Origin of the sequence: Apibacter sp. B3919, assembly GCF_026537405.1 — a bacterium.
Classification (GTDB): domain Bacteria; phylum Bacteroidota; class Bacteroidia; order Flavobacteriales; family Weeksellaceae; genus Apibacter.
Genome location: NZ_JAFNMG010000002.1, coordinates 576,715 through 634,385, shown reverse-complemented (window position 1 = coordinate 634,385; position 57,671 = coordinate 576,715). Strand labels below are relative to the sequence as shown.

The window sequence follows — 57,671 nt, the reverse complement described above, 5'->3', positions numbered from 1 at the left end:
ACTTAATTCACTTATCTTATGAACTTTTGGAACCAGCAATTGAGCTATCTTATTATCACTAAAATATAAGTATATTAAATTAACATTTTTAGAGACATCTAAATTTGTAAATTGATTCGAATAACAATTTAATGTTGTTAAATTAACATTTTTAGATACATCTAAGGTTGTTAATTGATTCAAATTACAATTTAAAATTTTTAAATTAACATTTTTAGAGACATCCAAGGTGGTTAATTGATTGGAATTACAATATAATTCTGTCAAATTAACATTTTTAGAAACATCTAAGGCTTTTAGCTTATTGGAATAACAATCTAAAAATGTTAGTTTACTATTTTTAGATACATCTAAAGTTGTTAATTGATTGGAATTACAATTTAAACTATACAAATTAACATTTTTAGAGACATCCAAGGTGGTTAATTGATTCGAAAAACACTTTAAAACAAATAAATTAACATTTTTAGATACATCCAAGGTGGTTAGTTGATTGGAATAAATATTTAAAAGCATTAAATTAACATTTTTAGACACATCCAAGGTCTTTAGCTTATTGGAATAACCATATAATTCTTTCAAATTAACGTTTTTAGATATATCCAAGGTTATTAGCTGATTGGATGAACAATTTAAATAAATTAAATTAAGATTTTTGGATAGATCTAAGATTTTTAATTGATTCGAATTACAATATAAACCCTTCAAATTAACATTTTTAGTTACATCTATTGTTGTTAATCGATTGCCAGTACAATATAATGTTTCTAAGTTCTTAAAATAATTGCCATTGAAAACTCCATTATAATTTTTGTAGTTTAAATTTAATTGAGTTAAAACTTTTAAACTATTGATATTTTTCCAACCAAATTTTCCGGATAATTTTGTAAAAATAACCTCCGGATTTCCATTAATAGCCTTAGCCATTTCTTCCCAGGTTAACCCCGCCAGTTCATAATTCCATTTTTTTTCACTTTCCGAATATTGCATAAAAAAATTCAATATTCCATATACATCCATCGCGTCGTAATTGGTGGTTGTGGATATTACAAAATGTCCTCTCAAGTAATTTTCTTGTTTTGAAATATCAACGGTTGCCAACAGTGGTGTAGTTATGATACACCAAAATAAAATAAAAAGTAGATTTTTTTTCATAACATTTTTAATTATTTTATATTAATTATGCTAATTTAGTATATTTATTTTTATTTTAACCTTATTTAAAAATAAATATTTATCCTATTAATTATTTTACCCTCTATTTTGAATTAAAAAAATTTATCACTTTTGAAATAAATTAAATTAAATAAAAATGAAACTTGCTATTGATGTTTATTACTATCTGAACCGAGCAAAAGTTGTGGGTATACTATTTAAAAACTGGGATCAACCCATTCCTAATGACTTAATTACTACTTATATTTATGAAGTATCTGAATATGAATAGGGAATGTTTTATAAAAGAGAGCTTCCTTGTATTTTAGAGTTATTGAAGCAAATAAATTTAAAAGATATGAGTCAGATTATAGTTGACGGCTTCGTTTATTTAGATGACACCCATCGGCCGGGATTGGGTAAATACTTATTTGATGCATTGGAAGAGAAAATTCCAATTATAGGGGTAGCTAAAAATCCTTTTTCTACCGGCAAATCTATTGTTCAGGAAATAACAAGAGGAGAAAGTAAAAAGCCCTTATATATTAGTTCTGTCGGAATTTCACTTAATGAAGCTTCTCAATGTATTCAAAATATGCATGGTAATTATAGAATTCCCACCCTCCTTAAATTATTAGATCAAGAAACCAGAAGATAATTCAAACAATAAATTTTTACAATATAAAGTTAAATTTTTAGATAATAGTAAGACAAAAATTTTTGCACAAAAACTTCCAACAATATTTTTAATAACTTATTAGCCGTTAATTTAAAAAAATATTGAAATAGTATAAATGAATAAAATAAATACTAGAACTGAAGTCGAACTTTTTTTTCTGTTGTTGTTTCTAGTTTGTTTACGTATGTGAAATAAAAAGAGCTACAAAAAATTTGTAACTCATTGATTTTTAAGTGACCCCGGAGAGGCTCGAACTCTCGACCCATTGATTAAGAGTCAATTGCTCTACCAACTGAGCTACGGAGTCATAAACAAGAAAAGCTTGAGAATCTCAAGCGCGAATTTTCAAAATGTGACCTGGCTGGGGCTCGAACCCAGGACCCCAACATTAAAAGTGTTGTGCTCTACCAACTGAGCTACCAGGTCTCCCTAAATGTATATATAATCTATTCTTTGAATAGATTGTGACCTGGCTGGGGCTCGAACCCAGGACCCCAACATTAAAAGTGTTGTGCTCTACCAACTGAGCTACCAGGTCTTTATTTAGTGTTTGCTAAGCATTTTCGTTTAGCGAGTGCAAATATAATGACTTTTTTTGGGTATGCAAATATATTTGATAAAAAAATATGATATTTGTAAAAAATCTGATCGTATGATAATTTCTTTATTGGGTTATATGGGAAGTGGTAAATCTACTGTTGGCAAATATCTTGCGAAATCTCTCAACATAACTTTTATTGATTTAGATGAGTATATTTCAGCTCAAGAAAATAAGTCTATTCAAGAAATTTTTTCAATCCATGGAGAAATTTATTTTCGTAAAAAAGAAAATTTTTATCTGAATGAATTATTGAACGGTGACAATATAGTGTTGAGTTTAGGAGGAGGTACTCCTATTTATCATCGCAACATGGATAAAATCAAAGAAAAAAGCTACTCTTTCTATTTAAAAATGAATGTCTCAGAATTAGCAAAAAGGTTAAGTAAAGAAAAAGAACACCGCCCTCTTATTGCGCATTTAGAAGACGAATCTTTACCGGAATTTATTGCCAAGCATTTATTTGAACGTTCAACATTTTATGAGTCGGCTGCTTATAAGATAGCGGTTAACCAAAAAACTCCGGAAGAAATAAGCAATGAAATCATTGCCGTTCTAAAAAATACTAATTAAACATTTAGTGTATTTATTCATCCTCCCATTCCAGAGTATAATCGTCTAATTCTCTCCTATCTTTTTTGGTGGGCCTGCCTAATCCTTTTTGCCTGTAATAGTTTTGCGTTTGTGTTCTTGATTTCATCATTTCAATCTGCTCAGGATCTGTCAGGTCTTTTATATATAAAGGAACCAATTTTGCTCCTACCCGATTGGGAGGAATTTGTATAACTTGGATCGTATAGTCAATCTGATTTTTTCTAATTTTATACGTTTCACCAACTAATATTTCTTTTGAAGGTTTCAAGGGAGCATCATCTAAAAATACTCGATTTTTTTTACATTCTTCGGTAGCAATTGCCCGCGTTTTATAGAAACGCACACACCATAAAAATTTATCTATTCTCATTGGTTGAAAAAATTGGTCTTTAAAATTAAATTTAATCGTAAATTAGCAACTAAATTAACATATTTTATTTACATGATTAAAAAATCCCTTTTAGCCGCCTGTATCTTTTCACTTTTATTTTTTGTTTCGTGTGGGAGCGATGATAATAACGCCTCAACCTTATCCGTTGACGAGCAAAATACAGCTGATGATATGGCTATTGTTAATTTTTTAAATAACTATTATTTCGATGATCTTGGGAAAGTAACCAAATTTTCTGATTCGGTTACTCCAAATGATAAAGAGCCTTTGAGCAAAAATGCAATAAAATCTCCTTTAGGATACTGGGTCGTTAAAAATCCGAAGGCAGATCAGGGTATAAACACCTCCAATATAGCTGACGGTAAAAACAATATACTTATTCATTATTCTTTAAAATATTTTGTTGCAACTGAAGGAGGTAATGGATATTCAACCTTGAATACTTCATCAAGCACAATTGATAATTCAGGGGTTGCACAAGAAGACCCTTTCTTTTATAAAAAGCCCAAAAACGATACGATTCAAAGTGAAAACTATTATGTAATTAAAGGTATTGTTGACGGTTTAAAGGATTTCAAGCCAACTAATAAATCTAAAAATGACCTTTACCATGTATTACAAGGTTTAATTATCGTGCCTTCTCGATTGGCATACGGTAGAGAATCCAATTACATAAACAGTAAAGATGCTACGTTCATTTTAAATTTTGAATTGTATAAAGTTTGTCCTCAAGATCAAACGTGTAATTAAATTTATATATTGTTTGAATGTATTGTTCAGACAATCGTATAATTATTGTCATCAACAATTAAGCTCTGTTGATTATTGGTAGGGACAATTCTATGTTATCCTCTAAACATCATATAGATTTGCTGGACAAAATCATTAAAAGGTTCTTTTATATAATGCGGAAGGACATTGAAATTAATAACTTTTAATGCGGTGCAATTATCCAGATCATGAGTCTTATTACGATCATCCATAACGTTGATATATGTTATATATCCATCAAAATTACAGGCAATAGTTATAAACAGAATATTCTTGTCGGAATTCTGATTTTACAAATATAATCTGAAAGTTGCCGACTTGCTCCGCAATATAAGAAGTCAAAAAAATATTTTTAATGTCTAAGAATTTAGATAATCTAATTTAATAAATCTTAGGATTATAGTTTTCAGGAAATTTAGCCATTTCCGGTTTATAAAAGTCTTCTATTTGATCAAATATCTCTTCAATCGTTTGATTGCCGATATAAATTAATTTGGAAACACCGGTTACTTTATTTTTATAATCGGCATAGGCTAGAGCAATAGGAACATTCGCTTGTTTGGCTATATAGTAAAAACCTTTTTTCCATCGTAAGGCACGGGAACGAGTGGCTTCCGGAGTATTTATTAAAGCCATCGAATCGGAATTTTTAATTAGTTCCGATGAATATTGAACCAAATTATTCCATTGACTTCGATCGACTCCTAAACATCCGAGTGCTTTGAAAAAGAATCCATACCAAGGTTTGGTATAAGCATCTTTAATCATTACTTTATAAGGAATTTTTAAACACCAAAAACTGGCTAAACAATAATATAAATCCCAATTAGAGGTATGGGGAGCACAAATTAATACGCATTTTCTTAATTCATTAACAGGCACTTCATTTTTAAATCTCCATCCCATAACGAACAGCATTAACCTTCCTAGTAATTTTTTCATAATTTGATTACTTATTAAAAATAATTAAAAAGTTCAGTTAATTGACATTAACTGAACTTTTCACATGTATATAATTTTCTAATTAACTTAACATTGACATTATGTAATCCATAATAACTAACACCATCTTAAAGAGAATTTGTACCATGATCTATTTATTTTTTTCTGAATTAATTAAAACACTAAACTAAAAAAAGTTATATTCAGGTGCTCTACATACTGTTATAAAAACCTGAGCTTTAATTATCAGAATCTCTACTATATATATGAACGCCCTAAATTTTTTGCTAAATTAAAAATTTTCTTTGAATTTAACTCAAATTAATTATAAATATCTTAATGGAATTTTATTTATATTTTTAATTACTCCCATACATTTTTTCGTTACGGATACCTGTAAGTTGACGTAAGAATCACTTCCTAAAATTTTTTATCTTAAAAAAAGCCGCTTTACACGGATTAATTAAAAATATTTTACTTTTGTATTTATATATCTTACTTATGACTCCCTTGGTATCGGTTATTATGGCTGCTTACAATGCAGAAAAACATATATCTGCATCAATTGAATCGGTAATCAATCAAACGTATGCTAATTTTGAATTGCTGGTTATTAATGATGGCTCATCCGATAGAACTCAATCAATTATAGAAGAATTTTGTAAAAGAGATTCCCGAATCAAGCTTATTAACAACGATAAAAACTTATTTGTTATAAAATCCCGTAATATCGGAATTGAAAATGCTAAAGGTAAATATTTGGCCATATTAGATGCTGATGATCTTGCATTACCCATACGATTGGAAAAACAAGTTGAATTTCTGGAGAATAATCCGGATGTATTTTTAATAGGCAGCAGTGCTCATATAATTGATGAAAACAATACTATTTGTAATAATTTTATAGCTTTAACCGATTATCATGAATTAAAAAGAAATATTCTCAAAAACAATTTATTCTATCATTCTTCTGTACTATTTAGAAATGAAAAAGTTTTTTATCGAGAAAAAATGATTTATTCGGAAGACTATGATCTCATTTTACGGTTATTTTCAGAAGGTAAAAAAATTGTAAATCTACCTGATACTTTAATCTCATACAGACAAACCAACCATTCACTTTCAAAAACCAAAAACAGACTAGTGCAATGGTTGTTTATCAATAAAGCCCGTGAATTTTATAAAGAAAGGCTTGGTAATGGTAAAGACAGTTATGATGCATTTAATCCACAATCATTTATTAATATAGAAGATATTCATTACCCAATTAGTAAAAAAGATTTGTTATATGCCATGAAAATTTGTTTTTACAGAAAAGATGCAAATCAATTAAAATTTTTAGTAAAAAAATATCGTAACTATTATCCTATATCATTAGATTATATACTTTATTCTCTATTTTCCAAAAATAGAAATACTTTTAATCTCATTTGTAAAATTTATTCTAAACTTTAAACTATGGATATTTTAATTAAATCTTTTAACCGCCCCTTTTATTTGGACAGATGCTTAGCCAGTATCCAAAAATATGTAGTGGGTACTTATTCAATTAAAGTTTTAGATGATGGAACTCCTGAAAAATATCTAAATAAAATTAAATTAAAATACCCGTCCATTAAAATTATAAAATCTGAAAATTATATAGAAAAGGAAGAAGCAATTAAAGATAATTTAAAGTCAGGAAAAGATATTAATGGCTTTAAAATTCCTACTCAACTTTGGGTCAATTCAGTAAAAGAAGCTTCAGATTATTTCATTATAACGGAAGATGATGTTTGGTTTACGAGAAAAATTAATGTGAATGAAATCAATGAAGTAATGAAAAAAGAAAATATATCCTTACTCAAATTAGGTTGGTCAGGAAATAATAATTTTGTTGATCAGTTTAAACATGATAAAATCAATTCCGATATAATTTCCATTTATCCGGATCTTTTTACTGCCCCTCCTTTCATTCTGAAATGTTTTTTTTATAATAAATATAAGTTTTTTAGTATTTTATATAAATTGGGTTTGGTATCTAACACTACTAAAACTAAATATTGGATATTAATTTCAATACTTATGGGTGTTCATAAAAAAGAATTTTGGCTTAAAACCTGGGAAAATATTAATGGAAAAGTTGATGAAAAAAAACAATTATACAATGCAACCCTGTATTTTAGAAAACATAAACACAAAAACATGATCGCTCAATTAAATCATGAAGTTATGAAAACTACGTTTAATTCTTCTGCTACCAATTCCTATCATAATTATGGATTTGATTTTGATGTTAATCAACTTAATTATTTAATTAATGAAAAATGGTATAATGATGCATTTGATCCCATGCAAAATTTTCCTAAGGATTTCTCAGAAGATTACATTCTATCATTTTTGAAAAATGAAAATAACAAAAAAATAAAACCGGAAGAATGGAAAAAATGGTCAGAAAAATTTAAAAATCAATATAGAATTCAAGGGTGTGCTGTTGATGATTAAAAAAAATATATCATTTATTAAATTAATCCCATCGAATCAAAGAGCAAAAAAATAAGCAGTGATTTACTGCTTACTTTTTTAATATCATAATAAATCTAAGAGGTCATTACTCCTCATCATCTTCAATATTTTTCGATTTCAGAATCGCAAAAATCGAATGCTTGTTGAACCAATGTAATTACTTCATTATCAACTTTTTCCTCGTCTCCTTCCAATTCATCAAACCATTCAACATCCTCTTCTTTTACATTTAATATAAATCTAGGATACTCTGTGTGCACAACAAATAAATCTTCAGGAAAATCTGAATTGTCTGCCATTAAAAACTTAGGTAATTTCATATTGTCTTTATTTAAATTTTTATTCGTCTAATAATTCTTTTAACTTAATTAATTCTGTCTTAACTAACTCTAAACGAGCAATGATTTCAACTTTTTTGGATAAATTTTTTTGTGATTGTAAAACAACTTTTGCTCCTTCTAAGGTATATCCTTTTTCTTTTACTAAATAAAAAATTATTTTTAAATTTTCAATATCTTTTGGGGTAAAAAAACGGTCTCCTTTTTTATTCTTTTTGGGTGAAATACTATCAAATTCTTTTTCCCAAAACCTTATAAGTGAAGTATTAACATTAAAAGCCTGCGCTACTTCGCCTATAGAATAATATAATTTTTCAGGAAGTTGTACGTTCATTATTCAAATCTAATGATTTTTTAATTCAACTTACTATTGTTCGTTTAAAAAATTAATCTTTTTTTAGAATTATTAGTACGACCCAAATAATCAATACAGATGCCCTAAAAATATTTATTTATATTTGCCTAAATTTGGTGATTGCTATTTACCGGTAAATATGCAATCTTAAAAGGGAATTCGGTGAAAATCCGAAACAGGCCCGCTGCTGTAATCTTCTAGTACGTTTTAAGAGATATACCACTGAGGAGTTGCTTTCTTGGGAAGGTTCTTAAAATGAAGTAAGTCAGAATACCTGCCAAATTTAACTATAGTTTTACAAGCTTTCGTGGAACAAGGCTGAAACATTAAAAGCATTTCATATTCACTTTTCCTGTTTACTTTTCCGGAAACTAGTTTACTATATCTGTAATTTAAGATATTCGACTCCATGATGATGAACATCAATCATAAATATAGTGTATTTGCTTGTTTTATAAGCCTGATGAGTCCATTATCTTATTCCCAAGAAAAAAAAGACAGCATTACTGTAACAGAATTACAGGAAATACTGGCAACGGGAAAAAGAAATGATAAAGGAATAATTCCTTTCCAAGAATTGAAAGGAAAAGAATTAGAAAATCGAAACAGCTCTTCGGTAGCTGATGCCGTACGATTATTTTCAGGAATTCAACTTAAAGATTATGGAGGTGTTGGAGGAATGAAAACAGTTAATATTCGAGGAATGGGAAGCGAACACGTGGGGGTATTTTATGATGGAATAGCCATAGGAAATGCTCAAAATGGTATGGTTGATTTAGGAAAATTTTCCATGGATAATTTAGAATCAATATCAGTATACAACGGACAAAAAAGTCAAATATTCCAACCCGCTAAAGATTTCGGCTCTGCCGGAGGTATCTATTTAACTACCAAACGTCCTGTTTTTACGGGTGAAAAAAAAACTAATATAGGTGCCACCTATCGTTCCGGATCATTTCATTTAATTAACCCCTTCCTCCTATGGGAACAAAAATTATCCTCATTAATTTCATCTTCTCTTACTATGGAATATATTAATTCAGATGGAAAATATAAATTTCAACAAAAGAAAGGTAATTGGGATACTATCGCTGTAAGACAAAATGGTAACATAAGTGCTTTTAGAACAGAAGGAAATTTATTTGGCATCCTACCTCATGGTAAATGGAATCTGAAAGGATATTATTATAATTCAAGCAGAGGAATACCCGGTGCCGTTTTAAAGAATTCGTATAAAAGGTATCAATTTGCTCAACAATGGGATCGTAATTTCTTTTTGCAGGGATCTTTTGAAAAAATAATCAGCACAAAATACAGAATAGCATTAAATGCTAAATATGCTCATGATTTTACCCATTATAAAAATTTAGAAGTTTTTAATGACTCTATTTGGGGAAATAAATTTTCCAACCGTATTAACAATACTTATAAGCAAGATGAACTATATATTTCATCCTCACAACTGGTTACTTTATTTTCTTTTTGGGATATTTCTTTATCTGCAGATTACCAACATAACGGAATGAATGCCGATTTAAAAAATTTCTCTTCTCCTTCGAGAAATACAGAAATGATCGCTTTAGCTACTGCTTTTCATTGGGATAAAATTAAAATTCAAACAAGTGTTTTAGGTACATTTGTGCAAGAAAAAACGAAACATACGAACAGTATGGGTACAGCTTCAGACAGAAATGAATTTACTCCTGCTGTTTTCTTAAATTACCAACCTTTACATTCTAAAGATATTAGCATTCATGGTTTTTATAAGAGAATTTTTAGAATGCCAACATTTAATGATTTATACTATACGGATTTTGGAAATTCAAACTTAAAACCTGAATATACTAATCAGTTCGATGCAGGTATTCGTATAAATAAAAACTTTACTTCCGGTAATTTTACTCATTTTGATTTTACTATTGATGCCTATTATAATACGGTCAAAGATAAAATCATAGCTTATCCCAAAGGACAACAATTTCGTTGGACCATGTTAAATTTTGGTAAAGCACGAATAAAAGGATTAGATTTATCTTCTAAGACTTCAATAGTAATAAAAAACGTTTTAGTTTCAACCTTTATAACCTATACGTATGAAGATGCACAAAATTTATCTTCTCCTATTTTAAATTATAAAAATCAACTTCCTTATATACCTTGGCATAGTGGGACACTTACTCTAGAAGCTGCTTACAGAGATTGGAATCTAAATTATAGCTTTATGTATACGGGAGAACGGTACAATTCTCCTTCTAATAATCCTGATAATCATGTAAAAGCTGGGTATACTCATGATATACAACTTTCAAGAGAATTATTTTTCACTCATATCAAATGCAAAGCATCCTTACAAATCAATAATATTTTTAATAAATATTACGACATAGTAGCCAATTATCCCATGCCGGGTAGAAACTATACGATCATCATTAAATTAAACATATGAAAAAACTAGAAACTATGGTAGCAAGGAAATTTTTAGTACCAATTTTAGTAATTATTACAGGGTTCATTGTTTCTTGTAGTAATGACGATTCATGGTCTGAAGATGATTCAAACATTATATCCCAACCGGATGCCAAAAAAGGGTTATATATTTTGAATGAAGGTAATTATCAACAAAACAACTCTTCTCTATCCTATTTTGATTATGACACAGCTGATTTTTTTAATAACTATTTTACTAAAATCAACCCTGATCAAGGTGGATTGGGCGATACAGGTAATGATTTAAAAATTTATAAAGATAAAATGTATGCCGTAATCAACGGTTCTAATTATGTTGAAATTATGGAAGCTAAAACAGCCAAGCATATAGGAAAAATAACTATTCCAAATTGCAGATACATTACATTTAACGGCGACTATGCGTATGTGTCTTCATATGCCGGTTCTACTCCCAACGGACAAGGATATGTTGCCAAAGTTGATCTTACTAACGGCACCATTGTAAATGAAGTTACTGTCGGACGCAATCCGGAAGAAATGACTATTGTAAATAATAAGCTTTATGTTGCTAATTCAGGAGGATATTATTCTCCGGATTATGACACAACGGTTTCTGTAATTGACATGAACAGTTTTACAAAAATTAACGATATCGAAGTCGGTAAGAACTTACATAGAATACGAAAAGATAAGAATAATCATATTTGGGTTACTTCAAGAGGCGATTATGCTAATTTAAAACCTTTCGTTGCTGTTATTGATCCATCGACTGATCAAGTCATTAATAAACTGAATTTAGCGGTTTCTGACTTCACTTTTTATAAAGATAAACTTTATTTTTATGGATCGGAATATTCTTCAGGAAAAACTATAAATAATTATGGTATTATAAATATAGATACGCAAAAAGTGATAAGTTCCGAATTAATCAAAGAGGGTTCAAAGTCTGAAATTATGTCTCCATATGGGATAATTACCGATCCTGAAGATGGCAGCTTTTATATTGGAGATGCTATGGATTTTGTTTCCAATGGAAAAATATATTATTTCTCAAAAAATGGCGACTTACTATGGTGGAAATCAACCGGCGTATCTCCCGGACATTTTGCCTTAGTAAGTAAATAAATTTTTTAAACTACTATAGCTTTAAAAAAAGTAAAAAGATTGTTTTTCAACAATCTTTTTACTTTTTGGTACTATATCTTAATATCCTACCTATTATATAGCATAAAAATATTGTCGGAAAATTGATGAAAAATGGATTAATAAATAATACTATTACTAAATGTTAAGATAAAATCTATAAATTGGCAAGGCATCTGAAATTTAAAACAACTTATTATATTTCATAAATTTATCAAATATATAGGCGTTATTATAATACGATACTATTTTCATTTTTTAATTTCACAGTTTAATCAAAAATTGTAACTTTGGCAGCAAAACTTTACAAAAAATACTAAAAATATAATGAGCATCATCATCATTATTTTCGCAGCAGCCATTCTGAGTTTATATTCAGGTGTTTTCGGGCAAGGAAAATACTCTCAACCATTTGCAATTTTAGGATTACTTATCGCTTTGGTCGTCTCTTTTTACGGAGATAGTCCTTTTTTCACACGATATGCGTCCATGTTTGCTTTTGATCAAACAGCCAAAATATTTACTCAAATATCTATTTTGACCACTTTGCTAATCGTATTCTTAGGAAAATATGCGTTTCGTCTCATAGATCATCATCAAGCAGAGGTATATAGCTTAATGCTTTTTGCACTTTGTGGCGGTATAGTCCTTTTCTCCTATCAAAATTTAATTACTTTATTTCTAGGTATTGAAATTTTATCAATTCCTTTATATGTATTAGCAGGAAGCAATAAGAATGACTTACGTTCCAATGAAGCTTCCATCAAATATTTCCTATTAGGAGCATTTGCAACCGGATTTTTACTTTTCGGAATTGCATTAATATACGGTATAACCGGATCTTTTGATTTACAAACTATACGTTTATACAGCATACAAGCGACTCACTACCCTACTATGTACATAACCGGAATAATTTTATTGTTAGTCGGGTTATTGTTTAAAATATCCATAGTTCCTTTTCATTTTTGGGCTCCGGACGTATACGAAGGCTCTCCTTCCCTAATCACAGCTTTTATGGCTTCTGTGGTAAAAATATCAGGTTTTGTTGCTTTATATAAATTGGTTGAAACAGCTTTTATCGGTCAACTAAACCAATGGCAATATATAATTTTCTATGCAGCAATTTTAACATTACTATCTGCCAATATTGTAGGTGTATTGCAAAAAAATGCTAAAAGAATGTTGGCATATTCCAGTATTTCGCATGCCGGTTATTTATTGCTAATTTATTTTAATACAGATGCTAATTCTATCTATACATTAGCATTCTATTTATTAGCTTATTCACTTTCAACTATAGGTGCTTTTATCAGCCTTATTTACATCGAAAGAATTTCAAATGGTATTACCGATATAAATGCTTTCAACGGATTGGCCAAGAAACAACCCATCTTAGCTTTGGTAACTACAATCTCTCTATTATCTATGGCAGGTATTCCGTTAACTTCCGGATTCATTGCTAAATTTACGTTGTTTTCACAAGCATTATATACTCAACCGATATTAGTCATTATAGCTATTATAGGATCTGCAATCAGTATTGGATACTATCTTAAGCTTATCATTGCCATGTATTTTAAACCGGGTTATAAAGAATTAAATGAAGCTAAAAAAGCTCCAATTATTTACAATGTTATAGCTGTTATATTGGTAATTTTAATAATCCTTTTGGGAGTTTATCCTGAACCTGTTTTTTCTTGTTTAGCTTTGGCTAATTAAGAAATAAACAGTTTTTAATGTTGAGCATTATAAGATTAGTTCAACAATATCATTTAAAAGAGATACGTATAATAATATATCATATAAATAAAAAAAGTCGCAATATAATTGCGACTTTTTTATTTACTTAAATTTGTTAGAAACTAGTATTTTTTATCTCTTCATTTGTAAATTACAAAGTGTTCTTTGTTTCAGATAATTTGGGTTCAAATTAAATCGTTAAAAAATCCATTCCAATTTTTTTAATTGATAGCTATTATATCGCCGGTTCCTGTTGACTCAAACAATGGAAACTACCTAATCCCCAAATGATATCAGTGGAATCTATTCCTATTACATTTCTATTCGGAAAACATTTTTTTATGATATCCAACGCTCGTTTATCATTTTCACCATTAAAAATTGGTACAATCACTGATTTATTAGCTATGTAAAAATTTGCATAAGAAGCAGGTAAACGACATCCATCGTAATATACCGGTTCGGGCATAGGTAATTCTAAAACTTGTAAAGGAGAACCATCGGGAAGTTTCATGGCTTTTAATTGTTTTAGATTTTGTTGTAATATGTGATAGTTTTCATCATTTTTATTATCTTCTACCACAGCAAGTACGGTATTTTCATTTATAAAACGTACGGTATCATCTATATGACCATCTGTATCATCGCCAACAATTCCCTCATCGATCCATAGGACTTGATTTACTCCATAATAATTTTTCAGATATTCTTCGATTTGACTTTGATTTAAATGAGGATTTCTGTTTTTATTAAGTAGACATGACTTAGATGTTAGTACCGTTCCTTTACCGTTAAACTCAACGGAACCACCTTCCATCACTATGCCCGGATTAAAAACAGGTAATCTTTCTTCTTTGGCTATATGAAGAGGTATTTCATTATCCAAATCATAGGGAGGATATTTATCACCCCAGGCATTATAATTCCAATTTACAATGGCTTTTTTATGTTCTAATGAATGGGGATTAATTACAAACGCAGGACCATGGTCGCGACACCAAGCATCATTAGTCGGATGAATATAAAAATTGATCATATCCAAATTAGCATTTGTTTTTTCTATATAATTCATGGCAAAGTCTTTCATCTCAACACTAACCACATTTATATTAACTTCTTCCCCTTTAGATACCTCTGCTATAAATTGCGCATATGGGGCATAGATTTTTTCAATTTTACCCGGCCATGATAATTCTTTGTGCGGCCAAGATAACCAAGTAGATTTATGAGGATAAAATTCAGCCGGAAAAAAGAATCCTAATTCTTTAGGAGTTTTATTTAAAAATTCTTGCGGAGTATATTTCATATAATCTTTGCTTGACATATTCAGTCTATGTTTTAAATTATTATTTATTTAATCCAAAATTACAGAAATAAAAAAAATTAATCTATTTTTGTAAAAATTTTTAATAATTTCTATTAAGTGATCACTTCCATAAATAAGCACAAAAAACAATTAGTTTTGTTTTTTCTAGCAGGAGCCTTAAGTGCCGTAATTGAAATTTTTTGTATGAAATTACTAAGCTTGCCTAATATGCTGCCTCATTTTTTTTCTTTTGAAAACAAGTCCAACGCCTACCCATTATCCAATCTTTTATCTACCGGAGCGGGTATTTTGAGCAATTATTTTTTTAGCATTCGCTATGTTTTTGAACGAGGTAAACATTCCAGAAGAAAGGAATTTGTATTATTTTTTAGCCTTTCTATAATTACTATGTTTATGAGCTGGGGAGCATTTGCGTTTTTTCATTTTTTCGTTAACAAACCCATTAATTTTTACTTTTATACTATAGGAGACATAGTATTTTGTAAAGCTGCCGCTATTTTCGCAGTATCTATAATCAATTATATCGCAAAAAAGAAAATAGTATTTTCTAATTAATAAAAATTTATAATCTTATAATCTAAATACAGTATAATATTTACTGTATTTAGGATTTTCATGCCTTGCGGTAAGTTTTAAGCTTACAGATGGTATTTCCTTTATATAGTGAAAAAAAGATCGTAATTCGATCTGATATATTTATTTTCTATTAACTATATCTATTGATTAAATTGTATTTCTAAGAAAAACCTTATCTTTTTGTATATCTAGAATTATGTTTCCTCCCATCATTAAGGCGCGTGTATCGAAAATATGTCCCCCGGGAAAACCAAATGCCATGGGAATATTGTATTTTTGAAATCGTAAAGAAATAATTTTATAGGCTTCTTGATCAAACGGTTCATCATAGAATTTATTTTCATCTTTTGAATCCATTTTCGTAAAAGCTCCTACCAGTAATCCTTTAATTTTATTAAGTACTCCCGCTCTTTTCAATCCGATCAGCATTCGATCAATATGATAATAATTCTCATACCAATCCTCCATAAATATAATTTTATCTTCCCAATGATCTAAGGATCTACTTCCTAACAGACTGTATAAAATGGATAGGTTGCCTCCTGTCAAAATTCCTTCAACTTTTCCTGTTTTATTAAAAGAAGTGATTTCTATTTCATATTCAAGTTTTCTATTCTCTAAGGCATCCACAAGGGTTGTATAGGTTTCATTTGACTGTCCTTGCGGTAATGATTTACAAACGGTTGCATGTAAAGTAGGAATTCCTCTTCTATTAAAATGCTGATGAAAAACCGTATTATCCGAATATCCGATTAACCATTTAGGGTTTTCTTTAAATTTATTCAATTTTAAAAAATCCACTAGTTGCACTCCTCCGTAGCCGCCTCGAGCGAACCATATAGCCTTAGCATGGGGATGATCTAATGCCCATTGCAAATCTTCCAACCTTTCTTTTACTGTTCCCGAATAATTATATCCGAAATAATAATGATTGAATGTATTTTTACCTATTTCATACTTCCAGCCTAGTTTAATAATTAAATCAATTGCCGGTTGAATGTCCTCTTTTTTAACTGCTCCTGCCGGTGCTACAATTAAAATAGTATCTCCTTTTTTAATAGGTTTCATAAAATTATGATATAGACTCATTACTATCCTGTTCTATTGATTGATTTAATTTTCCTTTTACATTTTCCATCTAACAGGTATCTACAAAATGTATGCATTTTTAATTTTTTATGCTACATTGTGTCTGAAACCAATTGAGTAAAAGGATATAATCTTTTTCCGATAAATTTGCCTCTTTGTGCATCCAAAGATAACTGTTGAGGGGCATGGTTTTATTTTCAATTACTCGGTATAGGGATGAATTAATATGTTCTTTCTGATAACGATTATATTTTCCATATTCTGAAAAATTAACGTATTCTTTTCCTTGATTTACATGTTCTTTAATAAACCAAGATATAGGAGCAATGGAAGAATACCATGGATAATTTACTTCATTGGAATGACAATCGTAGCAGGCTTTTTTTAAAATTTTTTGTATTTCCGGAGATGCATGTGTTACCTGATTATAGTCTATTTTTTTGTCAACCGATGGATTTTCTTTATCTATTTGAATTAATTGGAAAGATAAAAAAATGATAATTCCATAAAGCAATATTTTCTTCATCAGTAATCAATTACCGTTTATAGTTTAAATATGGATATTGAATTTATAAAATCCAAACTTCATTAATATCCCATAAGGGTCTGACATCGATAACATTGGGATATAAATAGGTAGGTTCTGACGGTTTGAAATTTTCCAGATCTGCCGAATCCCAAATTCCGTTATTATTCTGATCTACCAATATACGAATCAAATATTTTCCCGGTTTCATGTTTTGAAATATAAAAGTATCTTGCGATCCATAAATACTTTCCAACACTTCGTATTTTTCATTTACCAGTTGAAAGAAAAATTTTGAATCAGGCTTATTTTGTAATCTGATACTTAAATTTCCAAATTCATTCTGCTTTTTGGTTTTAATAACATATGACAACGTATCTTTATTAGTTTGATTTAAAAAATCTTTAAATGATTGATCTTTAATGGTTACCTTGTATTCCGTATCATAAGCTACAGGAAATTTAATAGCAATATTTTTAGCATTTAAAGAATCTATTTCCGTATTAAAATTTATGGGTTCATTATTTTTACTTACTTCTATTCTGTTTTTGTCAATCCGATTAATGTAATTGGATGCTTTTAACATAAAACAGGTAGTGGGTGAAACTTCTTTTTCGATGGGTGTAATTGACAACTCAGACTTTAAGGTATTATCATATAATAAATTAAGCGTATCTACTTTTTGAAGGTATTTTAAAAGTAATTTTATTCTAAATTTCTTTTCTGTTTTTTTGAATTCTGCATTATTAAAATATACATATAAACTGTCGGCAAAAGGCTGATGTTCTATTTTATAAGAAGGAAAATCACGATCAACAGGAGTTATACTTAATTTATCGGGGTGTCCTTTAAATTTAACTTTTATTATGCCCTGACCCTCTTGTTCTGCTTTTAAAAATTTGTACGATTGCTTTACAGGAGACAATACTAATGAATAAGTTTCCGGATACAAGGGATTAATATCTTTTGCTGCAAATCCTACCATTTCTTTATCCGTGTCAGGAATTAAATTTGAATTTAGATCATTAAATGCCAATAATCTATACTTTCCTTCATGCAAATGTTTTAATTTGAAATTTCCTGCAGAATCTACTCTTGAAATGTAATAGGGTTTATTTTTTAAATTTACGGAATCTTTACCTGATTTATCTTTTTCAATCTTATACAAGGATACGATCGTCGGGTTTGCCAATTCTTTTTTTAAACTTTGCCTAACCGTACCATTAACTTGTAGACTATCAATTGTATTTCCCGTAGAAAATGTATAGGAAAAATTGTTTAATTTATTTCCTTCGTTATTATCTTGAATGCTCGATCCAAAATTGATAGTATAGGTAGTATTCGGAAGTAACGGTTCATAAAAACGAACGGTTACGTATTTCCTTGCTGTACCAACCGGAGAAATGGTTGGGGTAATTGCGGGAGGTGGTGAAATGATGACCTGCTGTGCTATGTCTCTCAAAATCACATATTCGTCAAAATTTAATACAATTTCCTTAGTATTAGGATTAACATTTGTAGCTAATGTATCCGGTTTAGAGCCTAAAAATTTAGGAGGTGTAATATCTTTAGGACCTCCGCTTGGACTCCCAACTCGTGCACATGAAATTATTAGGCTGCTTACTACAAGAATTTTAATTATTTTATACATATACAAAGTTTAGTATAGTGTTTACAAATATACTTATTGTGTCCCATTGTCAAGTATTTAATTCTTAATTTATCTTCATCGATGTAAATTTTTGTTTTATACTTGAAAATACCTGATTTTATTGATTCAATAAATCAGGATAATCTGATGTATGACCAGTCAATAAAGTAAAGGGATGAACCGGATATGATTCAACTATAACCGGTTGATTATATACAAAGTTTATGAGTTTAGTGAAGATAAAAATTTATATAACTATAAACTATTGCTTCTCTTAATTTTTATTTTACTGAACTAAAGGGTTTTCTTTTAAAAACAAGGAGGGATATTGTTTTTTGTAATAGCTGACAATCATTTGAGATACAAGATTATAAGCAATAATTCCTTCTTTTTGCGAATTTGATTTAAGGTATACATTATTCATATAAGAAAATACATCTGATCCTAACCCTGACATTCCCAGATAATATTTTTTTTCTTTTTCTCGATCCAATTTCATTCCTTCCGAATAATTTCTTAAAAGTAAATGCACAAATGCAGAATCATTTACATAGATTTCTCGCAATAGATAATTTAAAGCTTTATATTTAACACTATATTGGAAATCTTTATTGGGTGAAGATTCTCCCATATAAAAGGAATAAAAGTTTGCTTCATCTTCTCTCGCCACTCCTACCTGATGTCCCATTTCATGTGCTATGGTAAAGGGGATCGATGTATCGGGAATTCCTTTAGCAACTTGAGCTTCTCCTGTAAATGGATTATAATATCCCAGTATTCCCAATTTAATTAAAATGGGATTAAAGATTGATTTTTTAACGTTTTCACTTTGCCTCGGAATACCATAAAAAGCACTTTGTTCTTGATTAATTATTTGAATCATCTTTTCACGGTTGACCGTAAATTCTCCTTTTTTATTGTTGGAAACTTCTTCCTTTAGTTTAACACATTCATTTAACAAATGTCCCGCAACAATTTTATAATCAATTAGAAATAATTTTTCTTGAGAATTTTCATATTGGGAGAAATTTCTATAGTTGTATAAAAGCCCAAACGACAACATAAACCATCCGTATAAAATGTTTAAAAGAAGTAAGATCTTTATAAAACATGCTGTTATTTTTTCTTTCTTCTTTTTTATAAAAAAAATGAATGCTTGTATCAAACATGATAAGATAAATACGGCTAAAATTATATAAAATATATCTCCTATTGAAATTGAAATATTTCCGAATACTGAATTTAAAAAAAACTTTACTTTTATTACAAAACGATAATACCAACTATCCGTCGGATTTAAACTCAATTTTATAACTTGAAATATGAAAAATTGCAACAAAAGTGAAGATAATAAACCGCTTATACTTACTTTTATTTTCTTCTTATTTAACATATTTATTGAAATTTTATAGCTTTTATAGGAGATATTTTAGTTATTAAATAAGAAGGTAAAAGTAACACTATTCCGCTAATAACTAAAGAAACCAAAGATATAATAAAAATATAAAAGAAATTTATGTAAACCGGTACTGAACTTACATAGTAATTATCAGGATTCAATTTTATAACCTCAAAATACTTTTGAATATATAATAATGCAATAGCAATACAATTTCCTACCAACAATCCCGGAATCATTATGAAAAGAGTATAATTTATAAAAATTTTTCTAATTTGTTTATTTGATGCTCCCAACGTTTTTAACATTCCTATTGAATTGGTTCGCTCAATAATCAGAATAAGAAGCACCATGATAATATTTATGACAACTACAACCATCATAATCGACATGATTATGAAAATATTGGTATCAAAAATACGTATCCAATCATTGATTTGTGAAAATGTTGTTGTTGCCTTTTCTGCATAATTATTAAATCCGGCACATTCTTCAATTTTAGGGAAAACCGTGTCTAAATCTTCAATATCTTTTATAAAAATATCATATCCTCCTATATCATCTTCGTTCCAATGATTTAATTTTTGGATATGCTGTATATCTCCTATCAAAAATACATCATCAATTTGTTTTATGTCTGTTCTGAAAATCCCCTTCAACGTAAATCGTCTGTAAATAGGTGTTTGATTTTCTCTTACAAAAAACATGACAAAGGTTGAATCAATATCCAGCTTCATTTCTTTGGCAATTTTTTCGGACAAAATCACCTCATTACTTATCGAATTTTTAGAATAATTGGGAATTTCCCCTTTAATCATGAACTCTTTAAATCGTTTGCGGTCAAAATCTTCTGAAACTCCTTTTAAAATAACCCCGGCAAAACTTATATTTGTTCTAATTACGCCGCTTCGGGTAGCATATTCTTGAATATTGGAAACCTCAGGATTATTTTTTATTTTTTCAAGCTGTACATTTTTTCTATTTAGTTTGGAACTGTTGAATGAATTGTTACTGTCGTAACTTCTAATGGTGATATGACCGTTGAAATCGGCCATTTTTTGTTTAATGGCTTTTTTAGATCCAAGACCTATAGCCATAGTTAAAACAGACACTACGATACCTATTGCAATAGCCGTTTGACCGATACGAATGATGGTTTGCGAAAGATTATTTTTATTACTTTTTGATAAAGCTATTTTTTTGGATATAAACCAGGTAAAATTCAACTCGGAAATTTTTTTCAAATATAATTAATTGTTTACTATTTTAACCTTTTTTAGCCTATTTCGTTATATAATCGAGGATTTAAATTTATGTGTATATAGATTTTCTATAAATTAAATCGTTCCATATTATTTTAAGTTAGTATTTTTTGTAATCGTTAATGATTTAAAGGTTTAATCGTACCTAAACTAAAATATAGATAATACACTTAATTTTAGAAACATTCTATTAGATAAAAACAATTTAACAGATTAATTCTTATAAAATTTATACTATCCGACTTGAACGCCAAAAAGATGCCCAACGAAGGCTGCTAATCCCATCGAAAGAGTACCCCAAAAAGCAATTTTGAACATACCTTTTAGCATGCTATACCCTCCGGTCTTTGCAGATATGGCTCCAAGTATAATAAGAAAGATAATTGAAAACAAATATTGCATTAATACCATATGATTGAGAGGTGCAAAAATCGAAAGAAGTAATGGTAAAATTCCACCCGATAAAAAAGAAAATAAGGATGCTAAAGCTGCTTGCAAAGGACGAGCTTTAGATATTTCATTAATTCCCAACTCATCCCTTGCATGGGCTGCTAACGCATTATAATTCGTAAGTTGTTCAGCTACTTTAATTGATAATTCCTTATCTAATCCCCGTTTTTGATAAATTTTAGCTAGTTCTTGTAATTCAACCTCAGGTGTCGCATCTAACTCTCTTTGCTCTCTGATTAAATCCGATTTTTCAATGTCTTCCTGGGAACTTACCGAAACATATTCTCCTGAAGCCATAGACATGGCTCCGGCAATTATCCCCGATACGGCAGATAAAATAATAAATTCTCTATTGGTACTAGCTGCTGCAACTCCTATTACTAAACTGGTTGTAGAAAGTATACCGTCATTTGCTCCTAAAACTGCTGCACGCAACCAACCGATCTTATGAACATAATGTTTTTCTGAGGTATAAGATTTTTTTTCCATCATAATGAATTAATCATCAATCATTATACCTTTATTAGATTTATTCGTGTGCGAATTCTTCTAAAAATTCATAAATCGGATGCATAATTTTATATAGATTCGTAGTATATTCTATAAAGCTATTAGAAAATAATTTTTCTTGGGCGAAGGGTTTGATTACATAAAATCGTTTTAACTTCAAATATTCAACTGCCGGGCTTTCAATATCAAATCCTGCAGGTACTCTTTTTAAAACATCGGAATCTCTGGATAAATCGCCTATTTCTTTTTTGAATTTTCTTTCAGATAGAATCGATTTAAATTCTTCAAAATTTTCTTCAATACCTTTTCGAACATTCTTTACTTGTTTTGGAGTTAAGTCATAAAATCCGCAACTTAGAAAATTATTATTCGGTTGTATGTGTATATAAAATCCTGATCCTTTTTTTTCATTGAATACCGCTCCAAAATGAGTTTTATATGGAGTTTTGTCTTTTGAAAATCGTATATCTCTATAAATCCTGAATATACATTTTTTAGGGTTTAAATATCTAGTTTGGATATCAAATTGAGAAATTGATTGAAGCAACTCAGTCACTAATTGCTCAAAATCTTTACGTGAATTTTCATACCAATCTTTATTTTCAGCAAACCATTCTCTATTATTATTTTTAGTTAATTCTGATAGAAAATTTATAGATTCTTTATGCAACATGCCATTTTATTTACTATATACAAATATATCAATAAACATTATATTTAATTATAAAAATATGAACATTTAGTTATCTTGTCGTTTATGCATGAAATGTTAAAATAAAAAACGTCCTGAATTAAATTAATTCAGGACGTTTTTTTATATATTATTTTATTATTCCCATTCAATAGTAGCCGGTGGTTTAGAAGAAATATCATAGGCCACGCGATTTATACCTTTAACTTCATTGATAATACGATTAGAAACCAATTCTAAAAATTCGTAAGGGAATTTTGACCAAGTAGCCGTCATAAAGTCTACAGTATTGGCTGAGCGTATCACTGCTGTATATTCATAAGTTCTTTCATCTCCCATAACTCCAACCGATTTCACGGGCAAAAGAACTACAAATGCCTGACTTACTTTATCATATAAATCGTGTTTATTTAATTCCTCTATAAATATATCATCTGCTTCCTGTAAAATTTTTACTTTTTCTTCATCAACTTCACCTATCACACGTATTCCCAAACCGGGTCCGGGAAATGGATGACGGTATACCAATTCTTTTGGAATGCCTAATTCAATACCCACTTTTCTAACTTCATCTTTAAATAATTCTCGCAATGGTTCTAATAATTGGAGATTAAGCTCATCGGGTAGACCGCCTACATTATGATGTGATTTGATTACTGCTGAAGGTCCTTTTATAGATTTGGATTCTATTACATCGGGATATATAGTTCCTTGAGCAAGGAAATCTATATTTTCCATTTTAAAAGCTTCTTCTTCAAAAACTCGTATAAATTCATTGCCTATAATTTTTCTTTTTCTTTCCGGCTCATCTACACCTTTAAGTTTAAAGAAAAACCTTTCTTCTGCATTTACTCTTTTTATATTCATATGAAAATGCTCTCCGTACACTTTCATCACCTTGTCTCCTTCATTTTTACGCAATAAGCCCGTATCTACAAAAATACAGGTAAGCTGATTTCCTATGGCTTTATGTATTAAAACAGCTGCAACAGAAGAATCTACCCCTCCGGAAAGTCCGAGCATTACTTTTTTGCTGCCAACTTTCTCTCTGATCTTTCTGACTTCTGTTTCTATAAAATCAGAAATCTCCCAGTTTTTACTGCATTGACAAATATCAAAAACAAAATTTCTTAATATTTGCTCTCCATAGTCACTGTGGGAAACCTCAGGATGAAATTGAACAGCATATATTTTTTTATTTTCATGAGCAATACATGCTATAGAATTAGTGGATGTTCCAATAAGTTCAAAACCCTCGGGTAATTTAGTTACTTCATCAAAATGACTCATCCATACTGTAGAGTTTTCAGGTAAATTAGTCAGTAACGGAGTATTCTTAACAATTTTAAAATCAGACTTCCCATACTCTCCTTTTATTCCTTCCGATACTTCGCCTCCTAAAATTTTAGCCGTAACCTGCATACCGTAGCAAATTCCCAAAACCGGTATATTTTGCTCGTATAGTTCCTTTTCAACCAGATGAGCATCCTTTGAATTAACAGACGAAGGACCTCCGGAAAGTATAATTCCTTTAGGCCGGTGTGATAATATTTCTTCTAATGGAGTATAGTAGGGTAAAATTTCAGAGTATACACCAAATTCGCGGATTCGACGTCCAATCAATTGATTATATTGGGAACCGAAATCCAAAATGATAATTCCATTTTTCATTAAGTATCGTATAAATATATTTTTAATGCCACCGATGAACTTTATTAAAATAAAAACCTTATGATAGGTATGTGTGTACTTAAAATCAGTTTTTACTAAACTGATTTTAATGTATATATTTTTGAATCATTGGTTTAAATACTTCAAAATGAGTTCCGGCTGAATTTTAAATTAAACAGAGTTTTGTTTTTAAAATTTTGCAAATTTAAAAAATTTATAATAGATCTCTACATTCAGCATTTACGGCTTTATAACATATTTACTCCATATAATAAATATATGTTAAATTATGGTAAAATGCACTTAATTTATAGCACTATTGACTACAATTAATTAAAACCAAATAATTATTTAAAATAACATAAATAATTCAATATTTAGCCATATTAAATATATTTATATAAATATATTTTAATTTATATTATACAATTTAAAATTAGTAAAAGAAAATAAAATTATAGATTTTATAAAATAAAAGTCTTTTTAGCTTGATTAGTATTAACAAAAATTTATAACATCTTGTTTAGTGATTGTATCTCCTCCCAAAATAATTAATCTCTCCACAACATTCCTTAATTCTCGGATATTTCCGGTCCATTCAAAAGTTTTTAATAATTCAATAGCTTCTTTATCAAACTTTTTAACTTTAGAACCCTGTTCTTCTGCAATAATTCCTGAAAAATGTTCAATTAACAGAGGGATGTCTTCAATTCTGTCTTTCAATGCCGGAACTTTTAGTTCAATAACAGACAATCTATGATATAAATCTTCTCTGAATCTTCCTTGTTTAATTTCTTCTTTTAAATTTTTGTTCGTTGCAGCAATTACACGTACATCTACAGAAATTTCATTATCACTACCGACTCTGCTAACTTTTCCCTCTTGTAAAGCTCTTAAAACTTTTGCCTGAGCTGATAAACTCATATCACCTATTTCATCCAAAAACAGGGTTCCTTTGTCAGCTAATTCAAATTTACCTTGCTTATCTTTTACTGCTCCCGTAAAAGATCCTTTCATATGACCGAAAAGCTCGCTTTCAATTAATTCAGAAGGGATAGCAGCGCAATTTACTTCGACGATGGTCATTGCGGCTCGATCACTTTTTTCATGTATGGAATGAGCTACCAATTCTTTACCTGTACCATTGGGACCGGTAATTAATACCTTGGCATCTTTTGCAGCTATTTTATCAATTATTTCTTTAATTTCGTTTAGCTTTTTAGAATTTCCGATCATTTCATACTTCTTGCTTACTTTCTTCTTTAGTATTTTATTCTGAGAAAATAGCTTTTGGTTTTCAGTGATCAAATTTTTCTTATCCAATGCGTTTCTTACTGCACTTAATAACCTGCCTAAATCCGGGGGTTTGGAAATATAATCAAAAGCCCCTTTTTTAATACAATCAACTGCAATTTCAATAGTACCGTGTCCCGAAATCATAATAAAGGGCAATAAAGGTTTTTCTTTCATGACCTGACATAATAATTCCTCACCGTCCATCTTTGGCATTTTGATATCACAAATTACGAGGTCATATTCATTCTTGTCAATTAATTGCTTAGCTTCCAATCCATCTTTAGCTTCATCAATCTCAAATTTTTTATTTTCATCAAGCAGTATGTTTTTTAAAACTCTTCGTATAGTTTCCTCATCTTCAACAATTAAAATTTTTGTCATAAATTAATTTATTTGTACATACAAAGATACTGCTTTTAGGTTAAAAATTGATTGCTATATAGTTACTCATTTAGATTTATCCTAAATAAAGTTAATGAATACTGCCAATTTCACATATCAATAATTGTATTAATTTTGCTATTTGTAAATAATGAAGATGAAAAGACAAGCGGAAGCTAATTTACCCACCGAATGGGGAGAATTCGAAATAATAGCATATTCGGAAAATGAAAACGATTGGATGCCTCATCTGGCAATGATCAGTAAAAATACGGATTTAAGCAAAACCGTAAATATTCGTATACATTCTGAATGCATTACAGGGGACTTATTTCATTCGAAACGATGTGATTGTGGAAAGCAATTAGATGCGGCCATGAAATATATCCATGAAAATGGAGGGGTTCTCCTTTATTTAAGACAGGAAGGTAGAAATATCGGAATTATTAACAAACTTAAAGCATACAATCTTCAAGACAAAGGTCTCAATACTGCTGAAGCTAATATTGAATTAGGATTTCCAGCCGATGCAAGAGATTTTAAAATTGCCGTGGAAATTTTGGAGGACTTGGGTATCCAATCTGTAAATTTATTAACTAATAATCCGGAAAAGATATCGTTTATAAAAGATAGTTCGATTAAATTAATCCATAGAATCCCTCTTGAAATTAATCCGGAAAAAGAAAATTTGGAATATTTAAAAACTAAAAAGGATTTCTTCGGTCATTTTCTAAATAATATTTCTTAAAAAAATATATTTACTCCATTAAAGGAAAATTATTTTCAACGTGAGTATTTATATTATTTTTTATATTTTATACTAAATTTTAGGGAATATGGGTTTTCATTCAAATTAAAATCCAAAGATTTTAATTAAAAATGTAACTAATTAAATTATTTAATTCCATTAGACTCAATAAAAAGTTTAGAGTTCATCTATATCATTTATTAAATCTTTTAATAACAAATATATTTTTTTATAAATTTGATGAAATTATCACTATCTATTAAATAATGTCAACAAATTTAACCTCACAATGGGAAGATAAACTTCTTAATCGTTTTTTAAAATATGTTAGCTTTCATTCTACCAGCGAAGCAGGTATAGAAAAAATACCCAGTACTGAAAGACAATGGAATATAGCCAACTACATTTTCAATGAATTAAAATCCATAGGATTGGAAAATGTTTCCATTGATGAAAACGGTTATGTTATGGGTTTTATTCCTTCAAACAGTTCTCAAGAAATACCAACCGTGGGATTTATATCTCATTATGATACTTCACCTGATTTTTCAGGAGAAAACGTAAAACCTAAAATTTGGAAGAATTATGATGGTAATGATTTACTTTTAAATGAAGTCACCGGTTTTACATTAAAAGTTTCTGAATTTCCTGAGCTTAAAGATCACATGGGAGAAACTTTGATTACTACCGATGGAACCACCTTACTAGGAGCTGACGATAAAGCCGGAATTGCAGAAATAGTAACCGCTGCGGAATATTTATTACAGCATCCCGAAATTAAACATGGAAGAATAGCCATTGGATTTACTCCCGATGAAGAAGTTGGAAAGGGTGCCGATTTGTTCGATGTAAAAAAATTTGGTGCTAAATGGGCGTATACTGTAGATGGCGGTGAAGTTGGCGAGCTGGAATTTGAAAATTTTAATGCCGGAGGAGCTGTCATATCAATTATCGGTAAAAGTGTTCATCCCGGATCTGCTAAAGGAAAAATGATTAACGCGGGCTTACTGGCTGTTGAATTTGCAAGTGCCATGCCTTCAGATGAAACACCGGCAAATACCGATGGCTATGAAGGATTTTATCATTTGACAAAAATTACCGGTAACGTGGAAAAAGCTCAATTGCAATATATCATTCGAGATCATGACTTTAAAAAATATGAATTAAGAAAAGCCTTTATGAAGGATGTTAGCACGAAACTTAATTCCAAATACGGCGAGGGAACTTTTAAGATTGAAATAGAAGATCAATATTTCAATATGAAGGAAAAAATTGAAGATAAAATGTACATCATTGACATTGCAAAAACCTCAATGGAAAAGGTTGGAGTTACCCCTAACATTAAAGCAATCAGAGGTGGCACGGATGGTTCTAAACTTTCCTATATGGGATTGCCTTGTCCGAATATATTTGCCGGAGGTATTAATTTTCACGGACCTTATGAATTTGTACCTTTAGAATCTATGCTTAAAGCAACTCAAGTAATAATAGAGATTTCTCAAAATATAAAGTAAAAATTAAAATTCACTCCGTATGAAAAAAAAATATGCTGTTCTTTTTTACCTTTTTTCTCTACTTTTTATAAATGCTCAAACAGGTAACAAAATTATTGTTAAGCTGAAAGATAGTTCTCATGGAGAATTGAATCGCGCGAATAAAGTATCCGGCATAAATAGATTATTTTCGTCGAGTAAAGCAGAGAAAATTGTACTGAGCGAAAAAGATCATAATACCATTTACACCGTAGAATTTCCGGAACATTCTGATTTAAAAAAAATTATTGAAGAATATTATAAAACCGGAGAAATTGAATACGCCGAACCGGACTATATTTATACTACTCAAGTTCAATCTGCAACTGTTCACCCAAATGATCCGTATTATAAATATCAATGGGGATTACATAATGACGGATCGATTTCAACCGCTATAAATAATTATCCTTCCAAAATAGGAGTGGATATAAATATGGAAAAAGCATGGGAAATTGAAAAAGGGAGCGATTCTATAATTGTGGCAATAATTGATACAGGATTAAATGTAAATCATCCGGAACTTAAAAACCGATTCTGGTATAATATAGGTAAAAATTTTATCGAGAATCAAAACCCAAACGACTTATCTTCCACCAATGACCATGCAACCAATATAGCAGGTATTATCGCAGCAAATGCTAATGATGGTATGGGGTTTGCCGGAATTGATTGGAATTGTAAGCTTATGATTCTAAAAACTTTGGATAACGACGGTTCCGGGTATACAACTGCTATTTCCAATGCAATACATTACGCCGTTGATAATGGCGCAAGAGTAATTAATTTGTCATTGGGAAGTAGAAATTATTCCCAATTAATGAGTACGGCAATTGAAAAAGCCATAAAAAATAATGTGGTCGTAGTAGCAGCTATGGGAAATGAAAATAGCATTCAGGAGAATTATCCCGCAGCCTATCCCGGTGTTATTGCGGTTGGATCTATAAATGCTGAATCTAATCGTTCTAATCCATTTTTTCGCACATTAAATTCCGGAAGTAATTATGGAAATCATATTTCTGTAGTAGCTCCCGGAGATGTTATTTGCAGTATATATGATAATTCAATATTTAATCTAAATAATTGCTTAAGTGGCACTTCACAGGCTACTCCTCATGTTGTGGGATTAGCTTCTCTACTTTTGGCTCAAGATTCACGAAGAACTCCCGCCGATATTAAAGCTATTATTGAAAAAACAGCTGACGATCAAATGGGCAATCCTTTAGAGGATACCCCTGGTTGGGATAAGTATTACGGATATGGAAGAATCAATGCTTATCGTGCTCTTTCTGAAAAAATTATCGATGAAAATAATGATTTAAATAAAAAAAGCGTAAAAATATATCCCAATCCGGCTAAATATAAATTTACTTGTGATTTTCCTTCAAATACTACACAAATTACCATTTTTACTAATTTGGGACAGATTATTCAATCTAAAACGATTAACGGATTGACTAGTGATAGCTTTTATATTTCACAACCGGGAATATATTTTATACATTTTCAATTAGATGACGGTAAAAAAATTTCCAAGAAAATAAGTATTATAAAATAAAATCCTAAGAGATAATGGATTTAAAAACAACTTTCGGAAAATCACTGAAAGTTGTTTTTTTATTCTATCGGCAAGAAAAAACGAGCCGGATTTTTTATAAATAATTTTAATGCAGAATAAAGTATTTTTCCCATTTCTTTAGTCGGCACATTAACGGATTTCATAGCAACCCATAATGATAACGAAAAGCTTACCAGAAAGTTAAATAATCCTATCCCGAAAATTCCTACAAATCCTAAAATAAAGTCTCCGCATGAAATATCAAAGTTAAAAAATGATAAGGCCATTGCATAATTACCTCCTGAAAATGTAATATGGCGAATATCGAAAGGTACGCCTAAAAAGTTACCGATCAGAAATGCGCTGCCCAAACAAAAACCTAAAAAAACATTTCCCGAAATACCTCCTATTTTTTTATTATACCAATTGGCCCAGCTCCTTCTTCTTTTTTCTTTGACAAAACGTTTTAGTAAAGGATGATTATAAAGCCTTTCCGGTATATTGTGATAACGGGTATAATTTTCTGTGATTCCTGATATTAAGCCGGATATAAACAAAAATAGTCCGGCAATGGAAGCAAACCAAAAAATTCTAAAATCAAGGTGAACTACTTCATCTCTAAAATCGGTTGCTTTATGCAAGTTCAATAACTGAATTCCTGTAAAATACGACAAAAAGTAATATAAACCTACGCCAACAATAAAAGCTGCAAAAACATTACCTATAAAAGCGATAAATTGGCTTCTGAATATTCTTGAAAATAACAATCCGAACTCTGTATAATCATTGGCAGATTTTTCATCTTGATTTAAAGCATGAGCCAATGTAGCCGCTGTCATGGCGGGTTGTTTGGTTGCTAAGGCCCAATGAATTAAGTATATAGAAACAAATCCCCAGGAATAATTTAGACTGTACAATAAGGCTTGGATAAAAGGCGTATAAGTACGCATACCTATTTGAGCTTTTATAAAACACAAGATAGCCACCAAAAAACCTCCTCCCATTGCAGAATAAAGCATTTGGATGTATTCTTTTGATGTATTGGTTATGTATTTTTTACCCGCTTGTCTATTGTGCCATGTAACTAAAGAAGCGACTACATAAAGTGTACTTTGAAATGAGTTCGTAACACTACTTTTTGTTGAGTATATACCCAATAATTTTTTAGTAATGTTAGCCATTGCAAGGGATAAAGATTTATTATCCAGTAGATAGAGAGCATTTAAAAGTATAAGTATACGATCCAATTGTTGTCTTAAACAAGTTACTTTAATCGTAATCGGTAAAGATATACCTTTACTTTCTTTTTGATCAATGATATTATCTAAGTAAATTTTACATAATTTGATTTGATCGGATAAAGTATCTATTTTTTCTTGATTTATAATTTCATGATCTTGTAATATCTTTATAAGACTGCTGGTTAATTTTTGAAATGGGTTTTCTTCAATATTTCTTATGTAACTCATTTTAAAAACTTCAGTATCCGCAGCTCCTCCTATAACCCTGTCAATTAATATGAGTGCTCCTTCTCTGATTTGTTTAATTACATATCCCCTATTACAAATAATTACATCATCGTTAAATAAAACTTCATAAAATTTTTCCCATCGGTCCAGCGGAATCAATTTCATGAAATTATGGTTTACATTAGAATAAAGAACTTCATTAGCTAATGAGAGCAGCGTTTGGTCATCAGAAATTTGAGGTAAAATTTTATTACCTATTTGTCTGAAAAATAATGATATCAGTTTATCATTAGTAAATATTCCAAAATCCGTTAAAAATTTCTGCATGTATATATTCCTGAATAAAGGAATAAGACGCCCGATAAATTTTTCTTTTATGGAATCATTAGTATGTAATAAGTTGGTAATATAGTCTATAAAATCAATAGAATTATCAAAATTTTTTCTACCGTATTTTAGTAAACTCAGTAAAAAATTACGCTCTTCTCTATTATTTAAAATCTTAATTAATTTTTCTTCCATCTTTATCTTCCAACTAACTTTAATATCTCATTTTATATATTGTATTTTTATCAGTAAACTTTATGAACAAGTGCATATCGTCATAAATTAATTATAACGATATACAAGTAAAAATAAATATATTGAATTTATAAAGTTAATATATCTTTTCCAATAAAGCGGATATTTCTTTTAAACCTTGAATTTTTGCATGAATGGCCGGAGTATTTCCTCTTAAATCTGCGATCGATGGATCTGCCCCACTTTCTAATAATAATTTAACTATAGAAGGCCGATTAAACGATGCCGCATACATTAATGCAGTAGCTCCGCTATAATTAGTTTCATTAACGTTTGCGCCTGCATTTATTAATTTATCTGCAATGGTATCAAACCCCTTAAAACATACTCCCATTAATGCGGTATTACCCGAAGCATCTTTTTCATCTACCCTAGAATCAAATTCCAATAAATAATCAACGATTTCCTCATGACCATAATAAGTAGCTAAAAGTAAAGGATTATAACCGCGTCTGTCTTTATAGGTTAATAGAGATAAATCTTTTTTCAAAATTTCAGTTACAAGATCTAAATTGTTATCTCTTATTGCTTGAAATAATACTTCTGGATTTCCCATATAAAAAATATTAAAAAAAATCTGCCGAATAGTATTTCGGCAGAGTAAAAGTTTATTAGTGAATATTAATTTTTAGTGTATTTTTAAATTCCAAGTGCTTTTCTAACACCATTTCCGTATTCAGGATCTGCTTGATCAAATAATTTCAATTGTCTCTCAATTATTTCTCTGGATACTCCTTGCATAGCATCTTTGATATTGTTAAAAAGCCTCTGTTTTTCTTCATCCGTAAACAATCTAAATAAATCTCCGGGTTGCTTAAAATCACCATAAGTATCATTTTCTTCGTAACGATTTATATCACCATGTATTTTATAAGGCGGTTCTTGAAACGAGCGATCTTCAACCGGTCCATTTTTAGAATTTGGCTCATAATAGGCATCCGGATTTTCGTTTAAATTTTCAAAAAAACGCATTTGTCCGTCTTTATAATAGGGATTGTTCTCTGATAAAGGATGATTTGCCGGTAAAAACTCATAATGAGTTCCTAATCTATAACGGTGCGCATCAGCATAAGAGAAAATTCTGGCTTGTAAAACTTTGTCCGGTGAAAAGGATATTCCGGGAACTATATTAGATGGTGAAAATGCTGCATTTTCAATGTATTGAAAATAATTGCTCGGATTTTCATTTAATTCCATAACTCCAATTTCAATTAAAGGATAGTCTGAATGAGGCCATACTTTTGTTAAATCAAAAGGATTATAAGGAGTTTTTAAGGCATCTTCTTCCGGCATGATTTGAGCATAAACGGTCCATCTGGGAAAGTCTCCTTTTTCGATTGCCCCGAATAATTGTTCTTGATAATATTCTCTGGTTTTACCGGTAATATCTTGTGCTTCTTGATTGGTTAAGTTTTGTATCTCTTGTTGAGTTTTGAAATGAAGTTTAAACCAAAAACGTTCTCCATTATTATTCCAAAACGAAAAAGTATGTGAACTGAATCCATGCATATGCATCGGGCTTTTAGGTATACCTCGGTCTGACATTAATATGGTAACTTGATGTAAGCTTTCCGGAGTTAATGACCAGAAGTCCCACATGGCTTCACTTGATCTTAAATTTGTTTTAGGGTGTCTTTTTTGTGTGTGTATAAAATCAGGAAATTTATAACCGTCTCTAATAAAGAATACCGGTGTGTTATTTCCAACCATATCCCAATTTCCTTCTTCTGTATAAAATTTCAGTGCGAAACCTCTAACATCCCTATCTAAGTCTGATGCTCCTGATTCACCTGCAACCACAGAAAAACGTGCCAACATTCTGGTCTTTTTCCCGATTTCTGAAAAGATTTTTGCCCGTGTGTAGCGGGTAATGTCATGAGTCACCGTAAAGGTCCCGAAAGCCCCCCAACCTTTAGCGTGAACTACTCGCTCCGGTATACGTTCTCTATTTTGATTGGCTAATTTTTCAATTAGTTGATAATCTTGTATTAGAACCGGACCTCTTAAGCCTGCCGTCAATGATTTTTGATTATTAGCTATCGGATTTCCAGCAGTAGTAGTCAACTTCTCGTTGCTCATTTGAATTGCTCTTTAAGTGTTAATAAAGTTTTTTTTGAGTGTTTAATAAACCTTTACATCAAATCAATTGATTGATTTTAATATAGTATAAATATTCCTCATATTATAATATTTATATGCAATATAGCTATTACTATGCCAAATTACAAATTATTATCCAATATTATTTTCACTTTTAAATTTTAACATTGTGTATATAAAAAAATATTAACAGTATAATTAACATATTAAAACACATATAACAAATATTATATTGATTATAATAATAAAACATGATATTATAGTAATTAGTAAAAATTATATGATTTTTGTTAGTAATATAAAATTTTAACGTTTAAATTAATCAATTTTTCAATTTCCTTTAAAAATTAAAAAAATAATTTTTACAATCTTACCCATTTTTATATTAGGATATTTCATTTTTAATATTTTATAAAGGCATAAGAATAGGTAATTTGAATTATTTAGATATTAAATTTTAAAATTAGGTAAGTCAACATTCATAGATATTTTATTGAAATCCGCAACTTTAAATAGAGTGAAAATAATTCAAAACGATTAAACAAAAAAAAACGGTTTTATCAACCGTTTTCTTTAACTACATATTATTATTAATTTTTCTTTCTTTATGGTGTGATTTTTTTTGCAAAAAGATTAAATATATTTTTGAAAATAGTTATTTATTCTAAAACCTTGAGTTTAGCAAATTTTAACAATAATTTTTTATCTCCCTCATTTTCAAAATTTATAAGTGCTTTGGCATTTTCGGGATCTCCTTCAATTGATACTACAGTACCTTTTCCGAAACGGTCATGCAAGACATGATCTCCTATCTTTAAATTGGCTACCGAACCACCTACCGGATTTGCTAATTTTGCATTAGATATGGGCTTTAAATTTTGTGGTGATTTAATCGGATCTTTCGACTTCTGATAAACAGGATTGGGTCCTTTAGGATATCTAGGTACGAAATCATCGGCAAAGATATCCGAGTTCAACCCCGAATTATTTCTTATCGAATTCGTAAAACTGATATTTAAAACTTCCAAATGCTTTTCACTGATTTCTTCCAAAAATCTACTCGGCTCTCCATCCACTATTTTACCCCATCTGAAACGTGTGGTAGCGTACGTGAAATAGGCTTTTTCTTCAGCTCTGGTTAATGCTACATAAAATAATCTTCTTTCTTCTTCTAATTCCTGACGGGTGTTTAATGACATTTGAGAAGGAAATAAATTTTCTTCTAAACCAACTATAAAAACCACCGGAAATTCCAACCCTTTGGCTAGATGGATCGTCATTAATGAAACTTTATCATCATCTTCTTCACCTGAATCTAAATCTGAAGCTAAAGCTATATTTTCCAGGAAAAAATTTAAACTAGGATCTCCTTCATCCAGCTGTCTTTGTTCATCTACAAATCCTTGTAAACTGTTTAATAATTCTTGTATATTTTCTACTCTTGAAATTCCTTCAGGTGTGTCGTCTTCTTTTAATGTTTTTAGAATTCCTGAGGTAACGGCAACTTTCATGGCAACTTCATATACGTCTTCCGTCTTCAGTAAAACCTGAAAACTTTTAATCATAGTCCAAAAGTTGACTAATTTATCAATGGTTGGTTTGTTTAAACCTAAAGAATTTCCTAAAAACTCAATCTGTTCCAGAATTTCATCCAAAGACTTTTGCTGCTGATCTGCTCCTACAATTAGCTTATTGACAGTTGTATCTCCTATACCTCTGGCAGGATAATTTATAATTCTTAATAGGGCCTCCTGATCTTTTGGATTCACTAATATTCTTAAATAGGCTAAGAGATCCTTAATTTCTTTTCTTTGATAGAAGGAAAGCCCTCCAAATACTTTATAAGATATATTTTTCTTTCGTAAGGCTTCTTCTATAGCTCTTGATTGGGCATTGGTGCGATAAAGTACGGCAAAATTTTTATTTTTTTTCTGTTGAGACATTTTTAATGAAAATATCTCTGATGCTACATAATTTGCTTCATCTGCATCCGAAAGAGCTCTATAAACAGGAATTTTATCTCCTGAAGGGTTTTGCGTCCATACATTTTTTTCAAGTTGATCCCTATTTTTAGCAATCACCTCATTCGCTGCTTCCACAATAATTTGTGTGGATCGATAATTTTGTTCCAGAGGAATTATTTTGGCATCCGGATAATCTTTTTTGAAATTTAGGATATTTCTAATATTTGCTCCCCTAAATGCATATATAGATTGCGCATCATCTCCAACTACACATATATTTTCAAATCTGGATGCGAGTGCTTTTACAATTAAATATTGAGAATGATTCGTATCTTGATACTCATCCACCATAATATAGCGAAAACGGTCTTGGTATTTGGCTAAGGATTCCGGAAAACGGGTAAGCAATTCATTGGTTCGAAGCAAAAGGTCATCAAAATCCATCGCTCCCGATTTGAAACAACGATCTACATAGGCTTGATATATGTGACCAATTTTTGGTCGCATAGCGGCAGTATCTGCTTCAATTAATTCAGGGTTATTAAAATATGCCCGAACCGTGATTAAATTATTTTTGTAACTTGATATGCGTCCTAAAACCTGTTTGGGTTTATATATATCAGTATCAAGCTGTAGTTCATTTATTATTTTTTTTATAACATTAAGACAATCCTGTTGATCATAAATAGTAAAATTAGAAGGAAACCCTAATTTATTTGCTTCTGCACGTAAAATTCTCGCAAAAACGGAATGAAATGTTCCCATCCATAAATTTTTAGCTTCAGTTCCTCCAATCAATGCAGCTATTCTTTCTTTCATTTCTCGTGCTGCTTTATTCGTAAATGTAAGCGCAAGAATATTAAAGGAATCTACTCCTTTATCTATTAAATGGGCAATCCTGTAAGTTAAAACCCTGGTCTTTCCTGAACCTGCACCTGCTATAATCATTAAGGGGCCTTCTGTTGTACTAACTGCCTGTTTTTGAACTTCGTTTAAATCTGCAAATAAATCTTTCATACGAAGTCAAAGTTAGGAATTATTCATTAAATTTCTATATAGTGATTTTGATGGTAAATCAAATTTCAAAGTTTTTCAATTTATAGTGTTAACAATTTTAATTCAAAAAAAATTCTCTGATTTTAACTAATCAGAGAATTTAATAATGTGATTATGTTTGTTATTTATAATTTCGGTCCTGCTGCTACTAATTTTTTACCTTCTTCAGTATCCGTATATTGCTTAAAGTTTGCAATATATTTAGCTGCTAAGTCTTTAGCTTTTGTTTCCCATTCTGATACATTAGAATAGGTAGTTCTTGGGTCTAATATATCGGATACGTTTGGCAATTTAGTAGGGAAAGTAAGATTTAAATATGGAATTTTGTTAGTAGCTGCTTTCTCAATAGATCCATCGATTATGGCATCTACTATTGCACGAGTATCTTTTAAAGATATACGTTTTCCAGTTCCGTTCCATCCGGTATTTACTAAATATGCTTTAGCTCCATGTTTTTTCATTTTAGAAACCAATGTTTTTGAATACATGGTTGGGTGTAACGAAAGGAATGCTTCACCAAAAGCCGGTGAGAAAGATGGTAGAGGTTCTGTAATTCCTCTTTCAGTTCCTGCTAATTTGGAAGTATACCCACATAGGAAGTGATATTGTGCTTGTTCTTCATCTAAAATGGAAACCGGAGGCAATACTCCAAAGGCATCTGCAGATAAATAAATTATTTTTTTAGCATGTCCTGCTTTAGATGGAAGAACAATCTTATTAATATAGTAAATAGGATAAGAAACACGGGTATTTTCTGTAATAGATTTATCTTTAAAATCTACTTCTCCATTTGATTTTACAACAACATTTTCTAATAAAGCATCTCGTCTGATAGCTCTCCAAATATCCGGTTCTTTTTCCTCGGAAAGGTCAATTACTTTTGCATAGCAACCTCCTTCATAGTTAAATACTCCGTTATCATCCCATCCGTGTTCATCATCACCGATTAGATAACGTTTCGGATCAGCAGATAGAGTAGTTTTTCCTGTACCTGATAAACCAAAGTAAATGGCTACATCTCCGGCTTCTCCAACGTTTGCTGAACAGTGCATAGAGGCCATTCCTTTTAAAGGTAAATAGTAATTCATCATGGAGAACATACCTTTTTTCATTTCTCCTCCATACCAAGTTCCTCCAATAATTTGAACTTTTTGGGTAAGATTAAACATAACAAAGTTTTCTGAATTCAACCCTTGTTCTTTCCAGTTTGGATTGGTAACCTTAGATCCGTTCATAATAAAGAAATCAGGCTCTCCATAGTGTTCAAGTTCGTATTGAGATGGACGTATAAACATATTGGTAACAAAATGTGCCTGCCATGCTACTTCCATAACAAATCTGACTTTCATTCTTGTATCTTTATTGGTTCCACAATAAGTATCAACCACGTACAATTTTTTATTAGAAAGTTGTTTAGCTACTAAACCTTTTAGATTATCGAAAGTTTGTGGAGTTGTTGGTACATTAATTTTACCATCCCACCATATAGTATTTTCGGTTACTGAATCTTTTACAATATATCGGTCTTTTGGCGAACGTCCGGTGAAAACTCCTGTTTTTACGGCTACGGCTCCTGAAGTAGTTAATTCTCCTTTTTCATACCCCTCATTTTTAGGATCCATTTCCGCTTGATATAGTTGTTCATAGGTTGGATTGTGAACAATTTCTTTAATACCTGAGATTCCATGTTTCTCTAGTGATTTTATTAAGTTTTCCATAATTTAAAATAAATTAATTTCTTTTTTTTTGTATATACAAATCTAACAATATAAATCTACATATTTTTTTCTCTTATATATGATATAACTCACTAGTCGAAAAAATGTAATTATTAAAAAATTAAAATTTATGGCAAATTATCAGAATATTAAAATAACAGATCCCTTCTTAATTTGAGTATTATGTTCTAAAGTGGCTTATTTTTATCTTATTTGCTTAAATTCACATAAGCTAATCTTTTTAATGTTAACGCAGCAATTACGAAATAAACCAGACACATGATCCACATTTGCAACCACAGTTCTTTTATTTCTATAAGTGAAGCTCCCGATTGGGTTATTTCTAAAAAGCCTTTTACGGCTAACGTTGTCGGAAATATATAGGATATTACTTTTATCCATTCAGGAAATGCCAGTGTAGGCCAAGATACCCCGCATAAAAATAATGAGGGAATGGAAAATATAGTGACGATCATAATGGCATCTTCTCGTTTTTTAAAAAAATTCATCAAAAATATTCCTAAAAATGTAACGGAGAAGATAAAGGGAATTAAAAATACAAATACCTCAAATGGATTACCCCGTTGTGGAAATTTAAAAAGTCCCATAACCAATCCTACTTGTATTACCATCAAGATCATTGATATTAACAAATAAGCACCTGATCTACCCAACAATACCGGAATAGTACCCAACGGCTTTTTAATAAAAGGGTATAATTTTGTATATGATTTTCGTTCTCTTTGTGTTCCTCCCAAAACTCCCATAGCAGAAATTTGCAGCGTTTGTATGGCAATTAAAAATACAACCGGCATAACAAAAGTTGCATATCCCGAATCTATGTTAAATAACGGAACAGATACCGTATCAATAGGTCTTCTTGAGGCAACTGCTTGTTTTTGAGGCGTTCCACCCGCCATCAATTTATTAACTTCAATTTGAGCACTATAAGTTCCTATAGAAGCGGTTACAGAAGTTAAAAACTGTTTGTAATAAAGCATGTATGATGCATCACAATATACAGAAATAGAAGGTACTTCCCCTCTTTGTATTTTTCTGGTAAAATCTTTAGGTAAAAGAATAATACCTTTAACCTTTCCTAAATTAAAAAGATTTTCAGCTTCTAATAAGCTGGTAGCAGAATGATCTATTTTTACCTGTTGAGATGAATTTAACATTCGTGTAATGGTATGAGTCATCTGTGACTGGTCCTGGTCTACAACAGCTATAGGTATTTTAGTAACTATTTCATTAGAATAAATATATGAATATAAAAAGCCAACTATTATGGGACTAATAAGATAGGATGATTTTACGGCTGCATCTGAAAATATAAGACGAATTTCTTTTACAAATGTTTTGCCTATTACCGATATATATTCTACTAGATCTTTAAACATAATATCCTCCTTTTTTTAATAATCTATTATAGCCGGGCATGGACGCAAATCCTATCAAACAAAATATCATAAAAGCTATTATATAACCGAAGTTAAGGCTACCTATCGCAATTCCTCTGACGGCATAATCAATAATAAACCGCAAATAAGAAGTAAATGGAAACGTATAACTCAAATATTGTATCACATCCGGTAATCCTTCCTTAGGAAAAGTATATCCGGTAAACGAAAATGCTATGGCTGAATAGGAACCGCCTAGGGTCAAGGCCGAACGCAAATCTTTATTAAAGCTGACGTAAAATAATCCAAATAACTGACAAACGATTACGAATACTATAAAATAAATATTCACAATAAGAAAATTACCTCTTAAAGGAATTCCTATTTTATAGTACAATAAACTATTCATAAAAAAACCGATTAAAGAAAACAAAAGGGTATACGGTAAAGTTTTGGCCCAAAATGAAACCCATACATTTCCTCTACTTTTTACATATAGTTCTCTACCTTTTCGGTCTTTCAGTACTGATCCTAACACATAGATTGATACTACCATCACTATTATTTGCAAGGCCATAGGCATTAAAGCAATAGTAAGATAATAGGAATAGTTTGTGTAAGGATTAAACAGTATATGTTGTTTTGAATTTATGGGAGATGTAGCTGCTAAAGCTTGTTTTTGAGTAAGTCCTTTTTGTGTTAAGCCACTGATGTGAGCTCCGGCAGCAAAAGATCCTACCGTTGATTGAAAGGCTTTATTAATCAATCCTCCGGCTAAGAGATAGTTATTATTGTAATAACAAGCTACCTGAGTATCGATGTTTCTATAAATATCATTTTCAAAATTTGCCGGAATAATTATTAAGGCAAAAGCCTTATCCGTTCGAATCATTTTTTCCCCATCTTGTTGATTCTCCACTTCAGCCACGATATCCATAGAAGATGTAGCATTGAGCATCCTTCCCAATTCTCTGGATGTATTCGATTTGTCTTGATCTAATAAAACAACGGGAAATTTTCGAGGTACTCCTTCCTGCAAAAGACTAGCATAATATAAAAACAATCCACAAGGCAAAATTACAGCCAAAAACATTAATCTTGGACTGGTTAAAAGCCTTTGAACCTCATTTAAAAATATGGAAAAAAAGCCTTTTTGCATTAATCTTTTTTCAATGATTTTTCATCAACTAATGCACTCATACCGGGTCTTAAGCCTTCCACTTTTTCCATGGGATACGCTTTAATCTCAAAGGTTTTCATATCAAAATCGCCTTGAGTTTTGGTAGCACTCCATGTAGCAAAGTCTCCTTGTGCTGCAATATATCGAACTTGTAATTTAATTTTTTTATTGTTTAACGCGGGAATTTGTGCTTCGAAAGTGGAACCTTTTTTAAAACTTGACATTAAATTCTCTTTGATGTTAAACACCACCCAAACATCATTTAAATCAACCAAATTTACAATTGGATATCCCGCACTCACAACCTCTCCTCTATTCGGAATTATTTTTAATACTTCGGCATTTGAAGGTGAAAGTACTTTAGCTTCTTTTTTATAAGCTAATACCTCTTCTATTGCTCCTTGTGCTTGGTTAACTTGTGCAGATGCTGCTTCTTTATCCTCACTTCTTGACCCATTTATTGCCATTTTATAATTTGCATAGGCTGCTTTCTCTAATTCTCTGGAAGCCTTACTTTGAGTGTACGCTTCATCTCTTTTTTGCGCAGATATTACTTTATCGTTATATAAATTCTGCATTCTTTCATAAGTCTTATCTGCCAGCTCTGCTGATGCTTTTGCTTGTTGCCATTGATTGTAAGCTCCTTGTATTTGTTCTGTTCGAGTTCCTTTTTTGGCTTTTTTATCTTGAGCTTCTGCTGCAGCTTTTGCAGATTCTGCTTGTACTAATTTAGCATCTAACTCCGGTGTACTTAAGACAGCCAACAAATCACCTTCTTTTACCATGTCTCCTTCCTTGATTAGTACCTGTTCGAGTCTTCCTGCAATTTTAGGTGATACATTAATTTGGGTAGCATCTACTTGACCTTGAATGGTTACTTGAGTCGGCTTATTCATAAACCATATAGAAAGGCCTATTATGGCTACAATTATTATGATACTTATGATGGAACTTATAAGTTTACTTTTCATATAAAATGATTATTGATTCGTATATTTTATAAAATCTTGACTTAATCCGCTATATTCTAATAAAGATGCTAAATCGACCACATAATTATAACTGGCTTGTATTTTTTGCAACTTTATACCCGATAAATTAACTTCAGCATCGACCACATCTGTTGAGGTTTGAACCCCTTCTGAAAATCCTTTTACTCTCACTCGAAGTAATTCTTCTGCTTGAACTATTTGAACATCTAAGTTTTGTATTTGTTCTTCTTGTTTTTGTATGTCTTGAAATATTTTTTCAATCAGAGTCCGAATGTCTTTTTTAGCTTTATCTTGAGAATATAATACACTTTCTTTGGTTGCTTTTGCTGATTTTATTTCATTTTTGTATTGCAGACCGTTAAAAATAGTATAGGTCATTCCCACTCCCAAAGACCAGGGTTTTCTATTTTTTTTCATACCTCCTATCGGGTTATTATGAATTAAAATTGAATTTCCTAAGGCTGATATGGTTGGATAATAGGTTGATTTTTTGGATTTAATTGATTGTTCGGTTAATTCAACTTGAAGTTGAAGCTTTTGTAATTCCGGATAATTTTCAACGGCGAAATCCTGGTAATAATCTAACGGATGTAAATAAGGAACAATAAAAAATGGAGTTGTTAATTCTTCATTAACTTGATCTATCCCTAAGGTATTTGCCAATGCTACCCTTGCCAATTCAGCATCTTTTTGAGCGGCAAGATATTGTCGATTAGCTTCTGATACGGCAACATCTGCTTGAAGTTTTTCAACAGGTGCTATCAACCCTTGTTGTTCCATTTTAGTTGCATTATACAAATGTTGATTCATTCCGTCCAACACTTGTTTTCTTACTAAAAGTGCATCTTCAGCTAGTTTAACTTGAAAATATCTTTCGGCTAATTCCGAAATCAGCTTATTTTTAGTACTTACTAACTCTTTATTTCCTATTTCTGCCTTTAATTTTGAAGCTTCAATTGCGGCATTAATTTTTCCTCCTGTGAACAATGGCCAAGTAAATTTAACTCCTCCTAAGGCTATATCTCTTTTGAGGAGATTTACATCCCAATTTCCTAATTCCTCAGGGTCAGAAATATTTAAAGCATCCGCAACTTCTGATCTGGCACCATTTAAATTGGTTCCAATTTTTTTATCTCGGTATATACCGGCTCCAAAAATGTCTAATTGAGGAAAACGTAATCCTTTGTAAGATTTTAAGTCAAATTGATAGGCTTCTTCTTGCTTCTCGGCTGCTTTAATCAGATTATTTTCTTTATACATAATAATCTGAGATTCTGAAAATGATAGTGATTGAGAACAGAGTCTTAAAGATATGCTAAAAGCTAACACTAATGTCAAGGAATTTCTGATATATCCTATCATACTTTTATAAATATTATAATTACAAAAATATAATATTTTTTAATATAATTTATTTTTAATTGGGGTATCCATTGTAAAGTTATTAACTTTGATTTGTATATATTTTAAAAACAACATCATAGTTATTATATATTATCTAAAAAAACAATAAAAACCTAAAAATAGTATGTCAAAATTATTTAAACCTTTACCTTTAGAAGGTAACACGCTAAAAAACAGGATCATAATGTCTCCCATGTGTCAATACTCTGCTCATGATGGTTTTGCCAATAATTGGCACTTAATACACTATGGAACCCGTGCGGTGGGAGGAGTTGCGGCAATTATTCAAGAGGCCACTGCCGTTTCCCCTCAAGGTAGAATTACCTATAAAGATTTGGGTATTTGGAAAGACGAACATATTCTTAAATTAAGTGAAATTGTACAATCAATTCACGATAATAACTGTTTAGCGGGTATCCAATTAGCTCATGCAGGACGAAAGGCCAGTACTCCTATTCCTTGGCTTCCTAATGAAAAACTGGATGAAGGATATAAGAAATGGGCTATAGTAGCGCCTTCTCCTGTTCCTTTCGACGGCAATTCACAAAAACCAAGAGAACTATCTATTGATGAAATAAATATCATTATCAATGATTTTAAAGAAGGAGCAGAAAGAGCTGTGAAAGCAGGTTATGATATTATTGAAATACACGCTGCTCATGGATATCTCATTCATGAATTTTTATCTCCTCTTAGTAATGTAAGGAAAGATGATTACGGAGGTAATTTTCAAAATAGAATTCGATTGTTGGTTAGAATTATAGAAGCAATTAAACAAATACTTCCTAAAAGAATTTCTCTATGGGTTAGAATTTCTGCTACCGATTGGATAGAAGGCGGTTGGAGTGTAGATGAATCTGTAGAATTGGCCGAAATAGTAAAAAATTTAGGTGTAGAGGTTTTAGATGTCTCATCCGGTGGTTTAACTCCCCATGCTAAAATACCCAATAAACCTAATTACCAAGTGCCTTTTGCCAATAAAATAAAAAATAATTCTGCCATAATAACCGGAACGGTTGGATTGATAACTCAAGCTGTTCAAGCAGAAGAAATACTCGAAAATAACGAAGCTGATTTAATTTTCCTGGGTAGAGAGCTGTTACGTAATCCATACTTTGCTTTAGAAGCCGCCCATATTTTAGAAAAAGACACCTTATGGCCCCTACCCTATGAAAGAGCTAAATTTAGATAAGACCTTCTGTTTATGATTTCAAAAAATTCATTTTTATTACCAATTATATTATTAGATGGTATTATTTTTGAAAATAAAATTAAGCTAAAGTGAATTTAAAATTTTATATCTTTACAAGTATGAAAAAAACTGCTATATTAGTTTTTCTCCTATTTTTAGGAAGTTTCATTTCCGCTCAATCTATAACATTCAGTCAAGATCAAATAGATTATGGAATAATTAAAAAAAATTCTGACGGTAATCAAATTTTCAAATTTACCAACACAGGTGACAAACCTTTGATTATTTCCAATGTTAAATCTTCATGTGATTGTTCTGTACCCTCATGGACCAGAACTCCTATTTTACCGGGTAAATCAGGTGAGATAAATGTTAAGTATAATACAAAGAATCTTGGTAAATTTTCCAAATCAATTGAGGTATTCAGTAATGATCCTAAAATTTCAAGAAAGCTTTTAAAAATTAAAGGGGAAGTTCAATAGTTAAAAAAATAGTTAAATATATATCAAACATGAAAAAGTTCGTTTTAAGTTCGGCATTCCTATTGGGAGCATTCATTTTCAGCAATGCTCAGGAAATTAAAATTACCAATTATGAAAATAATACGGTAGATTATGGGAATGTAAACAAAGGATCTAATGGCAAAAGAATTATAAAAATTCAAAATGTGGGAGATAAACCGTTAATTATTTCCAATATAAACACTTCTTGCGGATGTACGGTACCTCAATGGACTACAGAACCTATCGCTCCCGGAAAAAAAGGAGAAATTACGGTTACCTACAATACTTCTAATGTAGGAAGATTCAGCAGAACCATTACCATATCTTCTAATGATAAGAAAAAACCAAATTTACCGGTAAGAATAGAAGGTGTTGTTTTAGCTCCTGAAACCAATCCTGGCACCGATAAATAATTGTAATAATTTATAATACTTAAAGTAAGGACATTGCATAGTTCAGTGTCCTTTCTTTTTAAAATTAATAGTCTTTTTATACGTCTGTATATATGTTTTTTGTAGCTTTGTGTTTTCACACTAAATTCATTATTTACGTCTAATAACTTCTTATTTACATGAAAAAGATTGTTAATATTTTTCTTTTTTTAGTTTTTTTGATAATTGTTGCCGGATGCATAATGCCATCTTTTCTTCCCAAAAAAATAGAAATTATAGCTACTAAAGAATTTAACAATCCAATCAGTGAAGTCTTTGCGGAATTTAATGATCTTGAAAATTACGCTTCTTGGGGGTTATTAATTAATGAAGATTCTGTTAATACTCGGATAAATTACTTTGCCCCTTATAAAGGTACAGGAAGCAGTTTAACTTGGAATAATGCTAAGGACCATTCCATAGGTAAAGGAGAATATAAAATTTTAAAAAGCAAAGTAAACAACACCATAAAATCTCAAATAATTTTTGTTGAAAACGGTGTAGTTTGTATCGAGGATATAGATTTTCAATCAAATGGAGGAGTGACCGATGTAACCATCCACCTCACAACAGAAAATTTTACTTATTTTACTCGCATTTTTGCTTATTTATATTCTCATAAATTGGAAGAAAGCTTAATTAAAAGTCTTGATAAACTTTCTATACTATTACAGAATGGGCGATCCAATAAACAACTCCACGAAGGTGATGCTGAATATATTGATTTTAAAGGAATTCAAATGATAGCCATTAAAAATGAAACTTCCACAAATGCCGAGGAAGTTTATAAAGCTATGTATAAGTCTTTACATGAAATATCAAATTATTTGACAGATAGTTTAAAATATTCTTATAAAGATATTGAAAATCCTATTATTTATTACAGTACTTTTGACACATTGGCTAAAAGTACCATTTTTTATACAGGTTATCCCGTGGAATCTAATATAAACCCTCCTAATTCTGTTATGAGCTTGATAACTCTACCTGCCGGAAAAGCAATCACTACTCCTATAAATGAAAACGTTCATACCCTTTTTAAAACCCGTTACACTTTAGATAAATATGCTAAAGAAAATGGAGTTAAACTTAAAAATAGTTACTGGGAAGAATATCAGGATATCCCTCAATCTGTAGATGATGATGTAAAAGGAAAAGCCTTTTATTTAATTACCGAATAAATGTAAAATCATAGTAATGAAAAGAGCTTTAATAAGTGTTTCAGACAAAACCAATATAATTGATTTTTCAATTTTTTTACAATCTCAAGGGTATGAAATTATTTCAACCGGTGGAACTTATAAGCATCTTAAATCAAACGGCCTTAATGTCACCGAAGTTAGTGAATATACCGGTTTTCCTGAAATATTGGATGGAAGAGTTAAAACGTTACATCCTTCTATTCATGGGGGTATACTGGCTTCCAGAACAAAAGAAGAACATTTACAATCCATTCATGATCTTAATATAAAAACTATAGATCTGGTTATTGTGAACCTATATCCGTTTTTCGATAAATTAAATAAAGGATTATCAGAGCAGGAAATGATAGAATTTATTGATATAGGCGGACCTACTATGCTACGATCTGCAGCAAAAAATTTTCACTTTGTAACGGTTATATCTCAAATTGAAGATTATAGTTTAGTAATAGAAGAGTTAAAAAAAGATGGAAATACTTCTTTAGCTACACGAAAAAAATTGGCCGGTAAAGTGTTTAACCTGACATCTTCCTATGATGCAGCCATATCCGCATATCTTTTGCAGGATGATTATCCTAAGTATTTGAACACTTCTTTTGAAAAAGTTGAAAATCTAAGGTATGGAGAAAATCCCCATCAAAAAGCAGCATTTTATATAGATAAATCCAAAAACGGAGCTATGAAGGACTTTGAACAATTACAAGGCAAAGAACTTTCATTTAATAATTTCCGAGATATGGATATGGCATATAAAGTTGTTAATGAATTTTCAGAAATTTCCTGTTGTGCGGTAAAACATTCTACTCCCTGTGGAGTAGCACTGGGTAATACTATAGTTGAAGCTTATCAAAAAGCATTTGAATGTGATCCAATTTCAATTTTTGGGGGGATCATCGCTTTTAATCGAACAGTTGATGAGGAAACGGCTCGTTTGTTGATTACCGTTTTTTTGGAAATAGTTATTGCTCCATCATTTACGGGTGAAGCTTTACAAGTATTATCTTCTAAAAAAAGTTTGCGCGTTATAAAAGTAAACAACCCTGTATCGGATTCAGTTGAATTCGTTAAGGTCGATGGCGGTTTATTAGTTCAGGACGTGGATCATGCTTCAGCTACTGATTTTACTCAAGTAACAAATTCAGCTCCTGACAAAAAACAATTGGAAGATTTGATTTTTGCTCAAAAAATAGTTAAACATGCCAAATCCAATGCTATTGTGGTTGCTTCTGATTTCCAAGCCCTGGGTATTGGTTCGGGACAAACTAATAGAATATGGGCGGCTCAAGAAGCAATTGAACGCGCCAAAGAAAAAAGAACCGATCATTTGGTTTTGGCTTCTGATGCATTCTTTCCCTTTCGAGATGTAGTAGATACCGCCGCAAAGAATGGTATAACTGCTATTATTCAGCCCGGAGGTTCCATACGTGATAAAGAAAGCATTGAGGCTTGTAATGAATACAATATTCCTATGATATTTACGGGAATACGTCATTTTAAGCATTAGTATCATTGATTTTTATATCATGCAATTAATTTCAACCGGCCAATCCAAATAATTTTTTTATCTTTACTTGATGAAATTAATTCAGTCTATACTTTTGATTTGCTTAGTTTTATTTGCAAATCTTAATCTCTTCATATACCAAAATTGGTGTCACGGGGAAAATATTGGCTATACCATTAATTTCAAAAAATTTTCCAACGAATTAAAACATTCTGAGAAAAAGGATTATCCTTCTTTTGAAAGAGATTTTTGCTGTAAGGACGTTCTAATAAAATCGAACGAAAATAGTTTTTTTTCATTTGATTCCAATTTTCAACATTTAATTTTTACAGTTTTAGGAATTATTCCAAATGTAAATTGGAATCTATTTAATTGGGCATCTTCTCAACAAGAGGGTGTTGCACAACTTTATTGTAACCCTCCTCCCCCTGTTTATCAATTATATAAATTTTATTGTCGTTATACCTACTACGGATAATGTATATTTTTTCATAGTTCAGTTTATTCTATTTTATATAAGATAGGATAAGATGCATTATTGTATGTAATCCATGTTCAGTAATGCCGGTTTAAAAATCAATTTTTTATAACTAAATAACAAAAAATGAAAAAATATATAAGTATGTTTTTGCTCGTTTACGGTCTATTGGCTGTAGCCCAGCATAAAACATTAAAAGGTCGTATACTAACTACTTTGGAAAACGGAGAAAATATACCCGTTCGGGGAGCTGATGTAAATTGGAAAGAACACCCGATTATGAAAACTGTAACCGACAGCTTAGGCAATTTTGAGCTGATGTACCACGACGGTCTTTATACTATTGAAGCAGCAAAAGACGGCTTTATTTCTCAAGAAATTAAAATTGATGATGTTGATCATCCCCTAGATATTTTTTTAGAACCCAAACCTTCTTCTTCAGAGAAAGTATTGGATGAGGTTGTTGTCCGACAAAGAGCCAAGGCGGTAAGTATAAAAGCCAATTCTGCTGCTCTTACCTATACGATTAATAAAACGGAATTGTTGAAAGCCGCCTGTTGTAATTTGGCTGAAAGTTTTGAAACAAATCCTACTGTGGATATTTCTACAACCAATGCCGTAACGGGATCTAAACAAATTAAAATGTTAGGACTAGATCAAAAATATACTTCCTTAACCGTTGATAATATGCCGGAGGTAAGAGGATTGTCAACCGCCAGTGGAATAAATTTTATACCCGGAACATGGATAAACAGCATTCAACTTACTAAAGGAGGCAGCACTGTTACTAATGGCTACGAGGCTATAACCGGTCAAATAAATACTGAATTGATGAAGTATAAAGATAAAAATTTTACCACTATCAATTTTTTTGCAAATCAAAATGCTCGTTTGGAATTTAATGTTGTCAATGCATCTTCTATTTCCAATAATTGGAGTAATACCACATTAACTCATTTGAGCGGAAGGTTTGCTAAAGAAGATATGAATCATGACGGATATCTTGATAGTCCTCTTTCCAAACAACTAAATGTAATGGATATCATCCATTATGACGGTATTAAAAAAAACGGATGGGGTTCTCAAATAGGTATTCAGGCGCTTTATGATAAACAGATCGGAGGTCAAAAAAAATTTAGAGAATCAACTGACCGTTTGACTCAAAATCATTATGGACTAGGTATTGAAAATACACATTTTGAAATTTGGAATAAAACCGGATTTGTCTTTCTTACTAAACCTTATCAAAGCATAGGTTTACAAACTAAATTTATCCATCATACTATTGATAGTTATTTCGGTCAAAGAGTATATAATGGTAATGAAAATTCATTTTTCACCAATTTATTATTTGAGAGTATCATTGGTAACACAAATCACAAATATACCTTAGGTGCAAGTTATCTTCATGATGCTTTCAATGAGGATTTTGAAAATTCCAATTATAAAAGAACTGAAAATGTACCCGGGATTTTTGCCGAATATACCAATACTGCAATTAAAAATATAACTTTAGTATTGGGCGCCAGAACTGATTTTCATAATTTGGCGGGAAACCAGGTATTACCAAGAATTAATATTAAATATTCTTTCTTGCCTAAAACAACTCTTCGATTAGCTGCGGGAAAAGGTATGAGAACAGCCAATATATTTGCAGAAAATATGCAGTATTTTGCTTCGTCTCGTAAGGTATATATTCAATCAAACCATGGCGATATTTATGGTTTAAAACCTGAAATTGCATGGAACTATGGGGGGAGTTTAATCCAGGATTTTAAAATTGGAGCTATCAAGAATACATTTACTATTGATTTTTACCGAACGGATTTTAAAAAACAAGTTCTTATAGACTTGGATCGATCGTCTCAAGCGCTTTGGTTTTATAATTTAGATGGAAAATCTTTTTCAAATACTTTTCAGGCAGTATGGGATATTATTCCTATTTCCAATCTGGAATTACATTTTGCTTATAAATGGTATGATATTAAAGCCGATTATGTGGATGGCAGGCGACAAGTTCCCTTTACTTCTAAAAACAGAGGCTTATTTTCTATATCATATTCTACTCTAGAAACTGAAAACAAAAGTAAATGGGCATTGGACTTTACATTGCAATATATAGGAAAACAAAGACTTCCGGACACCTTTAAAAATCCGATAGAATATCAGCGAAAATCGTTTTCGCCTAATTATACTTTAATGAATGCTCAACTATCCAGATATTTTACAGATAAGTTTAGATCTTATCTAGGAGTGGAAAATTTGGGAGGCTATAAACAAAAAAATCCTATTATAAATCCGGAAAACCCTTTTGGTTCTTATTTCGATACATCTATAATTTATGCCCCTATTGTATCTTCAATGTTTTATTTGGGATTTGATTTTAAATTATAAAAATAATTTACATTGAACTGTAAATAAAAAACGACTGAATTCTATTCAGTCGTTTTTTATTTTACTTATTAATTAGTAACCCATAATTAATAACTTCTTCTAAAGTTATTTCTTGGTTTTTCATCTCTTGGTCTAGCTTCTGAGACATTAATAACTTTACCGTCAAATTCTTTTTGATTTAATTCCTGAATTGCCGTTTTAGCTTCTGCATCTGCCATTTCAACAAATCCAAAACCTCTGGATCTTCCGGTTTCACGATCTTGTATTATTTTTGCTGATTCAACTTCTCCGTACTCTGAAAATAAGTCATGTAAATCTTCGTTGGTCAACCTGTAATTCAGGTTTGAAATAAAAATGTTCATATAAAAATTTTAAAAAATTGGTAAAAAATTAATTGAGAAGAAATCAGACTAAAAACTAGCTATTCAAATTAAAAAGTAGAAGGAAGTATAATAACAATCTCAACGTGCTAATTTACACAATTTTATCAATAAACTCTAATTTTATTTTTTATTTTTTATAAGAATAAAAAAATGCTTTTTATACTTACTTTTTACACTTATCTTAAGTTTTAAAAGTATTTTATTATAAAATTTAAATGAAAGATATTTTTAATTTTATCTTATTTTATAGTAAAACAGCTATATGTAGAGAGCGGGTGTATTTTTAAATTTCTATAATTTCTATTGATTTATGAAATTTTAACTTCTATTACAATTATATTTTCGAATAATCATTTGATTTCAAATAAAAGAATTATTTATAATATTTCAATTATTTTTTTTGCCATATAATAACCAATTATACAACCTATGCAATCCGCCACCATATCAGAATATTCAAAGGTTCTTCCCAATTTCATATATTCTTGTAAAAATTCGATCAAAATCCCATAGAAAGTACAAGTTCCTATTATTAGCAATTGATCTTTTTTAGGAAATGAAATTTTAGCTAAAAAAGCTAATCCTAAAAATGTTAGAGTATGAAGTAATTTATCACTGAAATGAGGAAAATAGTTTAATAAATTTTTATTTCCTTGAGGGGCTCGTAACAATAACCATGTCAATATCCCAAAATATAAGAAAAGTATAATACGTACTTTTTTATACTGTTTAAGTATGCAGTTTTTTATAGTCTTCAGCATTCAATAGTTGATCTAGTAAAGTATTATTTTGTATTTGAACTTTTATAATCCAACCTTTTCCATAAGGATCGGTGTTTACTAAAGTCGGCAAATTTTCAAGCTCAAGATTCATTTCAAGCACTTTTCCATCAACAGGCATAAAAAGGTCTGATACGGTCTTTATAGCTTCCACAGTTCCAAAAATTTCATCCAACTTTAGTTGATTACCGAGACTATTTACATCTATATAAATAACATCTCCCAATTGTTGTTGTGCGTAATCAGTTATACCGATAAGTGCTGTGTTACCTTCAATTTTTATCCAAACATGTTTAGAACTATAAAGTAAATCCGATGGGGTCTTCATATGAATGTTTTATCTTTACATATATAATTAATTTCCAAAGGTAAATGTAGCACTTAATCCCGCTCTTATCGTTGAAAGTGGATATGCAGTTGAAACCTTATATTTAGTAATCATTTGCTCATAGAAAAATTTAAGATTAAAATTCTTAGTAAAGTTATAATCTGTTGAAAATTTCAATGAAACTAAGTTTTGTCCACCCGTTACTTGAGAATCCAACTCTACCAATCGTCTAATGGTAGTTTTGTTATCTCTAATAGAAACGTCTCCTCTAATATTTAAATCGCCCGTTATCGGTTTTGTAGCTCCTCGATAACGCAATTTTAACTTAACATCTTTTACAATATATCCCAGACCGAAAACTACTTCATTACCATAATCCTCTTGTAAGGTGTAATTTGTTAATCCTAAAGAATAGATTCTATCTTTATTGTAAGCTATCCTAATTTGGATATTATTTCTCATAGTGACATCTACTCCCGCAAGTGGACTGAACCCTTCAGACATGACTACTGTTCCGTAGGTGTAATAGTTGTATCTGTTCCCGTTTAAATCTCGTTCAGGTGCTGTTGAATCGTTTTGTGCCAAATAATAATCGGGATTGGTTTGTACCCCATTAACGGTATAGTTTGAAATATAACTATGATTAATTCTAAATTCTTTGAACCAATAATTAATAAATGGAATATTTTTTAATCCTCCATAGGTAATTTTCCAATTTGGAACCGGCATACTGCGTTTATAACCTAACTTTTGACTTCCTGCACTTCTTCCTGAAAATGCAGATACAAATGAAGGTAATAAAACTTCTGAATTGGTTAACCCATAACCATCAACATATCCGTCATTATTAGTATCGACTAAAGGTTGCCCTTGTTTTGCAGCCACTCTTTGTGATAAAATCATTGAATTGCTAATCATTTTATTATATACATAATCTCCTGATTTGAATGCAGTCGCAAAAGATATAACTGAAGAACTGAACATTGCAGATCGATTGACGAATGTATTAGCAATTTGTCCTGTTAATGGATCTATAGAATTAAACCCTGAATGAGATAATGTCTTTTGATGATTACGCATGATATTTAAATAAATTTGTAAATGGTTAATCGGTTCTAATTGCAGGGTAGCAGACAATTGCGAATTATTTGTTTTCACATATGGACTGGTCATATATTCATTTAACGAAACCCAGCCTTCTGTTACTGCTTTATTCCTTAAATCGAATTGAGAACCAAATAAAAACCCGAATGTAGGACCACTTGTTGATCCGGCATATCTACCTACTCCAAAAAAACTTGGTTCAGGCAAGAATCCCGGCAAAATTGTTCCTTTATTCTCGTTTACCTGAATTTGACCTCTTTTAAAACTACTTGCAATCATCCATAAATAATCTGTAGCCTTATACTTATTTTTAATAGTATACTTTTTAAAGGATTTAGGTTTTTTTAAGGCAAAATTTGTTTCGTAAGCCCTATTTAAAGAATCTATTTCTCTTTGTCTCTTACGTTTTTTTTCTTCAAATTTTTTATAGTTTGAGAAATAATTATAGAATTTACTGAAATCAACATTTCCTATGACTGTTATAGTTTGAGCATTTTGTGCGGTATTTCCCAAACTTCTTTTTCTTGGATCGGCATTTGTAGGATCGTATGAAGTTTGGAAATTAGAACCCGCTTGCCAATCGTATTGACCTGTATATCCTACTTCCATAGAAGTGAAATCTAAATAAGGAAGTAAATGTATAGGTACTCTATAATTTAATTGGAATCTTTGATTAAAATTGATAGGTCTTCCTGCAGTAAACAATCCATTCCAGATCATTCCGTCATCCGGTACTCCGTTTCCTATATCATCTAATATGGTTCTTGTTCCTGAAGAGAAATCTAATTTAAGCGAACGTGTTAGATTAAATCCTATATTGTATTGCCAACCGAACAAGAAATTATTGGCAAAAATAGGAGTATAACTGTTAGGATTATTATTGAGATAAGCATTGATATCTCTGTATTGGAATTCATTATAGGTTCTCGCAATATCAGCTTTAAAAGATAAACGAGAAGGAACCGGATTAAAGTTAACTTCTTTTAACCATTTTAAATATTTAGCAAATCGGCTGGTATCTTGCACCGCTCTCATTTTTTTAAATGGTTGATAATAAACACCTTTAGGCGAGAAGTTATAATCAATATAGGCTTGTAAATTTTGGTATATGTTATAAGTTGTATATATATCTCTAAAATAGTCAGTGGAATAAGAAAAAGAAGCCGATAAGTTTTCTACATCATAAAATCTAGGCGTTTTACCGGTGGTTCTGTCTTTTCTTAAATTCGAAATAGAAATATTTTTTTGTGAGGAATAGCTTCTCACCACTTTTTTAAGTTCATTTTTTCTTGGATCATTTTTTAACTTCACATCATTATCCAACGGATTATATTTTGGATCTATAAAAGTTTCAGACATACTAATGCTAACCGGTATTTTCATTCCCCATTTATCCGGAAGAACTCTATCTACATTTACGGCAGCACTTACCATATATTGTTTGGTTTCGTCTTGGCTTCTTTCACTCGGTTTACTATCGATTGCTCCAAAACCAACCGATTGATACGTTCCGGATGCGGATACTTGAGCAAAATCAGCCAAATTAAAATTAATACTTGCATTGGCTGCATATCCTCCTTCGTTATCAATATCAGATAAACGAAGTTCATCCAGCCATAAAACTACATGCTTGTCTATGCTGGAAGTATTTCTTACCCCCATCATTATTGAGTTAACATTTCCTATGGAAGGTCTACCTTTAACGTAGATGATTTTATCATCACTGCCGGTTACATAACTGCGATATCGAACAGTACTATTATATAAGTTATTCTTATCTTTTTCATTTTTTGCAGCTACTAAATCTTTTAATTTTAATTCAATCGTATTTTCAATCGGCCATATATCAACAGCAGACGTAGCAGTATTCGGTGTGTATTTTAATGGGAATTCGTATTCGTAGTAATTATCTGACAAATCACTACCGATACGGATGAAAAACTTAGCTTCTTTATCTACAATATTACTTGAGGCATCTTGCATATTTTCAGCGTGTACAAACATTTTTAATGTTTTGTAACGTCTCATGTCTAATGCAATATTTTTATAAATACCTCTAGGTTCTGAATTTTTTAAATCTTTTATTTCTAACTTTAATGAGGATTCATTTTGCATTTGAGTTCCGGTAGTATTACCTAAAATTTCTCTGCTTATTCCCGGAGGCAATACATACGGTGGACGCGATGTAGAATTTTCTTCTAAGTTTACAGCGCTGATGATGACATTTGATACAGGTAAAAGGGTTGCATTTCCTTCGTCTGTATCTTGTTTGCTTTCTCCACTAACTGAGGAGATATTTTTTTCGTATTTTCTCCAATCACTTCTAACTAAATCTAGAGTTGCAAAACGTAAAGTTGCAGTATTGGAAAATCCTTTCATTAACATACGTATATATCGTACGTTGTTTAAAATTTCAGCAGAACCCAATTCATATGCACTTACGGGAATTCGAACCAAATACCAAGTTGTATTTCCTTTTTTTCCGTTGGGTAGTGATACTTCAACCTCTTTTTTATCAACAACCAATGGATTTTGATTATTTCTTAAATCGGAATCTAGTAAAGAAAGACGATATTGTGTATAATTTTCTGTCTCATCTAAGTTAAAATCTTTATTCAAGTCTTCAGTATCCGGAGATGCTGAAGAGGCATCCATAGAGTTTGAAGGTGAGTTGCCTTCTAAATTCCTGTAGTATTTATATCTTCCTATAATTGAATTTTTTTCATTGGAAGAATCCCATGCGCCATGTAAATAAAATACGTAATCGTCTGCAGACGGGTCAATTTCACCCGTTATAGGATTTACATAATTGGCGTTACTACCTATATCGTATCCTTTATTTCTATAGTAATCTGCTTCTTCAAAACTTGTTAATCCGTCATATCCAACGTCTTGTTTTCTTCTGGCCTCTCCTTCTGTATCAAAAGCATATACTAACGGATAATTTTTAGGTTGTTTCCCAAGATTAGTGGTTGTCATTTGACTTATATCGTCACTGATACCATTTTCATATTGCATAAATCCGTCTTTTAATACATCTTCAGACACATTTCCTAACTGAAGAATTAATTCAGGCTTATTTCCTAATGGATTTGATCCGGGTGTTTTACTGTCAGCATACGGGTCCATCATCCAAAATTCAAGATATTCAATATTCGCTTCAGCGAAATTTGTTACCG

Annotated in this window: 49 protein-coding genes, 3 tRNA genes and 1 riboswitch (2 of these 53 only partly in view); of the genes, 20 read left to right on the top strand and 32 right to left on the bottom strand. The window is 30.7% G+C overall.

Translation table 11 applies throughout. The features are described 5' to 3' along the window. Positions 1-1,155, bottom strand: partial view of a T9SS type A sorting domain-containing protein gene (locus tag J3U20_RS06115; RefSeq protein ID WP_160542054.1) — the 5' portion only. Its footprint begins 630 nt before the window's first position; only the first 1,155 of its 1,785 coding nucleotides appear in the window; its start codon is at positions 1,153-1,155; the stop codon falls past the left edge of the window. Between the two features lie 157 nt (positions 1,156-1,312). Between J3U20_RS06115 and J3U20_RS06110 the strand changes: the two genes are divergently transcribed. Beyond that, complete coding sequence (locus J3U20_RS06110) at positions 1,313-1,447, top strand: hypothetical protein (protein WP_255448166.1); 135 nt, start codon at positions 1,313-1,315, stop codon at positions 1,445-1,447. A 66-nt stretch (positions 1,448-1,513) separates the two neighbouring features. After that, positions 1,514-1,813: a hypothetical protein gene (locus J3U20_RS06105; RefSeq protein WP_255448165.1), complete on the top strand. Its 300-nt coding sequence runs from the start codon at positions 1,514-1,516 to the stop codon at positions 1,811-1,813. Positions 1,814-2,068: 255 nt separating this feature from the next. Here J3U20_RS06105 and J3U20_RS06100 read toward each other — a convergent pair. From J3U20_RS06100 to J3U20_RS06090, 3 genes are all read right to left on the bottom strand, one after another. Further along, positions 2,069-2,141, bottom strand: a tRNA-Lys gene (locus tag J3U20_RS06100). A 46-nt stretch (positions 2,142-2,187) separates the two neighbouring features. After that, positions 2,188-2,260: transfer RNA gene (locus J3U20_RS06095), tRNA-Lys, on the bottom strand. Positions 2,261-2,299: 39 nt separating this feature from the next. Further along, positions 2,300-2,372 (bottom strand) — tRNA-Lys (locus J3U20_RS06090). 114 nt (positions 2,373-2,486) lie between these two features. On the opposite strand from J3U20_RS06090, the gene J3U20_RS06085 reads away from it, so the two are divergent. Next, a complete protein-coding gene (locus tag J3U20_RS06085) occupies positions 2,487-3,005 on the top strand; it encodes a shikimate kinase (RefSeq protein WP_160542053.1) in 519 nt (172 codons plus the stop codon). Positions 3,006-3,018: 13 nt separating this feature from the next. On the opposite strand, the gene J3U20_RS06080 is transcribed toward J3U20_RS06085, so the two are convergent. Further along, on the bottom strand, positions 3,019-3,396 hold the full coding sequence (locus J3U20_RS06080; RefSeq protein ID WP_105297909.1) for an RNA-binding S4 domain-containing protein: 378 nt from the start codon (positions 3,394-3,396) through the stop codon (positions 3,019-3,021). A gap of 72 nt (positions 3,397-3,468) precedes the next feature. Between J3U20_RS06080 and J3U20_RS06075 the strand changes: the two genes are divergently transcribed. Continuing rightward, positions 3,469-4,167 (top strand): hypothetical protein, encoded by a 699-nt coding sequence (locus J3U20_RS06075; protein WP_160542052.1) that lies wholly within the window; start codon positions 3,469-3,471, stop codon positions 4,165-4,167. Positions 4,168-4,262: 95 nt separating this feature from the next. Here the strand turns inward: J3U20_RS06075 and J3U20_RS06070 are convergent, their stop codons facing one another. Both J3U20_RS06070 and J3U20_RS06065 read right to left on the bottom strand, forming a co-directional pair. Further along, positions 4,263-4,400, bottom strand: a complete 138-nt coding sequence (locus J3U20_RS06070; protein WP_160542051.1) for a hypothetical protein — start codon at positions 4,398-4,400, stop codon at positions 4,263-4,265. Positions 4,401-4,569: 169 nt separating this feature from the next. Further along, positions 4,570-5,130, bottom strand: a complete 561-nt coding sequence (locus tag J3U20_RS06065; protein WP_160542050.1) for a 1-acyl-sn-glycerol-3-phosphate acyltransferase — start codon at positions 5,128-5,130, stop codon at positions 4,570-4,572. A 501-nt stretch (positions 5,131-5,631) separates the two neighbouring features. Here J3U20_RS06065 and J3U20_RS06060 point away from each other — a divergent pair. Together J3U20_RS06060 and J3U20_RS06055 are read left to right on the top strand one after the other, a co-directional pair. Further along, complete coding sequence (locus tag J3U20_RS06060; protein ID WP_160542049.1) at positions 5,632-6,585, top strand: glycosyltransferase family 2 protein; 954 nt, start codon at positions 5,632-5,634, stop codon at positions 6,583-6,585. Between the two features lie 3 nt (positions 6,586-6,588). Continuing rightward, on the top strand, positions 6,589-7,614 hold the full coding sequence (locus tag J3U20_RS06055; RefSeq protein WP_160542048.1) for a glycosyltransferase family 2 protein: 1,026 nt from the start codon (positions 6,589-6,591) through the stop codon (positions 7,612-7,614). 122 nt (positions 7,615-7,736) lie between these two features. On the opposite strand, the gene J3U20_RS06050 is transcribed toward J3U20_RS06055, so the two are convergent. Continuing rightward, positions 7,737-7,955 (bottom strand): hypothetical protein, encoded by a 219-nt coding sequence (locus tag J3U20_RS06050; RefSeq protein WP_160542047.1) that lies wholly within the window; start codon positions 7,953-7,955, stop codon positions 7,737-7,739. A 19-nt stretch (positions 7,956-7,974) separates the two neighbouring features. Beyond that, positions 7,975-8,307, bottom strand: coding sequence for a MerR family transcriptional regulator (locus tag J3U20_RS06045; RefSeq protein ID WP_160542046.1), 333 nt, complete (start codon positions 8,305-8,307; stop codon positions 7,975-7,977). Between the two features lie 118 nt (positions 8,308-8,425). Continuing rightward, a riboswitch (cobalamin riboswitch) is annotated at positions 8,426-8,625 on the top strand. A 166-nt stretch (positions 8,626-8,791) separates the two neighbouring features. Here J3U20_RS06045 and J3U20_RS06040 point away from each other — a divergent pair. The 3 genes from J3U20_RS06040 (at position 8,792) to J3U20_RS06030 (ending at position 13,641) form a co-directional block, all read left to right on the top strand. After that, positions 8,792-10,774, top strand: a complete 1,983-nt coding sequence (locus tag J3U20_RS06040) for a TonB-dependent receptor (protein ID WP_221410872.1) — start codon at positions 8,792-8,794, stop codon at positions 10,772-10,774. Further along, complete coding sequence (locus J3U20_RS06035) at positions 10,771-11,901, top strand: YncE family protein (protein WP_160542044.1); 1,131 nt, start codon at positions 10,771-10,773, stop codon at positions 11,899-11,901. Before J3U20_RS06040 ends, J3U20_RS06035 begins: the two co-directional genes overlap by 4 nt. Positions 11,902-12,246: 345 nt before the next feature. Continuing rightward, a complete protein-coding gene (locus tag J3U20_RS06030; RefSeq protein WP_160542043.1) occupies positions 12,247-13,641 on the top strand; it encodes an NADH-quinone oxidoreductase subunit N in 1,395 nt (464 codons plus the stop codon). A 256-nt stretch (positions 13,642-13,897) separates the two neighbouring features. Here J3U20_RS06030 and J3U20_RS06025 read toward each other — a convergent pair whose 3' ends face one another. After that, positions 13,898-14,986, bottom strand: coding sequence for an agmatine deiminase family protein (locus tag J3U20_RS06025; protein WP_160542042.1), 1,089 nt, complete (start codon positions 14,984-14,986; stop codon positions 13,898-13,900). Between the two features lie 99 nt (positions 14,987-15,085). Here J3U20_RS06025 and J3U20_RS06020 point away from each other — a divergent pair, with 99 nt between their 5' ends. Further along, positions 15,086-15,544, top strand: a complete 459-nt coding sequence (locus J3U20_RS06020) for a GtrA family protein (protein WP_255410613.1) — start codon at positions 15,086-15,088, stop codon at positions 15,542-15,544. 168 nt (positions 15,545-15,712) lie between these two features. Here J3U20_RS06020 and J3U20_RS06015 read toward each other — a convergent pair whose 3' ends face one another. The 9 genes from J3U20_RS06015 to J3U20_RS05975 form a co-directional block, all read right to left on the bottom strand. After that, positions 15,713-16,633: a S66 peptidase family protein gene (locus J3U20_RS06015; RefSeq protein ID WP_160542041.1), complete on the bottom strand. Its 921-nt coding sequence runs from the start codon at positions 16,631-16,633 to the stop codon at positions 15,713-15,715. A gap of 100 nt (positions 16,634-16,733) precedes the next feature. Further along, on the bottom strand, positions 16,734-17,180 hold the full coding sequence (locus J3U20_RS06010) for a heme-binding domain-containing protein (protein WP_160542040.1): 447 nt from the start codon (positions 17,178-17,180) through the stop codon (positions 16,734-16,736). A gap of 43 nt (positions 17,181-17,223) precedes the next feature. After that, complete coding sequence (locus J3U20_RS06005; protein WP_160542039.1) at positions 17,224-18,831, bottom strand: Ig-like domain-containing protein; 1,608 nt, start codon at positions 18,829-18,831, stop codon at positions 17,224-17,226. A 286-nt stretch (positions 18,832-19,117) separates the two neighbouring features. Beyond that, entirely contained in the window at positions 19,118-20,224 is a 1,107-nt protein-coding gene (locus tag J3U20_RS06000) for a DUF3810 family protein (RefSeq protein ID WP_160542038.1), read from the bottom strand. Positions 20,225-20,226: 2 nt separating this feature from the next. Then, complete coding sequence (locus J3U20_RS05995) at positions 20,227-21,456, bottom strand: ABC transporter permease (protein ID WP_160542075.1); 1,230 nt, start codon at positions 21,454-21,456, stop codon at positions 20,227-20,229. Positions 21,457-21,726: 270 nt separating this feature from the next. After that, the gene (locus J3U20_RS05990) at positions 21,727-22,431 is read right to left on the bottom strand and encodes a VIT1/CCC1 transporter family protein (protein WP_160542037.1); all 705 of its coding nucleotides are present in this window, start codon (positions 22,429-22,431) and stop codon (positions 21,727-21,729) included. 40 nt (positions 22,432-22,471) lie between these two features. Next, the gene (locus J3U20_RS05985) at positions 22,472-23,125 is read right to left on the bottom strand and encodes a DUF2461 domain-containing protein (protein WP_160542036.1); all 654 of its coding nucleotides are present in this window, start codon (positions 23,123-23,125) and stop codon (positions 22,472-22,474) included. Positions 23,126-23,281: 156 nt separating this feature from the next. Next, a complete protein-coding gene (gene guaA, locus J3U20_RS05980; RefSeq protein ID WP_160542035.1) occupies positions 23,282-24,814 on the bottom strand; it encodes a glutamine-hydrolyzing GMP synthase in 1,533 nt (510 codons plus the stop codon). Between the two features lie 498 nt (positions 24,815-25,312). Beyond that, positions 25,313-26,491 carry a sigma-54-dependent transcriptional regulator gene (locus J3U20_RS05975; protein WP_160542034.1) on the bottom strand — a complete coding sequence of 393 codons (1,179 nt, stop codon included), beginning with the start codon at positions 26,489-26,491 and terminating at the stop codon, positions 25,313-25,315. A gap of 157 nt (positions 26,492-26,648) precedes the next feature. Between J3U20_RS05975 and ribA the strand changes: the two genes are divergently transcribed. From ribA to J3U20_RS05960, 3 genes are all read left to right on the top strand, one after another. Then, positions 26,649-27,239 carry a GTP cyclohydrolase II gene (ribA, locus tag J3U20_RS05970; RefSeq protein WP_160542033.1) on the top strand — a complete coding sequence of 197 codons (591 nt, stop codon included), beginning with the start codon at positions 26,649-26,651 and terminating at the stop codon, positions 27,237-27,239. Between the two features lie 266 nt (positions 27,240-27,505). Beyond that, positions 27,506-28,753, top strand: coding sequence for a peptidase T (pepT, locus tag J3U20_RS05965; RefSeq protein WP_160542032.1), 1,248 nt, complete (start codon positions 27,506-27,508; stop codon positions 28,751-28,753). Positions 28,754-28,772: 19 nt separating this feature from the next. Further along, positions 28,773-30,329 carry a S8 family serine peptidase gene (locus J3U20_RS05960; protein WP_160542031.1) on the top strand — a complete coding sequence of 519 codons (1,557 nt, stop codon included), beginning with the start codon at positions 28,773-28,775 and terminating at the stop codon, positions 30,327-30,329. Between the two features lie 59 nt (positions 30,330-30,388). On the opposite strand, the gene J3U20_RS05955 is transcribed toward J3U20_RS05960, so the two are convergent. The 9 genes from J3U20_RS05955 to J3U20_RS05915 form a co-directional block, all read right to left on the bottom strand. Then, positions 30,389-32,320 carry a site-specific recombinase gene (locus tag J3U20_RS05955; RefSeq protein ID WP_160542030.1) on the bottom strand — a complete coding sequence of 644 codons (1,932 nt, stop codon included), beginning with the start codon at positions 32,318-32,320 and terminating at the stop codon, positions 30,389-30,391. Between the two features lie 136 nt (positions 32,321-32,456). Further along, positions 32,457-32,936: an ankyrin repeat domain-containing protein gene (locus J3U20_RS05950; RefSeq protein ID WP_160542029.1), complete on the bottom strand. Its 480-nt coding sequence runs from the start codon at positions 32,934-32,936 to the stop codon at positions 32,457-32,459. Positions 32,937-33,019: 83 nt separating this feature from the next. Further along, complete coding sequence (locus J3U20_RS05945; protein WP_160542028.1) at positions 33,020-34,459, bottom strand: catalase; 1,440 nt, start codon at positions 34,457-34,459, stop codon at positions 33,020-33,022. Positions 34,460-35,139: 680 nt separating this feature from the next. Then, positions 35,140-37,461, bottom strand: coding sequence for an ATP-dependent helicase (locus J3U20_RS05940; protein ID WP_160542027.1), 2,322 nt, complete (start codon positions 37,459-37,461; stop codon positions 35,140-35,142). A gap of 164 nt (positions 37,462-37,625) precedes the next feature. Next, positions 37,626-39,218: a phosphoenolpyruvate carboxykinase (ATP) gene (gene pckA, locus J3U20_RS05935; RefSeq protein ID WP_160542026.1), complete on the bottom strand. Its 1,593-nt coding sequence runs from the start codon at positions 39,216-39,218 to the stop codon at positions 37,626-37,628. Positions 39,219-39,427: 209 nt separating this feature from the next. Next, positions 39,428-40,618: an ABC transporter permease gene (locus J3U20_RS05930; protein ID WP_160542025.1), complete on the bottom strand. Its 1,191-nt coding sequence runs from the start codon at positions 40,616-40,618 to the stop codon at positions 39,428-39,430. After that, positions 40,611-41,777, bottom strand: coding sequence for an ABC transporter permease (locus J3U20_RS05925; protein WP_160542024.1), 1,167 nt, complete (start codon positions 41,775-41,777; stop codon positions 40,611-40,613). The genes J3U20_RS05930 and J3U20_RS05925 overlap by 8 nt, the downstream gene beginning before the upstream one ends. Beyond that, on the bottom strand, positions 41,777-42,769 hold the full coding sequence (locus J3U20_RS05920; RefSeq protein WP_160542023.1) for an HlyD family secretion protein: 993 nt from the start codon (positions 42,767-42,769) through the stop codon (positions 41,777-41,779). Before J3U20_RS05920 ends, J3U20_RS05925 begins: the two co-directional genes overlap by 1 nt. Positions 42,770-42,778: 9 nt before the next feature. Then, a complete protein-coding gene (locus J3U20_RS05915; protein WP_160542022.1) occupies positions 42,779-44,152 on the bottom strand; it encodes a TolC family protein in 1,374 nt (457 codons plus the stop codon). Between the two features lie 166 nt (positions 44,153-44,318). Here J3U20_RS05915 and J3U20_RS05910 point away from each other — a divergent pair, with 166 nt between their 5' ends. The 7 genes from J3U20_RS05910 (at position 44,319) to J3U20_RS05880 (ending at position 51,898) form a co-directional block, all read left to right on the top strand. Beyond that, positions 44,319-45,386: an NADH:flavin oxidoreductase/NADH oxidase gene (locus J3U20_RS05910; protein WP_160542021.1), complete on the top strand. Its 1,068-nt coding sequence runs from the start codon at positions 44,319-44,321 to the stop codon at positions 45,384-45,386. 119 nt (positions 45,387-45,505) lie between these two features. Then, a complete protein-coding gene (locus J3U20_RS05905) occupies positions 45,506-45,868 on the top strand; it encodes a DUF1573 domain-containing protein (protein WP_105297941.1) in 363 nt (120 codons plus the stop codon). A 29-nt stretch (positions 45,869-45,897) separates the two neighbouring features. Beyond that, on the top strand, positions 45,898-46,302 hold the full coding sequence (locus J3U20_RS05900) for a DUF1573 domain-containing protein (RefSeq protein WP_160542020.1): 405 nt from the start codon (positions 45,898-45,900) through the stop codon (positions 46,300-46,302). 158 nt (positions 46,303-46,460) lie between these two features. After that, on the top strand, positions 46,461-47,501 hold the full coding sequence (locus tag J3U20_RS05895; RefSeq protein ID WP_160542019.1) for a hypothetical protein: 1,041 nt from the start codon (positions 46,461-46,463) through the stop codon (positions 47,499-47,501). A 16-nt stretch (positions 47,502-47,517) separates the two neighbouring features. Continuing rightward, complete coding sequence (purH, locus tag J3U20_RS05890; protein ID WP_160542018.1) at positions 47,518-49,026, top strand: bifunctional phosphoribosylaminoimidazolecarboxamide formyltransferase/IMP cyclohydrolase; 1,509 nt, start codon at positions 47,518-47,520, stop codon at positions 49,024-49,026. Positions 49,027-49,096: 70 nt separating this feature from the next. Next, on the top strand, positions 49,097-49,504 hold the full coding sequence (locus J3U20_RS05885) for an HYC_CC_PP family protein (RefSeq protein ID WP_160542017.1): 408 nt from the start codon (positions 49,097-49,099) through the stop codon (positions 49,502-49,504). Between the two features lie 126 nt (positions 49,505-49,630). Continuing rightward, complete coding sequence (locus J3U20_RS05880) at positions 49,631-51,898, top strand: TonB-dependent receptor (protein WP_160542016.1); 2,268 nt, start codon at positions 49,631-49,633, stop codon at positions 51,896-51,898. A gap of 86 nt (positions 51,899-51,984) precedes the next feature. Here J3U20_RS05880 and J3U20_RS05875 read toward each other — a convergent pair whose 3' ends face one another. The 4 genes from J3U20_RS05875 to sprA all read right to left on the bottom strand — a co-directional run. Continuing rightward, positions 51,985-52,260, bottom strand: a complete 276-nt coding sequence (locus tag J3U20_RS05875) for an RNA recognition motif domain-containing protein (protein WP_105297947.1) — start codon at positions 52,258-52,260, stop codon at positions 51,985-51,987. A 398-nt stretch (positions 52,261-52,658) separates the two neighbouring features. Next, on the bottom strand, positions 52,659-53,042 hold the full coding sequence (locus tag J3U20_RS05870; protein ID WP_160542015.1) for a VanZ family protein: 384 nt from the start codon (positions 53,040-53,042) through the stop codon (positions 52,659-52,661). Continuing rightward, positions 53,011-53,388, bottom strand: a complete 378-nt coding sequence (gene gcvH / locus J3U20_RS05865; RefSeq protein WP_160542014.1) for a glycine cleavage system protein GcvH — start codon at positions 53,386-53,388, stop codon at positions 53,011-53,013. The genes J3U20_RS05870 and gcvH overlap by 32 nt, the downstream gene beginning before the upstream one ends. 27 nt (positions 53,389-53,415) lie before the next feature. Further along, positions 53,416-57,671: the 3' portion of a cell surface protein SprA gene (gene sprA, locus J3U20_RS05860; protein ID WP_267434695.1), read on the bottom strand. It continues 2,833 nt past the right edge of the window; 4,256 of the gene's 7,089 nt are visible here — the last part of the coding sequence; its start codon lies off the right edge, out of view; its stop codon occupies positions 53,416-53,418.

Bases quoted from the DNA above. Each gene is read 5' to 3' on its own strand.
- J3U20_RS05930 (WP_160542025.1), bottom strand. From the start codon at position 40,618: ATGTTTAAAGATCTAGTAGAATATATATCGGTAATAGGCAAAACATTT.
- J3U20_RS05945 (WP_160542028.1), bottom strand. From the start codon at position 34,459: ATGAGCAACGAGAAGTTGACTACTACTGCTGGAAATCCGATAGCTAAT.
- pepT (WP_160542032.1), top strand. From the start codon at position 27,506: ATGTCAACAAATTTAACCTCACAATGGGAAGATAAACTTCTTAATCGT.
- J3U20_RS06015 (WP_160542041.1), bottom strand. From the start codon at position 16,633: ATGAAACCTATTAAAAAAGGAGATACTATTTTAATTGTAGCACCGGCA.
- J3U20_RS06080 (WP_105297909.1), bottom strand. From the start codon at position 3,396: ATGAGAATAGATAAATTTTTATGGTGTGTGCGTTTCTATAAAACGCGG.
- J3U20_RS06075 (WP_160542052.1), top strand. From the start codon at position 3,469: ATGATTAAAAAATCCCTTTTAGCCGCCTGTATCTTTTCACTTTTATTT.
- J3U20_RS05875 (WP_105297947.1), bottom strand. From the start codon at position 52,260: ATGAACATTTTTATTTCAAACCTGAATTACAGGTTGACCAACGAAGAT.
- J3U20_RS06005 (WP_160542039.1), bottom strand. From the start codon at position 18,831: ATGTATAAAATAATTAAAATTCTTGTAGTAAGCAGCCTAATAATTTCA.
- J3U20_RS05985 (WP_160542036.1), bottom strand. From the start codon at position 23,125: ATGTTGCATAAAGAATCTATAAATTTTCTATCAGAATTAACTAAAAAT.
- J3U20_RS05900 (WP_160542020.1), top strand. From the start codon at position 45,898: ATGAAAAAGTTCGTTTTAAGTTCGGCATTCCTATTGGGAGCATTCATT.
- J3U20_RS06030 (WP_160542043.1), top strand. From the start codon at position 12,247: ATGAGCATCATCATCATTATTTTCGCAGCAGCCATTCTGAGTTTATAT.
- J3U20_RS06045 (WP_160542046.1), bottom strand. From the start codon at position 8,307: ATGAACGTACAACTTCCTGAAAAATTATATTATTCTATAGGCGAAGTA.
- J3U20_RS05910 (WP_160542021.1), top strand. From the start codon at position 44,319: ATGTCAAAATTATTTAAACCTTTACCTTTAGAAGGTAACACGCTAAAA.
- J3U20_RS06110 (WP_255448166.1), top strand. From the start codon at position 1,313: ATGAAACTTGCTATTGATGTTTATTACTATCTGAACCGAGCAAAAGTT.
- J3U20_RS06085 (WP_160542053.1), top strand. From the start codon at position 2,487: ATGATAATTTCTTTATTGGGTTATATGGGAAGTGGTAAATCTACTGTT.
- J3U20_RS05940 (WP_160542027.1), bottom strand. From the start codon at position 37,461: ATGAAAGATTTATTTGCAGATTTAAACGAAGTTCAAAAACAGGCAGTT.
- J3U20_RS05955 (WP_160542030.1), bottom strand. From the start codon at position 32,320: ATGGAAGAAAAATTAATTAAGATTTTAAATAATAGAGAAGAGCGTAAT.
- gcvH (WP_160542014.1), bottom strand. From the start codon at position 53,388: ATGAAGACCCCATCGGATTTACTTTATAGTTCTAAACATGTTTGGATA.
- J3U20_RS06025 (WP_160542042.1), bottom strand. From the start codon at position 14,986: ATGTCAAGCAAAGATTATATGAAATATACTCCGCAAGAATTTTTAAAT.
- J3U20_RS05895 (WP_160542019.1), top strand. From the start codon at position 46,461: ATGAAAAAGATTGTTAATATTTTTCTTTTTTTAGTTTTTTTGATAATT.
- J3U20_RS05905 (WP_105297941.1), top strand. From the start codon at position 45,506: ATGAAAAAAACTGCTATATTAGTTTTTCTCCTATTTTTAGGAAGTTTC.
- J3U20_RS06040 (WP_221410872.1), top strand. From the start codon at position 8,792: ATGAGTCCATTATCTTATTCCCAAGAAAAAAAAGACAGCATTACTGTA.
- J3U20_RS05915 (WP_160542022.1), bottom strand. From the start codon at position 44,152: ATGATAGGATATATCAGAAATTCCTTGACATTAGTGTTAGCTTTTAGC.
- J3U20_RS05880 (WP_160542016.1), top strand. From the start codon at position 49,631: ATGAAAAAATATATAAGTATGTTTTTGCTCGTTTACGGTCTATTGGCT.
- J3U20_RS06065 (WP_160542050.1), bottom strand. From the start codon at position 5,130: ATGAAAAAATTACTAGGAAGGTTAATGCTGTTCGTTATGGGATGGAGA.
- J3U20_RS05950 (WP_160542029.1), bottom strand. From the start codon at position 32,936: ATGGGAAATCCAGAAGTATTATTTCAAGCAATAAGAGATAACAATTTA.
- J3U20_RS06060 (WP_160542049.1), top strand. From the start codon at position 5,632: ATGACTCCCTTGGTATCGGTTATTATGGCTGCTTACAATGCAGAAAAA.
- J3U20_RS06000 (WP_160542038.1), bottom strand. From the start codon at position 20,224: ATGTTAAATAAGAAGAAAATAAAAGTAAGTATAAGCGGTTTATTATCT.
- J3U20_RS06010 (WP_160542040.1), bottom strand. From the start codon at position 17,180: ATGAAGAAAATATTGCTTTATGGAATTATCATTTTTTTATCTTTCCAA.
- J3U20_RS05920 (WP_160542023.1), bottom strand. From the start codon at position 42,769: ATGAAAAGTAAACTTATAAGTTCCATCATAAGTATCATAATAATTGTA.
- guaA (WP_160542035.1), bottom strand. From the start codon at position 24,814: ATGAAAAATGGAATTATCATTTTGGATTTCGGTTCCCAATATAATCAA.
- J3U20_RS05990 (WP_160542037.1), bottom strand. From the start codon at position 22,431: ATGGAAAAAAAATCTTATACCTCAGAAAAACATTATGTTCATAAGATC.
- J3U20_RS05975 (WP_160542034.1), bottom strand. From the start codon at position 26,491: ATGACAAAAATTTTAATTGTTGAAGATGAGGAAACTATACGAAGAGTT.
- J3U20_RS06105 (WP_255448165.1), top strand. From the start codon at position 1,514: ATGAGTCAGATTATAGTTGACGGCTTCGTTTATTTAGATGACACCCAT.
- J3U20_RS06070 (WP_160542051.1), bottom strand. From the start codon at position 4,400: ATGGATGATCGTAATAAGACTCATGATCTGGATAATTGCACCGCATTA.
- pckA (WP_160542026.1), bottom strand. From the start codon at position 39,218: ATGGAAAACTTAATAAAATCACTAGAGAAACATGGAATCTCAGGTATT.
- purH (WP_160542018.1), top strand. From the start codon at position 47,518: ATGAAAAGAGCTTTAATAAGTGTTTCAGACAAAACCAATATAATTGAT.
- J3U20_RS06035 (WP_160542044.1), top strand. From the start codon at position 10,771: ATGAAAAAACTAGAAACTATGGTAGCAAGGAAATTTTTAGTACCAATT.
- J3U20_RS05925 (WP_160542024.1), bottom strand. From the start codon at position 41,777: ATGCAAAAAGGCTTTTTTTCCATATTTTTAAATGAGGTTCAAAGGCTT.
- J3U20_RS06050 (WP_160542047.1), bottom strand. From the start codon at position 7,955: ATGAAATTACCTAAGTTTTTAATGGCAGACAATTCAGATTTTCCTGAA.
- J3U20_RS06055 (WP_160542048.1), top strand. From the start codon at position 6,589: ATGGATATTTTAATTAAATCTTTTAACCGCCCCTTTTATTTGGACAGA.
- J3U20_RS05960 (WP_160542031.1), top strand. From the start codon at position 28,773: ATGAAAAAAAAATATGCTGTTCTTTTTTACCTTTTTTCTCTACTTTTT.
- J3U20_RS05870 (WP_160542015.1), bottom strand. From the start codon at position 53,042: ATGCTGAAGACTATAAAAAACTGCATACTTAAACAGTATAAAAAAGTA.
- ribA (WP_160542033.1), top strand. From the start codon at position 26,649: ATGAAAAGACAAGCGGAAGCTAATTTACCCACCGAATGGGGAGAATTC.
- J3U20_RS05885 (WP_160542017.1), top strand. From the start codon at position 49,097: ATGAAATTAATTCAGTCTATACTTTTGATTTGCTTAGTTTTATTTGCA.